General features: G+C 70.3%; 53 protein-coding genes, 2 rRNA genes and 1 pseudogene (1 of these 56 cut by a window edge). 25 read left to right on the top strand and 31 right to left on the bottom strand.

The window, feature by feature from the left end:
* From BT364_RS28525 to hemL, 5 genes are all read right to left on the bottom strand, one after another.
* A protein-coding gene (locus tag BT364_RS28525) for a cytochrome c biogenesis CcdA family protein (RefSeq protein ID WP_072488115.1) crosses the window boundary here: on the bottom strand, positions 1–342 show its 5' end (the start). Its footprint begins 423 nt before the window's first position; only the first 342 of its 765 coding nucleotides appear in the window; the start codon lies at positions 340–342; its stop codon lies off the left edge, out of view.
* A gap of 4 nt (positions 343–346) precedes the next feature.
* A complete protein-coding gene (locus BT364_RS28520) occupies positions 347–958 on the bottom strand; it encodes a TlpA family protein disulfide reductase (protein WP_072488114.1) in 612 nt (203 codons plus the stop codon).
* A gap of 67 nt (positions 959–1,025) precedes the next feature.
* Entirely contained in the window at positions 1,026–2,276 is a 1,251-nt protein-coding gene (locus BT364_RS28515) for a polysaccharide deacetylase family protein (RefSeq protein ID WP_072488113.1), read from the bottom strand.
* A gap of 324 nt (positions 2,277–2,600) precedes the next feature.
* Entirely contained in the window at positions 2,601–3,317 is a 717-nt protein-coding gene (locus BT364_RS28510; RefSeq protein WP_072488112.1) for a histidine phosphatase family protein, read from the bottom strand.
* Entirely contained in the window at positions 3,314–4,630 is a 1,317-nt protein-coding gene (hemL, locus tag BT364_RS28505; RefSeq protein WP_371268660.1) for a glutamate-1-semialdehyde 2,1-aminomutase, read from the bottom strand. The genes BT364_RS28510 and hemL overlap by 4 nt, the downstream gene beginning before the upstream one ends.
* A gap of 118 nt (positions 4,631–4,748) precedes the next feature.
* On the opposite strand from hemL, the gene BT364_RS43375 reads away from it, so the two are divergent.
* Together BT364_RS43375 and BT364_RS28500 are read left to right on the top strand one after the other, a co-directional pair.
* Positions 4,749–4,922: a hypothetical protein gene (locus tag BT364_RS43375; protein ID WP_256260257.1), complete on the top strand. Its 174-nt coding sequence runs from the start codon at positions 4,749–4,751 to the stop codon at positions 4,920–4,922.
* Entirely contained in the window at positions 4,913–5,350 is a 438-nt protein-coding gene (locus BT364_RS28500) for a hypothetical protein (protein ID WP_256260256.1), read from the top strand. The genes BT364_RS43375 and BT364_RS28500 overlap by 10 nt, the downstream gene beginning before the upstream one ends.
* Positions 5,351–5,486: 136 nt before the next feature.
* On the opposite strand, the gene BT364_RS28495 is transcribed toward BT364_RS28500, so the two are convergent.
* Complete coding sequence (locus BT364_RS28495) at positions 5,487–6,044, bottom strand: NAD(P)H-dependent oxidoreductase (RefSeq protein ID WP_072488109.1); 558 nt, start codon at positions 6,042–6,044, stop codon at positions 5,487–5,489.
* Positions 6,045–6,165: 121 nt separating this feature from the next.
* Here BT364_RS28495 and BT364_RS28490 point away from each other — a divergent pair, with 121 nt between their 5' ends.
* The 5 genes from BT364_RS28490 to BT364_RS28470 all read left to right on the top strand — a co-directional run bounded on the left by BT364_RS28490 (position 6,166) and on the right by BT364_RS28470 (position 11,136).
* The gene (locus BT364_RS28490) at positions 6,166–6,819 is read left to right on the top strand and encodes a TetR/AcrR family transcriptional regulator (protein WP_072488108.1); all 654 of its coding nucleotides are present in this window, start codon (positions 6,166–6,168) and stop codon (positions 6,817–6,819) included.
* A 156-nt stretch (positions 6,820–6,975) separates the two neighbouring features.
* Complete coding sequence (locus BT364_RS28485; RefSeq protein WP_072488107.1) at positions 6,976–7,977, top strand: Acg family FMN-binding oxidoreductase; 1,002 nt, start codon at positions 6,976–6,978, stop codon at positions 7,975–7,977.
* 40 nt (positions 7,978–8,017) lie between these two features.
* On the top strand, positions 8,018–8,902 hold the full coding sequence (locus BT364_RS28480) for a universal stress protein (RefSeq protein ID WP_072488106.1): 885 nt from the start codon (positions 8,018–8,020) through the stop codon (positions 8,900–8,902).
* Positions 8,903–8,995: 93 nt separating this feature from the next.
* Positions 8,996–10,132 (top strand): hypothetical protein, encoded by a 1,137-nt coding sequence (locus tag BT364_RS28475; RefSeq protein WP_072488105.1) that lies wholly within the window; start codon positions 8,996–8,998, stop codon positions 10,130–10,132.
* A 203-nt stretch (positions 10,133–10,335) separates the two neighbouring features.
* A complete protein-coding gene (locus BT364_RS28470; protein WP_072488104.1) occupies positions 10,336–11,136 on the top strand; it encodes a helix-turn-helix domain-containing protein in 801 nt (266 codons plus the stop codon).
* A gap of 38 nt (positions 11,137–11,174) precedes the next feature.
* Here the strand turns inward: BT364_RS28470 and BT364_RS28465 are convergent, their stop codons facing one another.
* Positions 11,175–11,612, bottom strand: a complete 438-nt coding sequence (locus tag BT364_RS28465) for a GNAT family N-acetyltransferase (RefSeq protein WP_072488103.1) — start codon at positions 11,610–11,612, stop codon at positions 11,175–11,177.
* Between the two features lie 169 nt (positions 11,613–11,781).
* Here BT364_RS28465 and BT364_RS28460 point away from each other — a divergent pair, with 169 nt between their 5' ends.
* Positions 11,782–12,636, top strand: coding sequence for an NAD(P)H-binding protein (locus BT364_RS28460; protein WP_072488102.1), 855 nt, complete (start codon positions 11,782–11,784; stop codon positions 12,634–12,636).
* A gap of 63 nt (positions 12,637–12,699) precedes the next feature.
* A complete protein-coding gene (locus BT364_RS28455; protein WP_072488101.1) occupies positions 12,700–13,443 on the top strand; it encodes a Mut7-C RNAse domain-containing protein in 744 nt (247 codons plus the stop codon).
* Positions 13,444–13,464: 21 nt separating this feature from the next.
* Here the strand turns inward: BT364_RS28455 and BT364_RS28450 are convergent, their stop codons facing one another.
* Positions 13,465–14,007: a MarR family winged helix-turn-helix transcriptional regulator gene (locus tag BT364_RS28450; protein ID WP_072488100.1), complete on the bottom strand. Its 543-nt coding sequence runs from the start codon at positions 14,005–14,007 to the stop codon at positions 13,465–13,467.
* A gap of 75 nt (positions 14,008–14,082) precedes the next feature.
* Positions 14,083–14,655 carry a TetR/AcrR family transcriptional regulator gene (locus tag BT364_RS28445; RefSeq protein WP_072488099.1) on the bottom strand — a complete coding sequence of 191 codons (573 nt, stop codon included), beginning with the start codon at positions 14,653–14,655 and terminating at the stop codon, positions 14,083–14,085.
* A 125-nt stretch (positions 14,656–14,780) separates the two neighbouring features.
* Here BT364_RS28445 and BT364_RS28440 point away from each other — a divergent pair, with 125 nt between their 5' ends.
* Positions 14,781–16,247, top strand: coding sequence for an FAD-dependent oxidoreductase (locus BT364_RS28440; RefSeq protein WP_072488098.1), 1,467 nt, complete (start codon positions 14,781–14,783; stop codon positions 16,245–16,247).
* Positions 16,248–16,316: 69 nt separating this feature from the next.
* Here the strand turns inward: BT364_RS28440 and BT364_RS44365 are convergent, their stop codons facing one another.
* Positions 16,317–16,601 (bottom strand): hypothetical protein, encoded by a 285-nt coding sequence (locus BT364_RS44365; RefSeq protein ID WP_371268659.1) that lies wholly within the window; start codon positions 16,599–16,601, stop codon positions 16,317–16,319.
* A gap of 456 nt (positions 16,602–17,057) precedes the next feature.
* Between BT364_RS44365 and BT364_RS28430 the strand changes: the two genes are divergently transcribed.
* Positions 17,058–17,393 carry a YnfA family protein gene (locus BT364_RS28430; RefSeq protein ID WP_072488097.1) on the top strand — a complete coding sequence of 112 codons (336 nt, stop codon included), beginning with the start codon at positions 17,058–17,060 and terminating at the stop codon, positions 17,391–17,393.
* A 58-nt stretch (positions 17,394–17,451) separates the two neighbouring features.
* Positions 17,452–18,210 carry an SDR family NAD(P)-dependent oxidoreductase gene (locus BT364_RS28425; RefSeq protein WP_072488096.1) on the top strand — a complete coding sequence of 253 codons (759 nt, stop codon included), beginning with the start codon at positions 17,452–17,454 and terminating at the stop codon, positions 18,208–18,210.
* 121 nt (positions 18,211–18,331) lie between these two features.
* On the opposite strand, the pseudogene BT364_RS28420 reads toward BT364_RS28425, so the two are convergent.
* Positions 18,332–18,463, bottom strand: a pseudogene (locus BT364_RS28420) (RtcB family protein); the annotation flags it as partial.
* A 435-nt stretch (positions 18,464–18,898) separates the two neighbouring features.
* On the opposite strand from BT364_RS28420, the gene BT364_RS28415 reads away from it, so the two are divergent.
* Entirely contained in the window at positions 18,899–20,359 is a 1,461-nt protein-coding gene (locus tag BT364_RS28415; protein ID WP_072488094.1) for an Ig-like domain-containing protein, read from the top strand.
* Positions 20,360–20,657: 298 nt separating this feature from the next.
* Here BT364_RS28415 and BT364_RS28410 read toward each other — a convergent pair whose 3' ends face one another.
* The gene (locus tag BT364_RS28410) at positions 20,658–21,851 is read right to left on the bottom strand and encodes an RtcB family protein (protein WP_072488093.1); all 1,194 of its coding nucleotides are present in this window, start codon (positions 21,849–21,851) and stop codon (positions 20,658–20,660) included.
* A 170-nt stretch (positions 21,852–22,021) separates the two neighbouring features.
* On the opposite strand from BT364_RS28410, the gene BT364_RS28405 reads away from it, so the two are divergent.
* The 3 genes from BT364_RS28405 to BT364_RS28395 all read left to right on the top strand — a co-directional run bounded on the left by BT364_RS28405 (position 22,022) and on the right by BT364_RS28395 (position 25,602).
* A complete protein-coding gene (locus tag BT364_RS28405) occupies positions 22,022–22,879 on the top strand; it encodes a hypothetical protein (RefSeq protein WP_072488092.1) in 858 nt (285 codons plus the stop codon).
* A gap of 220 nt (positions 22,880–23,099) precedes the next feature.
* Positions 23,100–23,969: a DUF3558 family protein gene (locus BT364_RS28400; RefSeq protein ID WP_072488091.1), complete on the top strand. Its 870-nt coding sequence runs from the start codon at positions 23,100–23,102 to the stop codon at positions 23,967–23,969.
* Positions 23,970–24,177: 208 nt separating this feature from the next.
* Complete coding sequence (locus BT364_RS28395; protein WP_371268658.1) at positions 24,178–25,602, top strand: DUF2637 domain-containing protein; 1,425 nt, start codon at positions 24,178–24,180, stop codon at positions 25,600–25,602.
* A gap of 105 nt (positions 25,603–25,707) precedes the next feature.
* Here BT364_RS28395 and lysS read toward each other — a convergent pair whose 3' ends face one another.
* On the bottom strand, positions 25,708–27,474 hold the full coding sequence (gene lysS / locus BT364_RS28390; RefSeq protein ID WP_072488089.1) for a lysine--tRNA ligase: 1,767 nt from the start codon (positions 27,472–27,474) through the stop codon (positions 25,708–25,710).
* A gap of 190 nt (positions 27,475–27,664) precedes the next feature.
* Here lysS and argS point away from each other — a divergent pair, with 190 nt between their 5' ends.
* Positions 27,665–29,437 (top strand): arginine--tRNA ligase, encoded by a 1,773-nt coding sequence (gene argS, locus BT364_RS28385; RefSeq protein WP_072488088.1) that lies wholly within the window; start codon positions 27,665–27,667, stop codon positions 29,435–29,437.
* Between the two features lie 57 nt (positions 29,438–29,494).
* Here the strand turns inward: argS and BT364_RS28380 are convergent, their stop codons facing one another.
* Positions 29,495–30,949 carry a helix-turn-helix domain-containing protein gene (locus BT364_RS28380; protein ID WP_072488087.1) on the bottom strand — a complete coding sequence of 485 codons (1,455 nt, stop codon included), beginning with the start codon at positions 30,947–30,949 and terminating at the stop codon, positions 29,495–29,497.
* 315 nt (positions 30,950–31,264) lie between these two features.
* Between BT364_RS28380 and BT364_RS28375 the strand changes: the two genes are divergently transcribed.
* The gene (locus tag BT364_RS28375) at positions 31,265–31,984 is read left to right on the top strand and encodes a DUF4232 domain-containing protein (RefSeq protein WP_072488086.1); all 720 of its coding nucleotides are present in this window, start codon (positions 31,265–31,267) and stop codon (positions 31,982–31,984) included.
* A 59-nt stretch (positions 31,985–32,043) separates the two neighbouring features.
* Here the strand turns inward: BT364_RS28375 and BT364_RS43370 are convergent, their stop codons facing one another.
* Positions 32,044–34,104, bottom strand: a complete 2,061-nt coding sequence (locus BT364_RS43370; RefSeq protein ID WP_371268657.1) for an eCIS core domain-containing protein — start codon at positions 34,102–34,104, stop codon at positions 32,044–32,046.
* A gap of 114 nt (positions 34,105–34,218) precedes the next feature.
* Between BT364_RS43370 and BT364_RS28365 the strand changes: the two genes are divergently transcribed.
* The 4 genes from BT364_RS28365 (at position 34,219) to BT364_RS28350 (ending at position 38,749) form a co-directional block, all read left to right on the top strand.
* The gene (locus BT364_RS28365; protein ID WP_177328261.1) at positions 34,219–35,022 is read left to right on the top strand and encodes a HEAT repeat domain-containing protein; all 804 of its coding nucleotides are present in this window, start codon (positions 34,219–34,221) and stop codon (positions 35,020–35,022) included.
* Between the two features lie 308 nt (positions 35,023–35,330).
* Positions 35,331–36,122, top strand: a complete 792-nt coding sequence (locus BT364_RS28360) for a DUF4253 domain-containing protein (RefSeq protein WP_072488085.1) — start codon at positions 35,331–35,333, stop codon at positions 36,120–36,122.
* A gap of 284 nt (positions 36,123–36,406) precedes the next feature.
* Positions 36,407–38,365 carry a transglycosylase domain-containing protein gene (locus BT364_RS28355; protein ID WP_072488084.1) on the top strand — a complete coding sequence of 653 codons (1,959 nt, stop codon included), beginning with the start codon at positions 36,407–36,409 and terminating at the stop codon, positions 38,363–38,365.
* Between the two features lie 21 nt (positions 38,366–38,386).
* Complete coding sequence (locus tag BT364_RS28350; protein ID WP_072488083.1) at positions 38,387–38,749, top strand: hypothetical protein; 363 nt, start codon at positions 38,387–38,389, stop codon at positions 38,747–38,749.
* Between the two features lie 344 nt (positions 38,750–39,093).
* Here the strand turns inward: BT364_RS28350 and hemB are convergent, their stop codons facing one another.
* The 6 genes from hemB to BT364_RS28320 form a co-directional block, all read right to left on the bottom strand.
* A complete protein-coding gene (gene hemB / locus BT364_RS28345; protein ID WP_177328260.1) occupies positions 39,094–40,089 on the bottom strand; it encodes a porphobilinogen synthase in 996 nt (331 codons plus the stop codon).
* Between the two features lie 141 nt (positions 40,090–40,230).
* A complete protein-coding gene (locus BT364_RS28340) occupies positions 40,231–41,901 on the bottom strand; it encodes a bifunctional uroporphyrinogen-III C-methyltransferase/uroporphyrinogen-III synthase (RefSeq protein WP_072488081.1) in 1,671 nt (556 codons plus the stop codon).
* The gene (gene hemC, locus BT364_RS28335; RefSeq protein WP_072488080.1) at positions 41,898–42,884 is read right to left on the bottom strand and encodes a hydroxymethylbilane synthase; all 987 of its coding nucleotides are present in this window, start codon (positions 42,882–42,884) and stop codon (positions 41,898–41,900) included. The genes BT364_RS28340 and hemC overlap by 4 nt, the downstream gene beginning before the upstream one ends.
* Entirely contained in the window at positions 42,881–44,377 is a 1,497-nt protein-coding gene (locus BT364_RS28330; protein WP_072488079.1) for a glutamyl-tRNA reductase, read from the bottom strand. Before BT364_RS28330 ends, hemC begins: the two co-directional genes overlap by 4 nt.
* Positions 44,374–45,141, bottom strand: a complete 768-nt coding sequence (locus tag BT364_RS28325) for a redox-sensing transcriptional repressor Rex (RefSeq protein ID WP_072488078.1) — start codon at positions 45,139–45,141, stop codon at positions 44,374–44,376. The genes BT364_RS28330 and BT364_RS28325 overlap by 4 nt, the downstream gene beginning before the upstream one ends.
* A gap of 272 nt (positions 45,142–45,413) precedes the next feature.
* The gene (locus tag BT364_RS28320) at positions 45,414–45,689 is read right to left on the bottom strand and encodes a glutaredoxin family protein (protein ID WP_072488077.1); all 276 of its coding nucleotides are present in this window, start codon (positions 45,687–45,689) and stop codon (positions 45,414–45,416) included.
* Positions 45,690–45,836: 147 nt separating this feature from the next.
* Between BT364_RS28320 and BT364_RS28315 the strand changes: the two genes are divergently transcribed.
* From BT364_RS28315 to BT364_RS28305, 3 genes are all read left to right on the top strand, one after another.
* Positions 45,837–46,790 carry an HAD family hydrolase gene (locus BT364_RS28315; RefSeq protein ID WP_072488076.1) on the top strand — a complete coding sequence of 318 codons (954 nt, stop codon included), beginning with the start codon at positions 45,837–45,839 and terminating at the stop codon, positions 46,788–46,790.
* 360 nt (positions 46,791–47,150) lie between these two features.
* The gene (locus tag BT364_RS28310; protein WP_030974218.1) at positions 47,151–47,927 is read left to right on the top strand and encodes an ECF subfamily RNA polymerase sigma factor, BldN family; all 777 of its coding nucleotides are present in this window, start codon (positions 47,151–47,153) and stop codon (positions 47,925–47,927) included.
* Between the two features lie 225 nt (positions 47,928–48,152).
* Positions 48,153–49,343, top strand: coding sequence for a DUF5667 domain-containing protein (locus BT364_RS28305; RefSeq protein WP_072488075.1), 1,191 nt, complete (start codon positions 48,153–48,155; stop codon positions 49,341–49,343).
* 127 nt (positions 49,344–49,470) lie between these two features.
* Here the strand turns inward: BT364_RS28305 and BT364_RS28300 are convergent, their stop codons facing one another.
* From BT364_RS28300 to BT364_RS28255, 10 genes are all read right to left on the bottom strand, one after another.
* Entirely contained in the window at positions 49,471–50,520 is a 1,050-nt protein-coding gene (locus tag BT364_RS28300; RefSeq protein ID WP_072488074.1) for a lysophospholipid acyltransferase family protein, read from the bottom strand.
* A 15-nt stretch (positions 50,521–50,535) separates the two neighbouring features.
* Complete coding sequence (locus BT364_RS28295; RefSeq protein ID WP_072488073.1) at positions 50,536–51,630, bottom strand: NAD-dependent epimerase/dehydratase family protein; 1,095 nt, start codon at positions 51,628–51,630, stop codon at positions 50,536–50,538.
* Between the two features lie 187 nt (positions 51,631–51,817).
* Positions 51,818–51,916, bottom strand: coding sequence for a 30S ribosomal protein bS22 (locus tag BT364_RS28290; protein ID WP_003948845.1), 99 nt, complete (start codon positions 51,914–51,916; stop codon positions 51,818–51,820).
* A gap of 110 nt (positions 51,917–52,026) precedes the next feature.
* Complete coding sequence (locus tag BT364_RS28285) at positions 52,027–52,239, bottom strand: helix-turn-helix domain-containing protein (RefSeq protein ID WP_014046653.1); 213 nt, start codon at positions 52,237–52,239, stop codon at positions 52,027–52,029.
* Positions 52,240–52,367: 128 nt separating this feature from the next.
* Positions 52,368–53,183, bottom strand: coding sequence for a phosphatase (locus BT364_RS28280; protein ID WP_072488072.1), 816 nt, complete (start codon positions 53,181–53,183; stop codon positions 52,368–52,370).
* Between the two features lie 122 nt (positions 53,184–53,305).
* The gene (locus BT364_RS28275; RefSeq protein ID WP_072488071.1) at positions 53,306–54,478 is read right to left on the bottom strand and encodes an acetoin utilization protein AcuC; all 1,173 of its coding nucleotides are present in this window, start codon (positions 54,476–54,478) and stop codon (positions 53,306–53,308) included.
* Positions 54,447–55,655: an MFS transporter gene (locus BT364_RS28270; protein ID WP_072488070.1), complete on the bottom strand. Its 1,209-nt coding sequence runs from the start codon at positions 55,653–55,655 to the stop codon at positions 54,447–54,449. The genes BT364_RS28275 and BT364_RS28270 overlap by 32 nt, the downstream gene beginning before the upstream one ends.
* Before the next feature lie 42 nt (positions 55,656–55,697).
* The gene (locus BT364_RS28265; RefSeq protein ID WP_072488069.1) at positions 55,698–56,342 is read right to left on the bottom strand and encodes an HAD family hydrolase; all 645 of its coding nucleotides are present in this window, start codon (positions 56,340–56,342) and stop codon (positions 55,698–55,700) included.
* A gap of 72 nt (positions 56,343–56,414) precedes the next feature.
* Positions 56,415–56,531 (bottom strand): 5S ribosomal RNA (rrf, locus tag BT364_RS28260).
* Positions 56,532–56,607: 76 nt separating this feature from the next.
* A 23S ribosomal RNA gene (locus BT364_RS28255) occupies positions 56,608–56,701 on the bottom strand; the annotation flags it as partial.

The following is a 56,701-nucleotide window of genomic DNA, read 5'->3' as shown; positions in this document are numbered from 1 at the left end:
CCCCATCAGGATCATCAGCACGCCGAGGATCTTGGTGAGCGTCTCGCTGTGGTCCTGGAGGGTCTGGCCGAAGAAGCCGAAGAGAGCGCCGCCGGAGACGAACACGGCGGTGAAGCCGAGCACGAAGAGCGAGGCGCCCGCGACCATCCGCCCGCGCCGGGCCTGCGCCAGGTCCGTGCCGCTGACCCCGGTGACGTAACTGAGGTAACCGGGGACGAGCGGCAGGACGCACGGCGAGAAGAACGAGACGAGCCCGGCGAGTACGGCGACGGGCAGGGCGACGATCAGCGCCCCGTCCACGATGGTCGGGTTCTCGCCCTGGAGCGCGGCAAGGGTGTGCACGGAATCACTTCTCCGCGATCAGCGGGTCGATCATCTTGTGCAGCTTGTCGGAGTCGAGCGCGGTCAGCGAACGGGCGGCGATCTTGCCGTCCCGGTCCAGCACCACGGTCGACGGAATGGCCTGCGGACGCAGCGTGCCCTTGGGGAAGCGGAGCATGAGCTTGCCGGTCGGGTCGTAGAGGCTCGGGTAGGGGACCCCGTAGTCCTTCTCGAAGCTGATCGCGGGGCCCTTCTTGGCGTCCCGGGTGTTGATCCCGACGAACTGGACGTCCTTGTCCTTCGTCTCCTTCGCCACCCGCGAGAAGTACTGGGCCTCCAGGCGGCAGGGCCCGCACCACGAGCCCCACATGTTCAGTACGACGACCTTGCCCTTGTAGTCGGCGACGTCGAGCTGCTTGCCGTCGAGGGTCTCGCCGTCCAGCTTCGGGGCGGCCTTGCGGTCGCCCTTGTCCACGGTGGAGATACCGCCACTGCCCGTGACGAAGTTCGTATTGCCACCGCCTCCGGCCTTGTTGCCGTCCCCGCCGCACGCGGTCAGCGTGAGGGCGAGTGCGGCGGCCGCTGCGGGGGCGGCGAGCAGGGTGAAGCGGCGTCGGGGTGCGCGGCCATAGCTCATGTGAAAAGTTTCGCATGGCTGTTCCGACGATCTCGGGCACCCCCCTCGGTGCCCGTAAAGCCCGTTGTCAGGCTTGTTTAAAGAAGGCGTTCCAGCCGCCTTCGGGGGACTGCCCGACCCCCAGCGTGCGGAGCTTGTCGAGTACGGCCGGGGTCTGGACGTCGAGCCAGTCGACGAACTGCCGGAAGGAGACGAGCCGCACATCCGGCTTGCCCGCGATTTTCTTGAGCACTTCCTCGACGGCGTCCATGTAGATGCCGCCGTTCCACTCCTCGAAGTGGTTTCCGATGTAGAAGGGCGCGCGATTCGTCGAGTACGCGCGGTTGAAACCGGAGAGGTACGACTGAGTGGCCTGCTCGCGCCATTCGGGATAGCGCGAGGGCATGCCCTTGGTCGAATTCAGCGACTGGTTGGCGAGGATGTTGTAGTCCATCGAGAGGACCTCGAAGGTGTGCCCGGGGAACGGCATGGCCTGGAGCGGCAGATCCCAGACACCCTCCCGCTTCTTGGGCCAGACCTGGGTGCCACCGGGTGAGCTGGCGTCGTAGCGCCAGCCGAGCTTGCTCGCCGTGGGCAGCAGATTCTCCTGGCCGAGCAGACAGGGGGCGCGGCCGCCGACCAGTTCCTTGCGGTAGTCGAAGGGCAGCGGATCGAGGTCGGTCCAGCCGGTGTTCGTACGCCATTCGGTGACGAAGGAGACCGCCTGATCGATTTCGTTCCGCCACTGGGCGGAGGACCAGTTCGCGACCGATCCGGAACCGCTGCAGAAATGCCCGTTGAAGTGGGTTCCGATCTCGTGCCCGTCAAGCCAGGCCTGACGGACGTTCTTCAGCGTCTCCTTGATGTGACCGTCGGTGAGATATCCGATGTCGGAAGCGCCGACGGGGTTGTTGGGCGGCCGGTACATGGACTTCTTCGACTCGGGCAGCAGATAGAGCCCGGACAGGAAGAAGGTCATCGCCGCGTCATGATCCTTGGCGAGTTCCAGAAAGCGCGGGAAGAGTCCGTTGCCGACCTCGCCCGCCCCGTCCCAGGAGAAGATCACGAACTGCGGCGGCGTCTGACCGGGTTCGAGCGGGACCGGCTTGGCGGGCTGATGCGGCTGCTTCCCGGTGTCCGCGGTGGAACCGTCCCCGATCTTCCGCACGTCCTTCTTCGCGGACCCGGTTCCGCGAGTGCTTCCGTCGGAACCCTTCTCCCCCGTGGTCCCCGACCGGCTCCCGCCCGAGGAACCGAAGGCGCCGCAGCCCGCCACTCCGACGGCGGCGGCAGTTCCAAGCCCGGCTCCGAGCAGACCCCTTCGGCTGATGTCACGCATGATTACCCCATCTGCGGTCGTTTTGCCTTATTTTCATACAAACCGGCGAAGGCTTAGATGAGGGATTCGACACGGGGGTTCCGCGAATTAGTACGTGATTCTTTGCGTGACCAGGCCACCAGCCATGGTCGAACACATGACCTAGCAGGTGGCGCGGGGCGGGAGCAGCGCTTCAACCACCACCGAAGACAGCAATCGCCGGACGGGTGAAAGATCAAGCCCGTCCGGCGATTGAGGACAAAACGTCGACCGAGGTCGAATCGGCACCCGCCGACCGGGACCGGGGCCCCCGCACCCCGCTCGCCCCGCCGGCCCGTCGGCCGGCTACGCGCCGAACGCCTTCGACTTCCCCTTCACCGGCTTCGCCCCGGCCCGCAGATGCGCCGGCACCAGGTCCCGCGCCGGCTCCGAGTACCCGACCGACACGATCTTGTCGCCCTGGTACGTGAAGGTGGTCAGCGAGGCGAGGGTGCACTGCCGCTTGCGCGGGTCGTGCCAGAGCCGCCGCCGCTCGACGAAGCTCCGCACGATCCAGATCGGCAGCTGGTGGCTGACGCAGACCGCCTCGTGGCCGCGGGCCGCGTCGCGCGCGGCGTCCAGCGCGCCCATCATCCGTACGACCTGCTCGATGTACGGCTCGCCCCACGACGGCCGGAACGGGTTCGTCAGGTGCTTCCAGTTGTCCGGCTTGCGCAGCGCGCCGTCGCCGACGCCGAAGGTCTTGCCCTCGAAGACGTTGGCCGCCTCGATGAGCCGCGCGTCGGTGGCCGGCCCCAGGCCGTGCGTCTTGGCGATCGGCGTGGCCGTCTCCTGGGCGCGCTCCAGCGGGGAGGCGACGACATGGGTGATGTCGCGGCCCGCGAGGTGCTCGGCGACCCGGTCGGCCATCTGCCGGCCGAGTTCGGAGAGGTGGTAGCCGGGGCGGCGGCCGTAGAGCACGCCCTCCGGGTTGTGCACCTCGCCGTGCCGCATCAGGTGGACGACGGTGATGTCCTTGTCCTTGCGGCCTCCGTCTTCCTTGCGGTTTCCGTTCTCGCTCATGCGGTGGCCTCCGAGGCGGCGCGGGCGGCAGCGGGCAGGGCGGCGGCGATGCGCTCGACGGCCCGCGTGTCGTGGGCGGTGGAGACGAACCAGGACTCGAAGGCCGACGGCGGCAGGTAGACGCCCTGCGACAGCAGCGAGTGGAAGAAGGCGGTGAAGCGGAAAGCTTCCTGCTGCTTGGCGTCCTCGTAGTTCCGCACCGGGCGGTCGGTGAAGAAGACGGAGAACATGTTGCTCGCCGCCTGCACCGTGTGCGCCACGCCTTCCTTGGCCAGCGCCTCGCTGACCAGGCCTCGGATCTCCGCGGAGACCGCGTCCACCTTGGCGTACGCCGCGTCGTCGAGCAGTCGCAGCTGGGCGAGACCGGCGGCGGTGGCGATCGGGTTCCCGGAGAGGGTGCCCGCCTGGTAGACGGGGCCGACCGGGGCGAGGTGGGCCATCACGTCCGCGCGCCCGCCGAAGGCCGCGGCCGGGAAGCCGCCGCCCATGACCTTGCCGAAGGTCATCAGGTCGGGCCGCACCCCGTCGACGCCGAACCAGCCGGCCTTCGACGTACGGAACCCGGTCATGACCTCGTCGGAGATGTAGAGCGCACCGCCCGCGGCGCAGAGCTCCTTGAGCCCGGCGTTGAAACCGTCCAGCGGCGGTACGACGCCCATGTTGCCCGGCGACGCCTCGGTGATCACGCAGGCGATCTCGCCGGGGTGCGCGGCGAACGCCTCGCGGACGGCGTCCAGGTCGTTGTACGGCAGCACGATCGTGTCGCCGGCCTGCGCGCCGGTGACCCCGGGGGTGTCCGGGAGGCCGAAGGTCGCGACCCCGGATCCGGCGGCGGCGAGCAGCGCGTCGACGTGGCCGTGGTAGCAGCCGGCGAACTTCACCACCTTGGCCCGGCCCGTGAACCCGCGGGCCAGCCGGATCGCGGACATGGTCGCCTCGGTGCCGGACGACACCAGTCGCACCTGCTCCACGGGCTCGATCCGGGCCACGATCTCCTCGGCGAGCGCGACCTCGCCCTCACCGGGCGTACCGAACGAGGTGCCGCGGGCGACGGCCTCCTGCACTGCGGCGATGACCTCCGGGTGGGAGTGGCCGAGGATCATCGGCCCCCACGAGCACACGAGGTCGACATACTCACGGCCGTCGGCGTCGGTGAGGTAAGGACCGCTGCCGGACACCATGAAGCGGGGCGTACCGCCCACGGCTCGGAAGGCACGGACGGGAGAGTTCACGCCGCCGGGCGTCACGAGGGACGCGCGGTCGAAAAGCGTCTGCGAAACTGGGGCGTCATAGGGAAAGCTCACACAAGCCATGGTGTCAGAGCCACGGACGGTCTTGCGGACAGGTGTTTCACCGCACGCCCGCGGGGGAGGTCACTGGCACGATGATCGGGTTGCGCGGCGGGGGCTGTGTCTCCTAAGTAGTAGTCGGGTGGATGAGATATGCATCGCGGTGGCGGAGTGGGCGAAGGGACCGACGACCTGGGGCCCGAGCCTGCCCGGCGGGGTCGGCACCGGCGTGAAGCGGAGCGCGAGCAAGGCATACGGGCCGGTGGTACGCAGGGTGGCGAAGCCGGAAGCAGGAGTGGTGGCCGGGTGGGGGTGACCTACAAGTACTTCGGTGCCCCCGACGGGGCCACCGCGGCACGCGTGCCCATTTCGATGCGCCCCGAGGAGCTCGGCGGTGACGAGCTGGGCATGGGCGGCATGTTCACCAAGATCAAGCCGGAGACGGTGGCGGCGATGGTCCTCACCGGAATACAGGGCATACCCCTGCACAGGGTCCCCCCGCTGGAACTGGTCGTGCTGCACCCCGACTACGCGGTGGTCAAGCTCCCGATGACGGTCGTCGACCCGCTGCGCGGCGTCGGCGAGGAGTCGGTGGGTGCCGCGGCGTTCATCTGGTCCACGGTCCCGGACCGCGGCGGCCCGCGCGACGCGTTCAACGTCTACCAACTCCTGCACGAGTGGCAGGACTTCTCGCACCGGCTGCACGACGCGGGGCACCAGGCGTACTGCCTGGTCTGGCCCTGACCCGGGCCCGTTCGGCGCGATGCCGTGGCGGGGCGCGCTCACCCGCCCCGGGACTGCCGGAACATGAAGACGGCGGCGGCCAAGCGTTCTCGCCCGCGCCGCCGCCGTATGCGCAGGGCCTGACAGGCCCCGGAGGTCAGGCGGCCACCGGGACGGCCGAGCGCACCTGGGCGATGACCTCGGTGATCGCGGTGACGACCTCGGCGTCGTCCGCGGGGTGGGTGTCGGCGAAGCGCGTCACGGAGCCGGGGATGGACAGCTTGACGTCCTCCAGGACCACGGCACCCGCGATGCCGACGGACTTGCGGGCGTCGTCCTGCGCCCAGACGCCGCCGTACTGACCGAAGGCGGTGCCGACCACGGCGACCGGCTTGCCGGAGACGGCGCCGGCGCCGAACGGGCGCGACAGCCAGTCGATGGCGTTCTTCAGGACGGCCGGCATGGTGCCGTTGTACTCGGGCGAGAACAGCAGGAGGGCGTCGACCCCTGCCGCCGTCTCACGCAGCCGGGCGGCGGCCGCCGGGACGCTTCCCTCGACGTCGATGTCCTCGTTGTAGAAGGGCACATCGGCCAGACCCTCGAACAGCTCGATCTCGGCGCCCTCGGGGGCGTGTTTGGCAGCGGCCTCGGCGAGCTGACGGTTGTGCGAGCCGGCGCGGAGGCTGCCGACGAGGGCGAGGATGCGTACAGACATGGGAACTCCCGGAAGGCGGCGAGGCGGTTGAGTCCAATCAAGCGGACCATGGTCCGCTTAAAGTTCTACCAGCTAAACGGACCACGGTCCACTTATTCTTCCCGGGCGTTACGCTGAGGTCATGACCGGCTCCGTCACCCCTCCCCCGAGGCTGCCCGAACCAGGAAAAGAGCGGATGAATCTCCCGCTCGCCCCGACCGATGAACCCCCGCAACTACGAGCGGACGCGGCGCGCAACCGCACGCTCCTGCTGGACGCCGCCTCCCGGCTCCTGTCCGGGTGCGGAGCGGCGGACCTGACCATGGAGTCGGTGGCCGCTGCCGCGGGAGTGGGCAAGGGAACCGTCTTCCGGCGCTTCGGCGACCGGGCCGGGCTCCTGATCGCGCTCCTGGACCACCGGGAGAAGCAACTCCAGGCCGCCTTCCTCTCCGGTCCACCGCCACTGGGCCCCGGCGCCTCGGCGGCAGATCGGCTGCACGCCTTCGGGCCCGCCGTCCTGCGCCACGAACGCGATCACCACCCGCTGATCCTGGCCAGCCGGACCGACCCGCTGCGCAACTACGCCGTCCCGGCGCTCCATCTGCGCATCAACCACATCGCGATGCTGCTGCGGCAGGCCGACGTGCCCGGCGATCCGGAACTGCTGGCGCACACCCTGCTCGGCTCCATCGACACCGCCCTCGTCCACCACCTCACCACCGAGCGCGGCATGCCCCTGGAGCGCCTGGAGGAAGCCTGGCACCACCTGGTCACCCGGCTCGGGGCGCCCGCGTAGCCAAGCCGGCACCCCGCCCTCCTCCGCGATCCCCCGTCCGGCGAGATCCCGAAACCTGCAGGAAATACGAGCTTCGGGAGGAAAGACCCATATCGCCTCGGCTGCTCTTGATACATGCTGGAGAGACATCGACAGTTCCCGACCTCCGGGGGTCCGATGTCCACCGAGACACTCACCGACGCCGTGGTGACCGACCTCGTCGCCGACGCCACCGCCGCTCCGTCCATGCACAACGCCCAGCCCTGGCTCTTCCACTACGGGCGGCGCAGCCGCACCCTCGTCCTCCGCGCCGACTTCGAGCGCCGGATGCCGGAGGCCGACCCCTCCACCCGCGCCCTTCACATCGGCTGCGGCGCGGCCCTGCTCAACCTGCGGGTCTCCGCCGCCCACCACGGCCTGGACGCGGTCACCGCGCTGCTGCCCTCGCCGTCGGAGCCGGCCCTCCTGGCCTCCGTACGCCTGGACGACCGCCCCGACACCCCCCTCGGGCCGGCCGACGAGGCGCTCCGCGCGCTCCATCCCGCGATCGCGGACCGGCACACCAGCCGCTATCCGTTCGACGAGCAGGCGATCCCCGACGACGTACGGGCGCGCCTCGCAGCGGCAGCCGGTGCCGAGGGCGCGGACTTCGCGTTCCTGACCGGGCCCCATCTGGAGACCGTGCTCGGCCTGATCCGGGACGCCGAGGGGTACGACCGCAGGGACCCGGCACGGGAGGCCGAGCAGGAGCACTGGACCCGGTACACGAAGTCCGACGCGCCGGTCGACGGCATCCCCGACTACGCCTTCGGCCCCCGCGACGCCGCCGAGCGGGCGACCAACCGCGACTTCGCCGGCACCGCACCCCTCGTCGGCCGGTCCCGTGTCCTGTTCGAGCGCCGGCCCCAGCTGGCCCTGCTGAGCACCGGGGGCGACCGCCCGGCGGACTGGCTGCGCGCCGGTCAGGCGCTGGAGCGCGTCCTGCTCACCGCCACGCTGGAGCAGGTGTCCACCTCGTTCGCGACCCAGCCCCTGGAATGGCCGGACCTGCGCTGGGTCCTGCGCGAACCGGTCCACGGCGCCGGGCACCCCCAGATGATCATCCGTCTGGGATACGGGCCCACCGGGCCGCGCACGCCGCGCCGCCCCCTGGACCGGGTGCTGACGATCGAACCGTAGGAACGCCCGGAAGAGGCCCCGAGAGAAGGCGGTGTGCGCGATGCGGCTTCCCGTGGTCGTCGGAGTGGACGGATCGGAGGGCAGCCTGCGGGCCCTGGACTGGGCCGCGGCGGAAGCCGCACGCTCCCGGCTCCCCCTGCGCATCGTGCACGCCTCGCTGTGGGAGCACTACGAGGGGCTGCGGCCCGGCGCCGACAACGAGCACCCCGGCGAACAGGCCCTCGCCGAGCATCTCGTCGCCTCGGCCCGGGACCGCGTGCGGGACCTCAGGCCCGAGGTGGGCGTGGTGTCCGATGTGCAGCCCGAGGACCCGGTGGCCGCACTCGTACGGGAGAGCCACAAGGCGGCACTCGTCGTCCTGGGGTCCCGGGGCCGGGGCCGGATCGGCGGAATGCTCCTCGGCTCCGTCGGACTCTCGCTGGCCGGCCGGTCCCACTGCCCGGTCGTGGTGATTCCCGCGGTCCCGCCGGTCGCACCGGCAGAACCCGGCCGCGTCGTCGTCGGGATCAGCGACGCCGACGCACCCTCGGCGGCGGCCGTCTTCGCACGGGCCCAGGCCGCGGCGCGCCACGCCGAGCTGGTCGCCGTACGGGCCTGGCGCCGCCCGGCACACGAGCTCCTGACCCACCCTCCCTTCCCCGGCTCCCCCGCTTCCCCGCAGCGCCGACGGGCCGAGGAGCACCTCGAAGCGGTCCTGGGGGCTATGGCCGAAGGGGACGATTCCGGAACGGTCGTCCGCCGATCGGTCGCGCAGGGACCGGCGCACCACGTACTGATCGACGCCGCCGAGGGGGCGGAACTGCTGGTCGTCGGCGCCCGGCGGAGCAGCGGATGGCACGGGCTCCAGCTGGGCCCGGTCAATCACGCGGTGCTCCATTACGCGCCCTGCCCGGTCGCCGTCGTCCCGGACACGTACCGGGGCTGATGCGCGTCGGGCCGCGGCCGTACGGTTCTCCTCGTACCGATGCACTCACGTTCGAGTCGCTGCACTCACGCACGAGGGGGAGGGCCCGCCCACATGGCCGATGCCGCCGTCGCACGCCTTGTCACCACACTCACCGCACCACTGGACCGTGTACGGGACGCGGCTGACGCCCCGGATCTCCTGCGGTGGCCCACGCCCGGTGACGGGCGGTCAGCAGGCAACCGGCGCCTGCTCGTCCAGCACGGTGACACCGAGCTGGCCGCCGTCGACCCCGATTCCCCGGACGCGGCGGCGGTCCGCTTCCCCGCGCCCTGGCCCCGCCGCTTCGGCACCTGCACGGTGGCCCCGGACGGCGGCCTCGCGGTCTTCGCCGGGGTGCACGCGGTGCGCGCCGTGGACCGGACGGGGACGGTGCGCTGGGAGGTCCGGCACGGCTGCTGGGAGGGCAGCTGCCGCACCCTCCACACCACGTACGAGGAGTACGCGACCGACCGCCGCCATCTCTACGCGGACAGCGGCTCGGCCGTGTTCTCCGCGGACGGAAACCTCGTGTGGGCCCATGTCCGCGGCCCGGTCGCCGCGTTCGGACCCGATCCGGAGGCGCTGGACGAGTGGCTGGTCCTCGACGCCGCCGACGGACGGGTGCTGGGCCGGGCGGAGGCGGAGACCGCGGCGGTCGGATCGGACCACTTCCCGCACCCCGACCCCGCCCGGATGGGGCTGTGCGTCGGCGAGGGGCAGGACGGGGTGCCGATGCTGTGGGGCAGATGGGACGGCGAGAAGCTCTCCGTCGAGCGGTTCTGCGACGACGAGCGGATCCTGACGGATGTGAGCCCCTCCGGCGACCGCTTCCTGACGGTGACTCATTACGAGGAGACCCTCGGCGTGCACCGGGCCGACGACGGTTCCGTACTGTCCGAACTCGACACCGAGCACACCGTCCCCCGCCACCCCGGGGCCGATCCCGACGACCAGGACGCCGACGAGACGCTCTGGGACTACGCGTGCGGCTTCCTCGACGAGGAGACCGTCGTCGCCGGTACGTCGGAGCGGGACGAGGAGTACGGCGAGGCGCGCCACTGGCTGGTGAGCACGGCCGGGGCGCGGATGCGGCTGACCGCGCAGCTCACGTACCCGTTCCCGGTCTCCGGCGCGCCCACGGCCCTCGGTGACGGCACCTGGTACACGGTGTCGGAGGCGGGCGACGCACTGCATGTGTGGAGCCGGTAGCCCGGCGCCGCCCTCCTCGCACCCGTACCGGGCGGCCCGGCCGGCCGAGCGCGCGATGCCGGCGGACGCCGAGGACGTCGTCGACGGCGCGTACACGAGGCTGGACCGCCTCTACGACCCCCCGGGGACAACCGGCCCCCCGCCCTCCGGCCGTCCGTCCCAGGCGCCCGCGCCGGTGGACCCCGCGCCATAGGATCGCCGTCATGGCCGGTCCTCGACGCGACACCCGGGGCATCGTCGACGCCCCCGAGCTCTTCGCCCAGGTACGTTTCCGCCGCCGTGAACCCGCCGCCGGGCTGCGGCCGTACCTGGAGCACTACTGGCTGATCGACTGGGACCTGCCCCAGCCGTACGCCTCCCACCTGGTGCCGCACCCGTCGGTGAACCTGGTCTTCCAGCGGTACGGGGACGAGGCCGATTTCGCGGAGGTCTCGGGCATCGGGCTCGATCTCTTCACGCAGAAGCTGGCGGGCCGGGGCCGGGTCTGCGGGGTGCAGTTCCGGCCCGGCGGCTTCCGGCCGTTCGCACCGGACCGGCCGGTCTCGCAGTGGACCGGGCGGCGGCTTCCGGCCGACGACGTGTTCGCCTCGCCCGCCCCGCCGTCGGACGTGCTCGGCCCGGCGGACGAGGACGCGCGGGTGGCGGCGCTCGACGCGTACCTGCTGGCGCTGGCCTCGGGGCCGGACCCGCAGGCCGAGCGCGCGATGGCACTGGTCGACCTGGTGCGCACGGACCGCACGGTGCGCCGCGTCGGCGAACTCGCCCGCATGGAAGGGGTGTCGTCGCGCTCGCTCCAGCGGCTCTTCGCCACGTACGTAGGCGTCGGCCCCAAGTGGGTCATCCTCCGCTACCGCATCCACGAGGCGCTGGAGCGGGCCGAGTCGGACCGGCAGGTGGACTGGGCGGCGCTCGCGGCGGAGCTCGGCTACAGCGACCAGGCCCACCTGACCAGGGACTTCACGGCCACGGTCGGCGTACCCCCGACGGCGTTCGCGCCGCGCTGAGCGCCCGGCCGGGGCCGACCGGGTCCGGTCGTCGGCGCTCAGTCCGAGCCGAGGGCCTTGTCGAAGTTGAACGCGACGATGTCCAGCCGCTCCCGCAGATAGAAGCGGTGGGCATCGGTGCGGTGCGTGCCCGAGTCCAGGCTGAGGTGGAGACAGCCCGCCTCCCTGGCCCGGTCCTCCAGATGCCCGAGGAGCCTCCGGCCGACCCCGGTGGAGCGGGCGCCCTCGGCGGTGACCAGGTCGTCGACGTACAGCATCCGGATCTGGCTGGTGTTGTCGATGACGCGCCACCCGGCCGCGCCCACGCAGACGCCCCGGTCGTCGTAGGCGGCGCTGAACCGCAGGCCCTGCCCGTACCCCCGCTCGTACACCTCCCGGAAGAGGTCCTCGGTGAGGTGGGGTCGGAGTTCACGCAGGACGGGAAGCAGGTCGTCGGCCAGTCTGGCGTCGCCGGGTCCGAGGTCGGTGATCTTCATGTGGGAACTGTAGAGGCGCCCCGCCCCCGCCCCGTCGGCGCCTGCGTTGCCGCCTTCGTTGCCGCCTGCCGAAAACGTTTGACGGTCGGGCACTCCTCCGGGATATTTATCTGCGCGGCGCAACTTATGCGCAGCGCAGCCATATCTTCAGAGGAGAGGTTCCTCCGTCATGCACACGCTCGTCACCGGATGCCGCGGCCGTATCGGCGCCACGCTCGTCCCGCTGCTGCACCGCGACGGCCACACCGTCCGCGCGGCCTCGCGCAAGCCCGAAGACCTCGCCGCCACGGACACCGCACTGCCCGCCGGCGTACCGGTCGTGGCCTGCGATCTCGGCGATCCGGCCACCTTCGCGGCCGCTCTCGACGGCATCGACTCCGTCTTCCTCTACGCCGAACCGTCCGGCATCGACGCCTTCCTCGCTGCCGCCGAGACCGCCGGGGTCGGCCACATCGTGCTGCTCTCGTCCAGCTCGGTCCTCGACCCGGACGCCGGGGACAACCCGATCGCCGCCTCCCACCGCGCGGTGGAGCAGGCCCTGGCCGCCTCGCCCCTCACCACGACGCTGCTCCGCCCGGGGGCCTTCGCCAGCAACGCGTACCAGTGGGCACAGTCGGTACGGGCCCACGGCTCCGTCGACCTCCCCTACCCCAACAGCTACAGCAGCCCCATCGACGGAGCGGACATCGCCGAGGCCGCCCTCGCCGTTCTCACCGACCCCCGCCTGCGGGGCGCGGCATACCACCTGACCGGCCCCGAATCGCTGACCGCCGCCGAACAGGTCGGCCTGCTGGCGGCGGCGAGCGGGCGCCCCATCACCGTCAACACCGTGTCCGGGGCGGCCTGGAAGGAGTCCATGGCCGCCCATCTGCCCGAGCCGATCGCCGATGCGCTGCTCGCGTACGCGGCCGCCACGGACGGCTCCCCGGACGAGGTGACCGGCGACATCGAGAAGCTGACCGGCCACCCGGCCCGCACCTTCGCCGCCTGGGCCGAGGAGCACGCCGCCGCCTTCCGCCCCTGACCGCGCACGCGGTCGATCGAAACCCCCTGGCCGACACACCCCGGCCGATGACATCCTGACGGGGTGAACGGACCGGAGATCCACCTCGAAGTCGCCCCCGAGCTGCGGCTCTTCGTCACGCATGAACGCCGCCGGGGACGCACGGCCGTGATCACCGACGGCGCCTCCACCCTCGGCCATGTCGTGGAGTCGCTCGGCATCCCGCTCACCGAGGCCGGACAGATCCTGGTCGACGGCCGCCCCGCACCCGTCTCGCACATCCCGGGTGACGGCGAACTGGTCGAGGTACGGGCCGTGGAGCGCCCTCAGCACGTCCCGGGTGCGCCGCTGCGGTTCCTGCTCGACGTCCACCTCGGCACGCTGGCCCGGCGGCTGCGGCTGCTGGGCGTGGACGCGGCGTACGAGAGCGAGGACATCGGCGATCCCGCGCTGGCCACCCGGTCGGCGGACGAGCGGCGCGTACTGCTCTCGCGGGACCGCGGGCTGCTGCACCGCCGGGAGATCTGGGCCGGGGCGTACGTCTACAGCGACCGCCCGGAGGACCAACTCCGCGACGTGCTGGGCCGGTTCGCCCCGCACCTCGCCCCCTGGACCAGGTGCACCGCCTGCAACGGCCCGCTGAGAACGGCCGACAAGGACTCGGTCAGCGACCACCTGGAGCACGGCACCCGGCGCTCGTACGACGTCTTCGCGCAGTGCACGGAGTGCGACCGCGTCTACTGGCGGGGCGCCCACCACTCCCATCTGGAAGCGATCGTCACCAAGGCGCTCCACGAATTCGCGCCCGCACCGGCGGACGGGGCGTAGGCCCGGGGAGGCGGTACGGCGTCAGCTCCGCCCGGGGCCGGTGCCCGAAGGCCCGGCGGCCGTCGCATCGCCCGCGGCGGTCGCGTCACCGGCCTCCCGCAACGCCTCGACCTGCAACGCGCTCAGTTCGACCGTCCGCCGCATGTGGGTGATGAGCAGGGCCACTTCGTTGTCGTCGTACGCCTCGAACATCGCCGCCCACGCCCCGTTCAGCCACTCCCACACCGCGCCGATCTCCGCCATCCGCTCCGGCACGGTCGCGACGAGCACCCGCCGCCGGTCGACGGTGTCACGCTCGCGCGTCACGTACCCGCCCCGCTCCAGCCGGTCGACCAGCCGGGTCGCCGACCCCGTGGTCAGCCCGGTCAGCTCCGCGATGCGGCCCGTGGTGACCGGGGCCGTCTCCAGGCCGAGCAGGTTGAGGCACTGCAGGTCGGTCGGGTGGAGCCGCAGGTGGTCCGCGACGGCCTGGTTGAAGAGCGCGTACGCGGCCATGTAGCGGCGTGACTCGACGGTCAGCTCGGCCATCAGCGCACTACGGCGGGGCTGGGACTTCTGCGACATGCAGAGAGTGTACGAAGCAGACAACTCGTCCGCCCCGGCCATCCGCCGGGCAGGCCTTGATGCGCCGGGCAGGCCCTACGGCGTCTCGGCGGTCAGATAGCGCTGGACGGTGGGCGCGAGCCAGGCGATCACCTCGTCGCGCGGCATCTCGACGGCGGGCCCGAACCGCAGCACGTAGCGCGTGAGCGCCATCCCGAGTATCTGCGCGGCGACGAGCGCCGCGCGGTGTGGCGCTTCGGCCGGAACGGGGCAGACGCCGGCCGTGACCGCGCCGATCTGCTCGGCGAAGACCGCCCTCATCCGCTCCGCGCCCGCCTCGTTGGTGACACCGACCCTGAGCATGGCCGTGAGCACGTCGTCGTTCTCCCAGCGGTCCAGGAAATGCGCGACGAGGACCGAACCGACGTGCTTGCCCGGCAACGCCCCCAGCTGGGGCAGCCGCAGATCGATCGCGGAAGCGGCGACGAACAGCCCCTCCTTGTTGCCGTAGTAGCGCATGACCATCGACGGGTCGATGTTCGCGTCTCGGGCGATGGCCCGGATGGTGGCGCGCTCGTACCCGTCGGCGGCGAACCGCTCGCGCGCGGCTACGAGAATCGCGGCCTTGGTGGCATCCGAACGGCGGGGCGCGGTGGCGGGCTTCGTCATGCCAACAAATGTAGGCCAACGACCGTTGACATGCCAGCTCCGCCGGAGTTACCGTTGCCAACAAGCGTTGACCAACGCTCGTTGGCACGAAGGTGAAAGCTGATGAACGGGTCCAGGAGGCAGTCATGACCACCACCCCGAGCACCGCACCCGAGACCGTCGACGTAATCGTCGTGGGCGCGGGCCCCACCGGCCTGTTGCTCGCGGGAGATCTCGCCGCCCAGGGCATCTCCGTGACGCTCGTGGAGCGCCGCCCGCACCGGACGAGCAATATGACGCGCGCCTTCGGCGTGCACGCCCGCACGCTCGAACTGCTCGACAGCCGCGGCCTGGCCGACGAGCTGATCAAGACGGGCACCTCCCTCAGCTCCCTGCGCTTCTTCGGCAAGCTCTCGCTCGACCTCGACCGGCTGCACACCCGCTTCCCCTTCGTGCTGATCACCCCGCAGTACGAGGTGGAGCAACTGCTGGAGCGCCGGGCCCGCACCGCCGGCGTCCACTTCCGGTACGACACGGAGCTGACCGGGCTCCGCCAGAGCACCGCGTCGGAATCGGTCACCGCCGAGCTGCGCGAGCCGGACGGCAGCCGGGCCGCTCTCACCGCCCGCTATCTCGTGGGCGCCGACGGGATGCGCAGCCCCGTGCGCCAGGCGCTCGGGCTGCCCTTCCCCGGCAAGTCCGTGATCCGGTCGATCACCCTCGCCGACGTCCGGCTCACCGAGGAGCCGGACGACACCCTCACGGTCAGCGGCGGCGTTGACGCCTTCGCCCTCGTCGCCCCCTTCGGCGACGGCTGGTACCGCGTGATGGGGTGGAGCCACGCTCACCAGGCCACCGACAGCAGCCCCTCCGACCCCGTCGATCTCGAAGAGCTGCGCGAGATCACCCGACGCGCCCTCGGCACCGACTACGGCATGCACGACCCCCGCTGGATCTCCCGCTTCCACAGCGACGAACGCCAGGTGCCGCGCTACCGCACCGGCCGGGTCTTCCTCGCCGGGGATGCCGCCCATGTCCACTCGCCCGCGGGTGGCCAGGGCATGAACACCGGCCTTCAGGACGCCGCCAATCTCTCCTGGAAGCTCGCAGCCGTACTGCGGGGGCAGTCGGCCGACCCGGAGGCGCTCCTCGACAGCTACCACGCCGAACGGCACCCGGTCGGCACGAGAGCGCTCCGTTCCAGCGGCGCGCTCGTCCGCCTCGCCATGGCCCGAACCCCGCTCCGGCGGGCGGTCAGAACCCTCGCCGCCGCAGTGCTGTCCACGGTCCGGCCCGCCTCCGACAAGACCATCGGCATGGTCTCCGGTATCTCGATCGCCTACCCGGCCCCGCGCGGCGCGCATCCCCTGACCTCGAAGCGCGCCCCCGACCTGAGCCTGCGGGAGGGCCGTCTGCACCAGCTGCTGCGCGACGGGACGTTCGTCCTCGTCACCCCCGCAGGCACCGCAGCCCCGGCGTCACCGACCCCGCTGGTGCACGCCCACTGGCGGAGCGACCGCGCCACCACCCTGCTCGTCCGCCCCGACGGCTACATCGCCTGGGCGAGCGAGCACCCCGACCCGGCGGACCTGCGGGCCGCCCTCACCCGATGAGCACGCGACCCGCAGCTCCGGCCACGAAACCCGCATCACCCTCCACGAGGCCCGCATTACACACCGGGCTCAGAACACGTACTCGTCCCCGGTGGCCGGAGCCAGCACCTCGTGGTCGTCGTTCCCGGGGTTCCGGTCGGTCGCGCCGCCGTTCCACAGCGTGTCGACCCGTACGACCACCTCGTCCGGCCGCCCCGCGAGCCGCAGTTCGAGGGCGAGCCGCCGCTCCTCCGCCCCATCGGCGTGCAGGGTGCCCGTCCGGCACAGCACGGTCCAGCGGTCGGTCTGCAGACAGCTCTGCGGGAGCTCCTGTCGCTCGGCGAGCGCCACCGATGTCCGCACGCGCACGGTCACACCCGCGAGGCTCGACGGGCCGTGGTTCTCGGTCCGCACCCGGACCCCGAGCCCCGAGCCCCACAGCAGGACATGCCCGTGGTGCGACACATCGGCCTCGGGCGCAAGGGCCGCGGAGGAAGCAAGGGCCGCAGAGGAAGCAAGGGCCGGGGAGGGCGCAGGGGGCGAAGGAGGCAGAGGTGCCGAGGGAGCGGCAGCCGCGGCGCCCGCCCCCAGTACCACCGTCGAAGCCAGCGCCACTGCCACAGCCGGCACCACTGTCGCGGCTTTCGCGGTGAGGGCTCGTGCGACTCCATGCGTCACTACCATGCACCGAAGATACAGATCGCCCCGAATTATCCGTATTGACCGACCAGTTCGGCGCGCCTTCACCGCTCGCTCAGCCCTCACACACCCGCCGCTCGGCCCCGCACTCGGCTCTCACCCGGCCCCTCACCTCGTGAAACGCTCGGCCCCATGTCCATCACCCGTTCCGTCGCCCTGTTCGTCGTCGCCGCACTCTTCGAGATCGGGGGTGCCTGGCTGGTCTGGCAGGGCGTGCGTGAGCACCGGGGCTGGATCTGGATCGGGGCGGGCGTCATCGCCCTCGGTGCCTACGGCTTCGTCGCCACGCTCCAGCCGGACGGCGAGTTCGGCCGCATCCTCGCCGCGTACGGCGGCGTCTTCGTCGCCGGCTCGATCGCCTGGGGCATGGTCGCCGACGGCTACCGCCCCGACCGGTGGGATGTGATCGGCGCGCTGATCTGCCTGGCCGGCATGGCCGTGATCATGTACGCCCCCCGCAACCACTAGAAGGCTCCGCGCCTGCCTATCCTGACCCCGTACCGATCAGCTGTCCGAGGAGTCCGCCATGGCCGCCACCCCGATCGCCGTCGTCACCGGAGCGAGCAGCGGCATCGGTGCCGCGACCGCCCGGCAGCTGGCCGCAGCCGGCTACCGCGTCGTACTGACCGCCCGCCGCAAGGACCGCATCGAGGCGCTCGCCGCCGAGATCAACGAGGCGGGCCACCAGGCAACGGCCTACGCGCTGGACGTCACCGACCGCACCGCGGTGGACGAGTTCGCCACGGCGTTCCGTTCCCTCGCCGTCCTCGTCAACAACGCGGGCGGCGCGCTCGGGGCCGACCCCGTCGCCACCGGCGACCCCGCCGACTGGCGCCAGATGTACGAGACGAACGTCATCGGCACGCTCAATGTCACCCAGGCCCTGCTCCCCGCCCTCACCGAGAGCGGGGACGGCACGATCGTGATCCTCTCCTCCACCGCGGGTCTCTCCACCTACGAGGGCGGCGGCGGTTATGTGGCCGCCAAGCACGGCGAGCACGTCCTGGCCGAGACCCTCCGCCTGGAGATCGTCGGCACCCCGGTCCGCGTCATCGAGGTCGCCCCCGGCATGGTCAGGACGGAGGAGTTCGCCACCACCCGCTTCCGCGGCGACACCGAGAAGGCCGCCAAGGTCTACGCGGGCGTCGACGCCCCCCTCACCGCCGACGACGTGGCCGACACCATCACCTGGGCCGTCACCCGGCCCAGCCACGTCAACATCGACCTCCTGGTGGTCCGCCCCCGCGCCCAGGCCTCCAACACGAAGGTCCACCGCACCGCCTGAGTCCGACGGGGCCCGGAGAGAGCAGCCGGACGGCCCGGACACAAGCAGGCCCCGGACGCAAGCGCAGGCCGCGGACATGCAATCCGCACCCGGGGCCCTCGTTTCGCCTGCGCAAGGGGCCTCAGCCCTTCACGCACACCACCTGCTTGAGCTCGGCGACGACCTCCACCAGGTCCCACTGCTGCTCGATGACCTTCTCGATCGGCTTGTACGCGGCCGGAATCCCATCCACGACGCCGGAGTCCTTACGGCACCCCGCTCGAGACAAGAACTCTGCTGCAACCAGCTCTCTCCCTCGCAGCGCAGTCACCCGCTACCCATGCCCAGGGGTAATTTCAGCTGATCAGCCAACGTTCGTGGCAATTTATGCACCGATGCGACTTCTGCCAGATTTCGCCACGCATGCGCAGATCCTCATGCTACGTTCCAGCCTGCGCGCTACCCACTGGTCATCAGTAGCGGCTGGTGAAGTGCAGCGTCGTGTAAGCGCGCACCGACCCCGCAGCGATGAGGAGAACGTGCAGTGATTCAGATTCGTACGGCCAACCTGGTTCCGGGTGGGCATGGACACAGGACGGCCTCAGCAGAGGGCAGCCGCATGAGGAGAAGGCGCCCACTCAGGGCGGCGCTCGTCACTGCCTCGCTCGCCGCCGCGTTCACCGCCCCGGCGTCACTGAATTCTCAGGCGATGGCACTGGCCCCGTGTTCAACGGCGAGCGTGCTGCCGGGAAGCAACTTCGAGATCGACACCGACGCAAACCTGAAGGTCGATGGCGCGTCTCCCTGTATCGACTGGCTCTCGGGCGGTTTGGGCAACAGCATGCGCACCGGGGTCCTGGTGAAGCCCGACATGCCAAGCGGACCCAACGACGACGCCTTCGGGCAGGGCGCGGATGAGAACGACCCGGACCCGACCATCGTGTTCGGCTCGATCCCTCCCAACAAGAGCGACTTGACGAACTTCGGCGTCTTCACGGAGACGAACACGTCGCCGAAGTTCCTCGAACTGTTCTGGACGAGGCAAAATGTTCCGTCCGGCACGACGAACATGGACTTCGAGCTGAACCAGAAGTTCTGCGACCCGAACGCGACGCCGACGAATTGTGCGGACAACGGGCCCAATGCGACCGAAACGCCGCTGCGCACCCCGGGTGACAAGCTGATCACCTATGACCTCGCCAAGGGCGGCACCGTTCCGACCATCTCCATTCGCACATGGTCCGGCTCGGTCTGGGGTTTGCCTTCGATCATCAGCGGTGGCGTGAACCCGAATGCGCTGGGTTCGGTCAACACCAGCACGATCCCGGCCAATCAATCCGGCGGCCTCGGGGCGAAGGACCCGTTCACGTTCGGCGAGGCAGCGATCTCGTTCAACGCGCTCTTCCCGCCGGGCAGCAGCTGCGAGACATTCGGCTCGGCCTATGTGAAGAGCCGCGCCTCGAACTCGTTCCCTGCCGAGCTGAAGGACTTCATCGCTCCCGCAAAGGTGACGATCAGCAACTGCACGGGGCTGACCACCAACGCGACAGCGAGCGCGACGCTCGGCGACCCGATCAGTGACACAGCCACTCTGAGCGGGGCCACCAGCAACGCGGGTGGCACGATCACCTTCAATCTCTTCGACAACGCCACCTGCTCCGGCACCCCCGTCTACACCAACTCGGTTTTGGTGAACGGCAACGGCAACTACGGCTCGGGGAACTTCACCCCGGCTGTCGCCGGCACCTACTACTGGACCGCCGGCTACAGCGGTGACGCCAACAACTCCCCGTCTCAAACCAGCTGCGGTGATCCCAACGAAACGAGTGTGATCAGCAAGGCAGCCGCGAACATCGCGACCGAACAGAAGTTCTTCCCGCAGGACGAGGCGACAGTCACCTCCGTATCCGGCGGGCAGCCCACGGGAACTGTCACGTTCAAGCTGTTCGGTCCCAGCGACCCCACCTGCTCCGGCAGCCCCGTCTACCCCGCCGAGACGGTGAATCTCGTCGGTGGCTCGGCCAGCACGTCGAACAACACCTTCAGTGTGGACGCTGCCAACGACGGCGTCTACAAGTGGCTGGTGACGTACTCCGGAGACGCCACGCACGATACCGCTACCAGCGCATGCGGCACGGAAAACGCCACCATCACGGTCAACAACTCGTAGTACGGCTACACGTGTGATCCTGCGCGGGTCCCGATCGCTCGACAGGAGCGATCGGGGCCCCTGCGGGGAGAACGAGCCTGGCCCCCGGACCGACAAGTCCGGGGGCCAGAGCTTTGCATCCGGGAGCAGCCGTGGCCACAGCGACCTCTGAATGGCGGCGCACCAGGCCGGAGCGTGTCCGCCGCTTCCTGAAGCACTGCGACCGTCCCACAGCTCGGCTGACACGCACGGCCCAGGCAGGAAGAACACGAACTGACGCCAGTCCGGGGACACTGCCGAGGGCGTGTACTGCTGAGTCTCAGCCCTTCACGCACACGATCTGCTTGAGCTTGGCGACGACCTCCACCAGGTCCCGCTGCTGCTCGATGACCTTCTCGATCGGCTTGTACGCGGCCGGAATCTCATCCACGACACCGGAGTCCTTACGGCACTCCACGCCCCGCGTCTGGTCCTCCAGGTCGCGCGTCGAGAAGCGCCGCTTCGCGGCGTTCCGGCTCATCTTCCGGCCGGCGCCGTGCGAGGCCGAGTTGAACGACTTCTCGTTCCCGAGGCCCTTCACGATGTACGAACCGGTGCCCATCGAACCCGGGATGATCCCGAAGTCCCCGGAACCCGCACGGATCGCGCCCTTCCGCGTGACCAGCAGGTCCATGCCCTCGTACCGCTCCTCCGCCACATAGTTGTGGTGGCAGGAGATGACCGGCTCGAAGGTCACCTTGGCCTTCTTGAACTCCTTGCGGACCACGTTCTGGAAGAGCGCCATCATGATGGCGCGGTTGTGCTTCGCGTACTCCTGCGCCCAGAACAGGTCGTTCCGGTACGCCGCCATCTGCGGGGTGTCGGCGATGAACACCGCCAGGTCCCGGTCGATCAGATCCTGGTTGTGCGGCAGCTTCTGCGCCTGCCCGATGTGGAAATCGGCCAGTTCCTTGCCGATGTTCCGCGATCCGGAGTGCAGCATCAGCCAGACCGAACCCGACTCGTCGAGGCAGAACTCGATGAAGTGGTTGCCCGACCCGAGCGTTCCCATCTGCTTCGTGGCCCGTTCCTGACGGAACTTGACCGCGTCGGCCACCCCGTCGAACCGTCCCCAGAAGTCGTCCCAGCCCGGCGCCCGGAAGCCGTACAGCTGGTCCGGCGCCACGGCCTCGTCGTGCATGCCGCGGCCCACCGGGATGGCCTGCTCGATCTTCGACCGGAGCCGGGACAGGTCGCCCGGCAGGTCATTGGCCGTCAGGGAGGTCTTCACCGCGGACATTCCGCAGCCGATGTCCACACCGACCGCCGCAGGACAGACCGCACCGTGCATCGCGATCACCGAACCGACCGTCGCCCCCTTGCCGAAATGGACGTCCGGCATGACGGCGAGGCCCTTGATCCAGGGCAGTGTGGCCACGTTGCGCAGCTGCTGCATCGCGACGTCCTCGACCGAAGCCGGGTCGGCCCACATACGGATGGGGACCTTCGCCCCCGGCACCTCTACATAAGACATAGTTCCTCGATTCCCCCGAAAAGTCTGAAAGCGCAAAACCGGTGCCAAGGTCGGCAAATGAGTCGGTCGACCGGCATTCACGGCGGCGCGTGCGATACACATTGTGTCCACCGGTCGCCATCGAGCGGCAACCGTTTTTCGCACGAAGGGAGCCCAGGGCCGTGCGACGAATGGCCTATGTAACCGGCACCGCGCTGCTGGCAACGCTCGTCGTCGGCTGCAGCGCCGACACCGGAACCAGTGGTTCCGCAAGCGACAGCAAGCCCGGCGAGACAGCCGTCGCCGCGGCGGCCCCCGGCAAGTACCAGACACTTCCCGACCCTTGCCGCGCCGTCGCGACGTCCATGCTGAAGGACCTGCTCCCGGGCGCCGCCGAACTCTCCGAGGAGCAGCAGAAGAAGGTGTACGAGGGCACCGCCGCCGTCACCTACGACACCGACCGCCGGGTCGGCTGCCGCTGGAAGTCCGAGGCTCCCTCCTCCTCGCACAGCCTGTCCATCGACTTCGAGCGCGTCGTCTCCTACGACCCCGCGGTGAGCGACGACGACCGCGCCCGCGAGGTGTACGGGAAGAAGGAGACCGCCGCCGGCCTGTCCTCGCCCTCCGCGGACGCCGACACGAAGAAGTCGACGCACCCCGCCGCTTCCGCCACTGCCTCGGCCTCCGGCTCCGCCTCGCACGCCCTGACCGGCCCCTCCTCCGAAGCCGGGAGCAGCAAGCCCGAGAACACCGACGACACCGGAAGCACCGACGGGGCCGAGAACACCGACGAAGGCCCGGACGACAACCTCCAGCCGCGCGTCCTCGACGACCTCGGCGACAGCGCATTTCTGGACGATCTGCTCACCCGGGCAGGTTCCACCGCACAGCACCGCACGGTGAGCGTGGTATTCCGCACATCGAACGTCATCGTGACCGTCGACTTCACCGAGCAGCCGACCGTCTCCACCGTGGTCCCCGACAGCAAGGAACTGCAGGAGAAGGCCCAGGCACTGGCCCGCCAACTGGTCGACAAGTTCAGCGAATGACCCCGTCCGGGGCGCCCCCGGCGCGCGCCGCCCCCGGCCGCCGGGTCCCCGGCCGAGGCGGCATCCGGTCGCGGTCCGTCGTACCGTGGCCCTCCGGACAACCCTCCGGAGCAGTTTCCGGGCCACCCTCCGGAGCACCGGCCGACCACATCGGCCGACCACCCGCCCGACCGCCGACCGCCTGGCAGCCCGCCCGCCGCGCCACCCGAGTGAAGGAACCATGCACCGTTCAGCCCCGCGACTCTCCCGCATACTCGCCTGCGCCGCCGTCCCGGTGATGCTCGTCGTCGCCGGCTGCTCGTCGGACTCCGGCGACAAGAAGGAATCGGGCTCGTCCGATTCGTCCGCATCGGCGAGCGCGACCAAGAAGGCGGAACCGACCGTCGAGCCCGCGAAGTTCGCCGCGCTGCCCGACCCGTGCAAGTCGATCACCAAGAAGACGGTGACTTCCCTGGTTCCCAAGGCGAAGTCCAAGAACGGCACGGCCGCCACCTCCAGCGACACCTCGTCCCGCGCCGGCTGCTCCTGGAACGGCCTCGACGACAACGGCGTGAAGGGTTCCCAGTACCGCTGGCTCGACGTCGGCTTCACCCGCTTCGACTCGGACCCGTCCCTGGGCAGCGGCGCCAAGCGCGCCCAGCAGGACTTCGACAAGCAGATCGCCAAGGCCAAGGCCGCCGAGGGTGCCAAGAAGGTCGCCGAGGCGCCCGTCAGCGGCATCGGCGAGCAGGCCACCAAGATCACCTACGACCTCACCAAGACCAGTGAGGACTTCAAGTACGCGACGATCGTGGCCCGGACCGAGAACGTCGTCGTCACCCTCACCTACAACGGCGCGGGTTACGCGGGCTCGAAGACCCCCTCCGCCGGCGACATCCTGAAGGGCGCCGAGAAGGCGGCCAAGGAAGCAGTGGCCGCGGTCGCCGCCGCGGACACGGATTCGGCCAAGCCCTCCGGTTCGGCCACGCCGGACAAGAAGACCACGGACAAGGCGGACGACCCCAAGTCTTCCGACAGCGACTCCTCGGACCGCAAGACGACGGACAAGAAGTCCTCGGCCCACAAGTCGTCCGTCAAGAAGACGAGCTAGTAACCCCCCTGTCCGGAGGCGGCTCGACGAAGCCCGGTGCTCCCCCGAGCGCCGGGCTTCGCCCCTCCCCGCGCAATACGCCGCGTTCCCATGTGCCAGGCTGTGCCCGCCAGAAGTGGCAGCAGGACGCCGAACAGGACGTCGAAGCACGGCGTCGGAACATGGCGTCGGATACGGGAGAACGGGGAGGGGAACGCGGGTGGCCGCGATGCAGCTGACACGCACCCACCGGATACTCATCGGTCTCGTGGTCGCCGGTGCGGTGCTCATCGCCGCGATCGGATTCGCGGGATCGTACGCGGCGGTGCGCGAGCTCGCCCTCCAGAAGGGCTTCGGCGACTTCTCGCTGGTCTTCCCGATCGGCATCGACGCGGGCATCTGTGTCCTGCTCGCCCTGGACCTGCTGCTGACCTGGCTGCGCATCCCGTTCCCGCTGCTGCGCCAGACCGCCTGGCTGCTGACCGCCGCGACCATCGCCTTCAACGGCGCCGCGGCCTGGCCCGACCCGCTCGGCGTCGGCATGCACGCCGTCATCCCGGTGCTGTTCGTGGTCTCCGTCGAGGCCGCCCGCCACGCCGTGGGCCGGATCGCCGACATCACGGCCGACAAGCACATGGAGGGCGTCCGCCTCACCCGCTGGCTGCTCTCCCCCGTACCGACGTTCAAGCTGTGGCGCCGGATGAAGCTCTGGGAGCTCCGCAGTTACGAGCAGGTCATCAAGCTCGAACAGGACCGGCTGATCTACCAGGCCCGCCTCCAGGCCCGCTTCGGCCGCAACTGGCGCCGCAAGGCCCCCGTCGAGTCCCTGATGCCGCTGCGCCTGGCGAAGTACGGCGTCCCGCTGGCCGAGACCGCTCCGGCCGGCCTCGCCGCCGCGGGCATCGAACCGGCCCTGCTGCCCCCGGCCCCCGCCCTGGCCCAGGCCGAACCGGGCGATTCCCAGCCCGAGTTGCCGTACGCCCCCGAGCAGCAGTACGCCGAGCAGCACGCGCGCCACCCGCAGGACGAGCACCTCCAGCAACAGCACGCGCAGCAGCCGCAGTACCAGCAGCACGCCCACCCCTCCGACGTCGGCCCCGGCCCCGTCTCCGCCGAGGAATGGCCCCAGGAGGGCCCCGGCTCGCACGAGAGCCCGTGGTTCGCGGCGCCCCAAGTGCCGGACGACGCGTACGAGAGCGCCTACAACCCGATGTACGTCGAGGGCCTGGAGCCGACCCCGGTGATGGTCCCGTCGGGCCCCGGCGGCCGCACCCGCCCCCTGGGCAACGTGGGCACCATCGGCGCCGTCCCGGGCCCCCGCGCCGCGTCCCAGGAACAGCCACAGCTCCACGAGCAGCCGCAGCTCCCGGAGCAGACCCCGGAGCAGGCCCCGGAGCCCGAGCCGGCCCCGGAACCGGAACCGGAACCGGACGAGTGGGCGCAGGAGGACGCGGAGTTCGCCGCGATCGCGTACGAGGTGTTCGCCGCGTTCGTGAACCAGCACAACGACTACCCCAGCGTCGACGCCCTGGACATACACGTCACGGACGGCCACAACGTCAGGCACCCGCGCAGCGCGGCGCTGATCCGCCGCTTGATGCCGGAGTTCAAGAACCGCTACCACGCCGAACTCGAAGCGGACCACATCGCCTGAGCCCCGCCCCACCCCCGGCCGGCAAAAGCAACGACGGAGGGCCGTCACCCGGATCACGGGTGACGGCCCTCCGTCCGTACAGAACAACCGGAACAGCCGGAACGGCTACGCGTCCAGGAGCCTGCGCACCCGCTCCGCGCCCACGGCCAGCAGCAGCGTGGGCAGCCGCGGCCCGGTGTCCCGGCCGACCAGCAGCCGGTACAGCAGCGCGAAGAACGACCGCTGGGCGACCTTCAGCTCGGGCGTCGGCTTGGCGTCCGGCTCCAGGCCCGCCAGGATCTTCGGCACGCCGTAGACGAGCGTGGTGAGCCCGTCCAGCGACCAGTGCGAGTCCAGCCCGTCCAGGAGCAGCCGCAGCGACCGGCGGCCCTGGTCGTCCAGCGAGCCGAGGAGCTCCTTGTCCGGCTCGTCGCGGACGATGGTGCGGGCCTCGGCCGGGACCTGGCTGGTGATCCAGTTCTCGGCGCGGTCGAGCCGGGGCCGGGCCTCGTCCAGCGAGGTCAGCGGGTTCTCCGGGTCCAGCTCGCTCAGGATGCGCAGCGTCTGCTCGTCGTGCCCGGCCGTGATGTCGACGACCGACGCGAGCGTGCGGTACGGCAGCGGGCGCGACGTGTGCGGCAGCTCACCGGCGGCCGTGCCGATGGCCCGCGCGTACGCGGCGGCGTCGGCCGGCAGCACCGAGCCGTCGGCGACCTTGCGCGCCAGCGAGTCCCACTCGTCGTAGAGCCGCTGGATCTCCTGGTCGAAGGCGATCTTGAAGGACTGGTTGGGCTTGCGGCGCGCGTACAGCCAGCGCAGCAGCGGCGCCTCCATGATCTTCAGCGCGTCGGCCGGGGTCGGCACGCCGCCCTTGCTGGAGGACATCTTCGCCATGCCGGAGATGCCGACGAAGGCGTACATCGGGCCGATCGGCTGCACGCCGTCGAAGATCTCGCGGACGATCTGGCCGCCGACTACGAACGAGGAGCCCGGCGAGGAGTGGTCCACCCCGCTCGGCTCGAAGATCACGCCCTCGTACGCCCAGCGCATCGGCCAGTCGACCTTCCAGACCAGCTTGCCGCGGTTGAACTCGCTCAGCCGCACGGTCTCGGCGAAGCCGCAGGCCGTGCAGGTGTAGTTCAGCTCGGTGCTGTCGTCGTCGTACGAGGTGACGGTCGTGAGGTCCTTCTCGCAGTTGCCGCAGTAGGGCTTGTACGGGAAGTAGCCGGCCGAACCGCCGCTGCCGTCGTCCTCGCTCGCCGCACCGGAGCCGGCCTCGGCCTCCAGCTCGGCCTCGTCGACCTTCTTCTGCTGCTGCGGCTTCTTGCCGCCCTTGGAGCCTGCCGCGGCCGGGTCCTTCTTCGTCCGGTACCGGTCGAGGACGGCGTCGATGTCGGCGCGGTGCCTCATCGCGTGCAGGATCTGCTCGCGGTAGGCGCCCGCCGTGTACTGCTCGGTCTGACTGATGCCGTCGTACTCGACGCCCAGCTCGTCCAGCGCGGCCGTCATGGCGGCCTTGAAGTGCTCGGCCCAGTTCGGATACGCGGAACCGGCCGGGGCGGGCACCGAGGTCAGCGGCTTGCCGATGTGCTCGGCCCAGGACTCGTCGATGCCCGGGACGCCGTTCGGAACCTTGCGGTACCGGTCGTAGTCGTCCCACGAGATCAGGTGCCGGACGGTGTACCCGCGGCGGCGGATCTCGTCGGCGACCAGGTGCGGGGTCATGACCTCGCGGAGGTTGCCCAGGTGGATCGGGCCCGACGGGGAGAGGCCGGACGCGACGACGACCGGTTTGCCAGGCGCACGACGCTCCGATTCGGCGATGACATCGTCCGCGAAGCGGGAGACCCAGTCGGCCTCGGTGCTGCTCTGACTCTGAGCCACGGTCTGCACGTCCTTCTCTCTTGTAGGACTCGTAGGAACACCCTGTGGGACTCATCAGGCCTCATAGGGGCTCCGCCCATTCTCCCAGGTCCACCGGCGGCGCGAAAACGGCTTACGGCCCGCACGAAGAAAACGGCTTTACCGCCCGTGGAATACTGGGTGTGATCCCTTGTACTCCTACGGAAACGGCAGCCAGCCCATGGCCTCGGTCAATTCCCTCGCTTCCACGCTCCAGCAGCAGCTGGCGGACGCCCTGACGGCAGCTCTGCCGGATGCCGGCACCGCGGACCCGCTGCTGCGACGAAGCGACCGGGCCGACTTCCAGGCCAACGGCATCCTGGCCCTCGCCAAGAAGCTCAAGGGCAACCCCCGCGAGCTCGCCTCCCAGGTCACCGCCGCGATCCCGGCGGGCGGCCTGATCAAGGAGATCGAGGTCTCCGGCCCCGGCTTCCTCAACGTCACGCTCGCCGACAGGGCGATCATCGAGACCCTCGCCGCGCGCGCCGCGGACGACGAGGGCCGGCTCGGTGTGCCGTACAACAGCGCCGCGGGCACGACGGTCATCGACTACGCCCAGCCGAACGTGGCGAAGGAGATGCACGTCGGCCACCTGCGTTCCGCCGTGATCGGTGACGCGATGGTGCAGATCCTGGAGTTCACGGGCGAGTCCGTGGTCCGCAGGCACCACATCGGCGACTGGGGCACCCAGTTCGGCATGCTCATCCAGTACCTGATCGAGCACCCGGGCGAGCTGACCCACGAGGGCGACGGCGGCGAGGCGGACGGCGAGGCCGCCATGTCCTCGCTGAACCGGCTCTACAAGGCCTCGCGCGCACTCTTCGACTCCGACGAGGAGTTCAAGGCCCGCTCCCGGGACCGCGTCGTGGCGCTCCAGGCCGGCGACGAGGAGACGCTCGCCATGTGGCAGCGCTTCGTCGACGAGTCGAAGATCTACTTCTACTCGGTCTTCGACAAGCTCGACATGGAGATCCGCGACCCCGACATCGTCGGCGAGTCCGGCTACAACGACATGCTCGAAGAGACCTGCCGCATCCTGGAGGAGTCGGGCGTCGCCGTCCGCTCCGAGGGCGCGCTCTGCGTCTTCTTCGACGACGTGAAGGGTCCGGACGGCAACCCGGCGCCGCTGATCGTCAAGAAGTCGAACGGCGGTTACGGCTACGCGGCGACCGACCTCTCCGCGATCCGCGACCGGGTCCAGAACCTCAAGGCGAACACCCTGCTGTACGTCGTGGACGCCCGGCAGGCCCTGCACTTCAAGATGGTCTTCGAGACGGCCCGCCGGGCCGACTGGCTGAACGAGGACGTCAAGGCCGTGCACCTCCCCTTCGGCACGGTGCTCGGCAAGGACGGCAAGCCGTTCAAGACCCGTGAGGGCGAGACGGTCCGGCTGGCCGACCTCCTGGACGAGGCGATCGACCGGGCGTCCACCGTCGTGCGCGAGAAGGCCAAGGACCTCACCGAGGACGAGATCACCGAGCGTGCCACGCAGGTCGGCATCGGCGCGGTGAAGTACGCGGACCTGTCGACGTCGGCGGCCCGCGACTACAAGTTCGACCTGGACCAGATGGTCTCGCTGACCGGCGACACCAGCGTGTACATCCAGTACGCGCACGCCCGGTCCCGCTCCATCAAGCGCAAGGCGGGCGAGCTGAAGTCCCAGCCCCACCCGGAGCTGGAGCTGGCCCCGGCCGAGCGCGCGCTGGCCCTGCACCTGGACCAGTTCGCCGAGGTCGTGGCCGAGGTCGCCGCCGCGTACGAACCGCACAAGCTGGCCTCGTACCTCTACCAGCTGTCGTCGCTCTTCACGACGTTCTACGACCAGTGCCCGGTGCTCAAGCCCGAGGTCCCGGGCGATGTGGCCGAGAACCGCCTCTTCCTCTCGGACCTCACCGCCCGCACCCTGCACCAGGGCATGGAGCTGCTCGGCATCCGGACCCCCGAGCGCCTCTGACCCCCGGGCGCCCCTGCCCGGGGCGCCCGCCCGTACGCACCGGCCCGGTGGCGAGACCTAGTTCGGCTCCATGGTCTCCCACTGGGCCGTGTCGTACCGGTACGTGTACGTCGGCCGCGCCTTGATGCTGCTGGTACGGAACGGCTTCCCGCCGTCGTCGATGCGCAGCGTCCCCTCCCGACCGCCACTGCTCCACTCCAGCTCCAGGTACCAGCTGACGTCGTGCCCTTCGACATGGGCGTTGAGGTCGAACACCTCCACATCGGTGGAGGACACCCGGAACGGGAAGTCCTTCGGCGGCACCCGTACATCCCCCTGCTGACCCGCCACCGGGGTGAGGGTCGGCCGGCCGTCGTCGAGGTCGATGTCGAAGGACTGCGGGGTGATGCCGCTCCCGCAGCCCTCCCCCATCGAATACGCCGACCAAGCCAACGGCGCCTTCCGGGACAGCGTCCGCACATGCAGTCCTTTCAGCACGACGGCCTGCCCCGATTTCCCCTGCACGGTGACTTCGAGCAGCAAGTTGCCGCCGTCCACCCCGCCGAGCGCCCTGGCCCAGCCGCGGGTGTCCTGCGGCGGGGGCGGCGGAGGCACGTCGTTCGGCTTCTGGTCCAGCACGTAGTACTTGCCGCAGGGCTCTTCCCAGTTGTACGAGCTGATCGTGGCGCTCAGCGGCACGCCCCCGCTCTGCTGCCCACCCGACCCGGCTCCCGTGCCGCGCCTCCCGGACGTGGCGGAGGCACCGCCGGACGGCGGGGACGAGACGCTCGCCGAGCCGGACGGTACGGGCTTGCCCGACTTCTTCGCCCCGCCGGGCGAAGCGGTGGCGCTCGCATCGAGGCCGGACCGGTCGCGCGCGTCCTTGTCCGGGTCCTTCGCGTCCACGGCGGGGGCGTTGCTGAGATCGTCCTTGTCCGTGCCCGACAGATTACTGACGACGATCGAGGTCGGTACGGTCAGCGCGACGACGGCGACGGCCGCGAGCAGCACACGCGCCCGTGCGGAGGCCAGGAACCGCCGGGGCCGGCTCGGCCCACCGGCCAGAATCGTGGGTTCGGGTTCGGGTTCGGGCTCGGATTCGGGCGTGATGTCGGACGCGTCGCCGCCGGCCCCGGCCTCGGAGCCACGACCCGCCTCCGGACCCGATTCGGAAACCATGTCCGAAACCGCATCCCGCACCGGCTCCGCAGGAGCAGGAGCAGGAACAGGAACAGGAACAGGAACAGGAACAGGAACAGCCTCAGGAGCAGCCGCGGCCGGGCGTCTCCGGGCCGCATCCGCCACGATCCACCGCCGGTGCAGCTCCACCAGCTCCTCCGGAGTCGCCGCGCACAACCGCGCCAGCCGTTCCACCGGGGCGTACTCGTTCGGCACCGCGTCACCGTTGCAGTACCGGTGGAGCGTCGACGTGCTGACGTGCAGTCTCCCGGCGAGAACCCCGTAGCTGCGTCCCGAACGGTCCTTCAGTTCCTTCAGCAGAGCCGCGAAATCCTCGGCCTCCGGCGTCGCCACTTCGGCGTTCCCCCTCCTGGTCCGTCCCGGAACGCCGTTCCAGGGACGTGGAATCTGCCCAGGTCACAGTACGCGCAGCCATTCCAGCTTCCCCAATGGGCTGTTCGGCGTTGCGGCCGGAATCCGCCGCCCCGCAATCTGTGAACACACCGCAGCGACCACCGGGACAACGCAGTGCGAATCCACTTCCGCATCGAGCCCATCGATGCCGTGGCCATCGGAGTGGTGATCGTGTCCACCGCGATCGTCATGGCCCTGATCTGCTACAGCTGACCGACCGACATCACCGGCCCACACACGGGGAGTACCACCACCATGCGCAACCACATCCGCACCACCGCCCTCGCCGCGACCGCCCTCCTGGCCGCCCTCTCGCTCACCGCCTGCGGCGGCAACGACAACGCGAACGGCGGCAAGGCAGGCGCGGCGGCTCCGGCGGCGAACACCGCCGCCACCCCCGCCACGGACAAGGACGCCAAGGACACCAAGGAGACCGACAGCGGCACGGCCCAGGCCCCCGCCGAGAACGCCTCCACCACCTCCAAGGGCTCCATCGGCGGCGGCAGCAGCAGCGGGAAGAGCAGCGCCGGCAGCACCGGAAGCGGCAGCAAGACCCCCGTGACGTGCACCGGCTCGAACACCAAGGTCACCGTCACCAAGGTGAGCCGCCCCATCAACCACCTGCTGCTCACGGCGACCAACACCGGCTCCGTACCCTGCTACGCGTACCACGCACCGGCGCTCCGCTTCGACGACGCCCAGGCCGCCTTCCCGGTCCTCCGCGACAGCATCCCGCAGGCCGTGGTCACCCTTGCGCCGGGCCAGTCCGCGTACGCCTCCATCGGGCTGTTCGGTGAGCCCGACGGGCAGGAGCTGCACAAGGGCACCCACCTCACGGTGTACTTCACCGGCAAGGCCAACCAGGGTTCCACGGGCGCCCCGGCCGAGCTGACGCTCCCCGCCGGCACCTCCTGGGGCGACAACGGCTTCGTCACCTACTGGCAGAGCGAAATGGACGACGCCCTCATGTACTGAACCGCCGCACTGACTCGCCGCACTGACCCGCTGCACTGTCAGCCGTACGGACCCGGCGGCTATCCCTCGTAGTCCTCGTCGCTCTCGTTGGAGAGCCGCCCCCGCAGGAGCACCCCGGGGACCAGCCGCCACTGGCCGGTCCCCGGGTCCTGGCGGTACTCCTGGACCAGGTAGTCCAGCGTGGTCGGTACGTCCTCGAACCCGAACTGGTCGTCGTTGCCGGACATCCGGACCTCGAACCGCAGGACCCTGCCCTCTTCGAGCACCCAGCGCTTGACGTGGCTCTCGACATCCCGCTCGAACTGCTGGTTGAGGCTGTTGCTCATGGGGGCGAGGTTGTGCGGTTCGGCGGGGCCGTGGAGATGGTGGTTGAGGAGATGGCCGCGAATGGCGCCGAGCCCCCAGGCGCCGCCCTCCGGTTCAAAGCCCGCCTGCCCGGCCGGAGGCCGGAGCGTGAGCGGGTCGGCGACCATCGACGTGCCCATCACGACGGCGACCGCGTCGCCGTCCTCGTCGACCTCGTGGAAATTGCCCGTCGTGAACGTGACGGCCGTGGCTGGCAGATGGGCCAGCGACGAGGCACCGGAGTGCTGGATCTCGTACGCGCTGACGGCCTGGTGCGCCGTCTCCAGCACCTCCTTGACCACCTCTCCGTACGCCCTGGTCCAGGGGAACCTCAACTGGTTCCACAGCGCGGCCAGTTCGGAACCGCCCCCGTTCTCCTCGACCCGGTCGAAGTCGAGCTGATCGCCCCGCCCGGGGCCGCTCTCCGTCTTGTCGATCACACGGTTCACGTTCCCGGCCTGATCGATCTCGACCTTCTGCTCATAGCCGTCGGCCATGGGCGTGCCGTCGTCGTTGAGCTCGGTGACGTGGCAGGTGATCCCCTGGGGGAGGGGATTCGCGGGGTCGCCATGCACCACGACCTCGTACCGGAAGGTGCCGCGGTCGTTGTAGACCATCTTCTTGAGGGGTTCCTCGACCACCCGGCTGTGCTTGGCGTTGAGCTGCTTCCGGAACGGCGCGAGGTTCTCCAGGGTGGCCTGGCCGTGCAGATGCGCGTTGAGGAGGTGCCCCTCCACCGCTCCGCCGAGTCCGGCGTAGGTACCGGTGGTCGCGTCGGAACCGGCGGCGCCCCGCAACGTCAGTGGATACGCCACCATGTGCGTGCCGCGGGGCACTCCCCCCGCGTTGACGACTGGGCCGAACTGGACGACGGTCTCCGGTACGGCGTTGTCCGCCCCGAACTTGTTGCTCAGCGCCTGCTGCACCTCGCCCATGCCGCTGTCCCAGCCGTTCGACAGCTTCTGGTACGTCAGCAGGATCTGGTGGACGTCCACCGCGGTGGGCTGGAGCGCGGAGCTGCGCAGGGTGGCCCAGTCCCGCAGCGGCGTGGTGTCCCCGGGGGCCGGGTCGTGGCCTCGCAGCAGCTCGATCCCCGGGCCGGGGGCCCGCTGCACGACGCCCGCCTGCTCCGCGCCCCGGGTCTCCTCGGCGACGGGACCGGCCGCGTCGGGCACCGGGCCGGACATGACCCGCCGGGCATTGGCCTCGGCCTCGCGCTCGAATCGGTCGGAGGGGTCGGAGACACGCAGCCCGGAGCCGTTGTCGGTGCCCGCGACCGGGCCCTGACGCTGCTGGATGACATGGGTGAGCTCATGGGCGAGGGTGTGCCGGTCGCCCCCGCCGTCACCGATGACGACATGGTTGCCGGAGGTGTACGCACGGGCACCGACCTCGGCGGCGGACGCCCTGGCGGCACCGCCGTCGTGGATACGGACGTCCGAGAAGTCCGCGCCCAGTCGGGCTTCCATCTCACTGCGGGTGGCACCGTCGAGAGGACGCCCACCGCCACGCAGAACGTCATGGACGGCGGAACGCTGAACGGCCGCCTGCTCCGGATGCTCCTCCCCGCCTCCGGCGCCGAGCAGGCCGGACCGGCGCATCCTCTGCACGACGACGTCGTTCCCCACGCTGCCCTGCAGGTCGAGGAAACTCGGCCCGGATGCCGCGCCCGGATGCGGGTCGTGGGCGGCGACAGCGGGTACCGCCGCTCGACCGGTGGTCTTGTCGTCGCTGTCGCGTGTCCGCGCGGGCACTTTTCCGGATCGCTCGACCATGCCTCCTGGATATCGCCCGGCGCCCCGCGAGGGCAGAGGCGCCCGGGACATCGACGTTGCCCCGGAGGGCAGTTCGCAAGGGCCCCGCGTACGACGGGAAGTAGCATCGGACGCATGGCGATGTTCGTGCACCTGACACCCTCGGCGAACGCGGCGCGCGTACGCCGTTCCGGAATACGGGCCATCAGCCACGGCCGCGACGACTCACTGCCACGAGGCCTCTACTGTTTCCCCGTCCTCCCCTCGTACACCCTCACCCACCAGTGGCTGCGCGAACTGTCCCGGCGCAGCGGCCCCCGCGGACTCGTCGCCGTGCACATCCGCCTGCCGGACGACGAACCCGTCACCCTGGGCCGCTACCATCGCGACCCCGCGACCGTCACGGCCGCCGAAGCCGTACGCCGTGTCGCCGCCCTGCCCGACCCACGCGGCTGGGAAGTGTTCGTCCCCCGGCCCGTCACCCGGCGCGAGGTGCACCGCATCCGCGCGGTCAGCCAGGTCACCGGCTGGCGGTACTTCCCCGACTCGAACGGCAAGACGCCCTGCACCTGCTTCGGCTGCCGGGTGCGCGGCGAATACGGTTCACAACGCCTGCGGCAACGCCGACCGCACCCCCTCGACGGCCCCGCCCCCGCGAGCTCGGCCCTCCTCCGCCAAATCGCCGCGGCGGGCAGCCCCGGCGACTCCGAACAACTCATCCAGACCCTCCACTGGTTCGGGATGCGCCGACGCGGACCGGTCGATCAGCTGGCCCACCTCGCGGACCACCCGGACCCGAGGGTCCGCAGGGCCCTCGTATGGGCCGTCGAGAACTGGTCGTCCCGTGGCACCACGGAACTCCTCCACCGCCTCTCCCAGGACCCGGACGCGACGGTCCGGGAGGCCGTCGAATGGACCCCGTCCGAGCCTCGGTCCTGACCCATGCGCACCCGTACAGATTTCCTGTACGGGTCGTACGCGCGTGACGCGAGCGCGCACGTGGAAGTTCGCTCCGTATGCACCCCGGAAAGCGGAAGCGCAAGAACGCGTCGGCAATGAAACTCGTGGGCAAACTGGTCGCCGTCTTCCGCAGGGCGGCCGGCCTGACCCAGACCCCCGCAGAGGTCAGAACAGCATTCAGAATCGCTTCACCACCGGGCTGAAGAGCCCGATGCACTGCGATTAGTCCCGGTATCCGAACCGCAGCGCCCGGCCGGTTTGTCAGTGGCCGGGCCTACAGTTTGGTCATGGCGACGCTCCCGAACCCGCTCCCGTCCCTGGCCACGTCAGGGCTCCAACTCCCGCCCGGCTCACTGGTGGACGCCACGATCGACGGCGCCTGGCACGAGCCGCTGCTCTGGTGCGCCGACGAGCCCGCGTCCCACGGCACATGGCGCTCGCTGCGCGCGGCCGGGCGGGCGGTCGGCCTGCTTCCCGTACTGATCGACGGCGGGCGACGCGACGAGTGGCCCGACACCTGGGACCTGATCCCGGACAGCACGTCGTACCCCGGTGACCACGACGCCGAGGAGGTGCTCAGCGAGTACTGGGAGGACTGCGCGCCCGAGGAACTCGACGCCGCCGAGGGCGAGTGGCCGGGCCTGGCCCCCGTCCCGGCCGCCGAGGGGCAGGACACCCCCGACGACCTGGCGGCCGCGATCGCCGAGGAGTGCGTCGGGCCGGACGGCTGGTACCCCGGCTCACGGTTGGCGCTCGTTCCTGCCCGGCGCAGCGCGGACATACCGGCGGCGATCGGCTGGTCCGGCCCGGTCAACTACGAGGACGACACGGCCCGGCTCTGCGCTGTGCTCCGCTCCTGGGAGGACCGCTTCGGCATACGGGTCGTGGTGCTGGGCTTCGACACCCTGACCCTCTCGGTCGGGCGCCCGCCCACCACCCTCCCGGAGGCCCGTGCGGTCGCCGCCGAGCACTTCGCGTTCTGCCCGGACAACATCAACCAGAACCCGCCGTACGACCTGGACATCTACGCCGAGAAGATGGTGCTGGACCAGGAGACCTGGTCCTTCTGGTGGGACTGAACCACCGGCGTAGGCAGCTGCTCGGCCGCCTCCCGCCCGACAGAATGAACCCCCGGCCATGACTCACCCGGACAACGCGGACCCGGCACAACGCCTCACTGCGGAGTACCGCGCGTTGTCGGCCGACAAAGTCGGGTATCACGGACTGTTCCTCCGGAAAGGCCGTCCGGTACGAGTTCACCATGCGTGCCGGACGGGCCCCGAGACAACCCGATCGCGATCCGGAACATCCTCTCTCACAAGCCCGCGCCACCGGTACGGGCCGGTGAACGAGGAGCTGGAGCATGACCCGAAGCCCCATCCGCCCGATCCGCCGTCGCAGGCCCGGTATCGACTACCCCCGCCGGGGGAAACGCACTTGGCGCCGCTGGGTCCCTTCGTGGCGGCAGGTGCTGAGCGGGGTCATGCTCGGACTCGTCGCACTGGCCGGCCTGTTCGCCGTGGTGTACGCGTCCGTCGACATCCCGGACGAGAACATCGAAGCGCGCAGGCAGGGCACCGTCTACTACTGGGCGGACGGCAGCCAATTGGTGAGCGTGGGCGCGGTCAACCGGCAGAACGTCACGCTCGCCGACATACCCCGTTCGGTGGAGAACGCGGTCATCGCCGCCGAGAACGAGACCTTCTACTCCGACCCGGGGGTATCGGCGACGGGAATCGCCCGCGCGGCCGTAAGCATCGTCACAGGCGGTGAGACCCAGGGCGGCTCCACCATCACCCAGCAGTACGTGAAGAACACCTATCTCAGCCAGGAGCAGTCGGCCACCCGGAAGTTCAAGGAATTCTTCATCTCGCTGAAGCTGAACAACAAGCAGGGCAAGAAGGAGATCCTCCAGGGGTATCTGAACACCAGTTGGTTCGGCCGCGGCGCCTACGGCATCCAGGCAGCGGCGCACGCGTACTACGGAATCCCCGCGAAGGACCTCGACCCCAGCCAGGCGGCGCTGCTCGCGTCCCTGCTCAAGGGGGCGGAGCAGTACGACCCCGCGGGCGGCAAGGGCAACCACGAACGCGCCGTCGACCGCTGGGAGTGGATCCTCGACCGGCAGGTGGAGATCGGCACGATGACGAAGGCCGAGCGGGCCGCGTACCAGAAGTTCCCCGAGCCGAAGCCGGCCGCCAAGCCGACCAGCCTCGGCGGCCAGACGGGCTATCTCGTCGACATCGCCAACAAGTACATCAAGAAGCGTTCGGGCCTCACCGACAAGGACCTCTTCCGGGGCGGCTACCGGGTGCACACCACCTTCGACAAGGCCAGGGTGGGGCAGCTGGAACGGGCCGTGCGGAGCGTGCGCACGCGCGACCTCGACCCCGAGAAGCGCCCCGAGGACAAGCACGTCGAGGTCGGCGCCGCATCCGTGCGGTCCGACGGGGCCGTGGTCGCGGTGTACGGCGGAGCCGACGCGGTCACCCACTTCGCCAACAACGCCGACACCGCGGGCGTCCCCGTCGGCTCGGCCTTCAAGCCCTTCGTGCTGGCAGCGGCCCTTCAACACGGCGACGGGATCACCCTGAACAGCGGCTACGACAGTGAGGGGCGTCTGATCAAGGACGGCCCGTACGCGGTGCCCCCCGCCCCGCCGGGTGCCGGTTCCGGCCAGGTGATGGTCACGGCGCCGACGCCCCTGCGCGATGCGCTGGTCAAGTCGGCCAACGCAACCTTCGTGCTGCTCGGCAAGGACATCGGGCTGAAGAAGGTGAAGGAACTGGCGGTATCGGCCGGGCTGCACGAGCAGAGCCTGGCCCGCCTGGACAAGTCCTTTCCCCTCGGCACGTCCACACCGAGCGCGGTCAGGATGGCGGACGCGTACACCGCCTTCAGTAACGACGGTATGAGGGCCGATCCCTATTCGGTGACCAGGATGACCCGGGACGGCGAGGCGGTCGAGGGCTTCGGGAAGCCCGAGCTGCGGCGCGCGATGGACGCCTCGGTGGCCAACGATGTGAACAACACCCTGGGGATGGTGGCCTGGACGCGGCTGGGTCAGGACGGGAAGTTCGGCACGTTCACCAGGTCCAAGGCTGCCGACGACCTCTCGGCGGGCGCGACCGGCAAGGACGACCGGATGAAGTCGGCCTGGTTCATCGGCCACACCGAAGGGCTGACCACGGCCGTCACGATGTTCCGCAACAAGCCGGGCACCCCTCAACTGCTGGGAATGCAGGGTGTGGGCGGACTCGATTCGGAGCGCGGCAATGTCTTCCCGCTCCGGATCTGGAACGCTTACGTCACGGGGAAGTAGGCCACGGGCCAGGGTTTTCGTTTGGATCACGCCGCAGACGCGTGCCTGGGCACGCGCGTCTGCGGCGTGATCCGCGATGCCGTCGGGCCGTACCTCGACCCGCCGGAGAAGGCCCTGGTCCTGCGCGTGTACGGCGAGCCTGACCCCGGACCGCTCCGAGCGGCCCCCGCCACAACCGTCTCGGTCGGGCGTCGGCCCACCACCCTCCCGGAGGCCCGCGCGGACGACGACCCCCTCGTACGCGACAGCGCCCTCGGCGCCCTCAAGGACGCGGGCCCGAACGACGCCCGTACCGACGTCCTGCGCAAGCTCACCCAGGACCCCTGCCTCGGCCGGGCGGCGTGCCGCGTCCTCGCGCCGTGGGGCCGGAGCCCCGACGCGTAGGACGCGGCGACGGCCAGCCGCGCCCGGGGCCCTACTGGACTTCTCCGAGTTCTGTGGCGGTTGTCGCGCCGAAAGCAAAATAAGACCGACCGGCAATAGGGGGGCGGCGTCGCGGGGCTGGGCACGCACATCTGCCGCGTTGTCGTCAATCAACAACGCTCCGCGTTGCCTCAATCCTCCGCCTTGCAGCTGCACGCACCCAGCCCCGCTCCTTCACCCACCCCCCAATTGCCGGTCGGTCTAAATACATCGGATGACCGTCAAAAGGTTGAATGAAAAAGAGCCCCCGCCCGTCCCGATGTCGGGACGGGCGGGGGCCCACCAGGCCTCAGGCCTCGTATGGATCACCGCCGCAGCCGCTGCGCGACCTCCGTCGCCCAGTACGTCAGGATCATCTGCGCACCCGCGCGCCGGATCCCGGTCAGGCTCTCCATGATCGCCGCGTCCCGGTCGATCCAGCCCTTCTCGGCGGCGGCCTCGATCATCGCGTACTCACCACTGATCTGGTACGCGGCGACCGGCACGTCCACCGAGTCGGCGAACTTCGCGAGGATGTCCAGGTACGGACCGGCCGGCTTCACCATGACCATGTCGGCGCCCTCCGCCAGGTCGAGCGCCAGCTCGCGCAGGGACTCACGGGTGTTCGCCGGGTCCTGCTGGTACGTCATGCGGTCGCCCTTGAGCGAGGAGCCGATGGCCTCGCGGAACGGCCCGTAGAACGCCGAGGAGTACTTCGCGGTGTACGCGAGGATCGAGACGTCCTCGTGGCCCGTCTGGTCCAGCGCGTCCCGGATGACACCGACCTGGCCGTCCATCATGCCGCTCGGACCCACCACATGGGCGCCCGCGTCGGCCTGGACCTGGGCCATCTCGGCGTACCGCTCCAGCGTCGCGTCGTTGTCGACCCGGCCGTCCTCGGTCAGCACACCGCAGTGGCCGTGGTCGGTGTACTCGTCCAGGCACAGGTCCGACATGACGACGAGATCGTCACCGACCTCCGCGCGCACCGCGCGCAGCCCGGCCTGGAGGATGCCGTCCGGGTCGGTGCCCGCCGTGCCCCGGGCGTCCTTCTTCTCGTCCGCGGGGACACCGAAGAGCATGATTCCGCAGACCCCGGCCGACACCGCCTCGACGGCGGCCTTCCGCAGGGTGTCCAGGGTGTGCTGCTGCACGCCGGGCATGGCCGAGATCGCGACCGGGGCATCGATGCCCTCGCGCACGAACGCGGGCAGGATCAGATTCGCCGGGTCGAGCCGCGTCTCGGCGACCATCCGCCGCATCGCCGGGGTCGTCCGCAGCCGCCGGGGGCGGGAGCCGGGGAAGTTTCCGTACACAGTCATCCTTCGAGATTAGACCCGTACACATCACCGTCTTACCGACACCAGTGCCGGGAAACGGACGGGAAACGGACGGGAAAAGGCCGCGAAACGGGCAGAGGCCCGGCTGCCGAAGCAACCGGGCCCCTCACACTCCTCGACCGGTCAGGTCGTCGTACGACGCCGCCGCGCACCGGGACGCCGCTCGCTCGGCCGCGTCACCGGATCGCCGGCCTCCTTCGCCGCCTCCCGGCGCCGGGCTCCGAACTCGGCGAGCGCCTCGGCCAGCTTGTGCACCGACGGCTCCGGGGAGAGGACGTCGACGCGCAGCCCGTGCTCCTCGGCGGTCTTCGCCGTCGCCGGGCCGATACACGCGATGACCGTCACGTTGTGCGGCTTGCCCGCGATGCCGACCAGGTTCCGCACGGTCGACGACGAGGTGAAGAGCACCGCGTCGAAGCCGCCGCCCTTGATCGCCTCACGCGTGTCGGAGGGCGGCGGCGAGGCGCGGACCGTGCGGTACGCGGTGACGTCGTCGACCTCCCAGCCCAGCTCGATGAGCCCGGCCACCAGCGTCTCGGTGGCGATGTCGGCGCGCGGCAGGAAGACCCGGTCGATCGGGTCGAAGACCGGGTCGTACGGCGGCCAGTCCTCCAGCAGACCGGCGGCGGACTGCTCACCGGACGGCACCAGGTCCGGCTTCACACCGAAGTCGACGAGCGCGGCGGCGGTCTGCTCGCCGACGGCCGCGACCTTGATCCCGGCGAAGGCACGGGCGTCGAGCCCGTACTCCTCGAACTTCTCCCGGACGGCCTTCACGGCATTGACGCTGGTGAAGGCGATCCACTCGTAGCGGCCTGTGACCAGGCCCTTGACCGCGCGCTCCATCTGCTGGGGCGTACGGGGCGGCTCGACGGCGATCGTCGGGACCTCGTGCGGCACTGCGCCGTAGGAACGAAGCTGGTCGGAGAGCGACGCGGCCTGCTCCTTCGTACGCGGCACGAGCACCTTCCAGCCGAACAACGGCTTGGACTCGAACCACGCGAGCTGGTCGCGCTGGGCAGCGGAGCTGCGCTCACCGACCACGGCTATGACGGGCCGGTGCCCCTCCGGCGACGGCAGGACCTTCGCCTGCTTCAGGACCTGGGCGATCGTCCCGAGGGTCGCCGTCCAGGTGCGCTGGCGGGTCGTCGTACCGGCGACCGTCACGGTCAGCGGGGTGTCGGGCTTGCGGCCCGCCGAGACCAGCTCACCGGCGGCCGCGGCCACCGCGTCGAGCGTCGTCGAGACGACGGCCGTGGCATCGCTCGCGCCGACCTCGCTCCAGCAGCGGTCGGAGGCGGTACGGGCGTCCACGAACCTGACGTCCGCGCCCTGCGCGTCACGGAGCGGCACACCGGCGTACGCGGGCACACCCACGACATTGGCGACGCCCGGCACGACCTCGAAGGGGATGCCGGCGGCGGCGCAGGCGAGCATCTCGGCACCGGCGTTGCCGTCCAGTCCCGGGTCGCCGGCGACGGCACGGACGACCCGCCTGCCACCCCTCACCGCCTCCATGACAAGATTGGCCGCATCCCTGAGAACGGGAACACCGGCGGCTGCTGACTGCGCGTCAACAACCGTCAGCTCAGGTGTGCTTACGCTTGCGCGCGCATGGCAGCGAACGACGCCGAGAACGTCCGGCTCGGCGACAAGGACGTCCGCGCTCGCAAGCGCCTCGACGGCGCGCAGAGTCAGCAGTCCCGGGTCGCCGGGACCGGCGCCGAGGAAGGTGACGTGCCCTTGTGCGGACAGGGCCGGAAAGTCGGATGCGGCGGGGCCGGTGGGGCTCAAAGTGCTCGCTCCCCCATAAGACCGGCCGCACCCTTGGCAAGCATCTCGGTCGCGAGCTCGCGACCGAGGGCCGCCGCGTCGTCCTGCGACGTGGGAACGGGACCGGTGGTGGACAGCTGCACCAGCGAGGAACCGTCGGTGGAACCGACGACACCGCGCAGGCGCAGTTCGTTGACAGCCTGTCCGTCGACCAGGAGGTCGGCCAGCGCACCCACAGGTGCGGAGCAACCGGCCTCCAGGGCGGCGAGCAGGGCACGCTCGGCGGTCACGGCGACCCGGGTGTACGGGTCGTCGAGCTCGGCGAGCGCGGCGGCGAGGTCGGCGCTGCTCGCAGCGCACTCGATCGCCAGTGCTCCCTGGCCGGGAGCGGGCAGGACGGTGTCGACCGACAGGAAGTCGGTCACCTCACCGGTCCGGCCGAGGCGGCTGAGCCCGGCCGCGGCGAGTACCACCGCGTCCAGCTCACCGCTCCGGACAAATCCGATACGCGTATCGACGTTACCCCGGATCGCCACGGTCTCTATGTCGAGGCCGTGGTTACGGGCGTACGCGTTGAGCTGCGCCATGCGGCGCGGCGAGCCGGTACCGATGCGGGCGCCGGACGGCAGCTGCTCGAAGGTCAGCCCGTCCCGCGCCACCAGCACGTCGCGCGGGTCCTCGCGCACCGGCACCGCGGCCAGCACGAGGCCCTCGGGCTGCGCGGTCGGCAGGTCCTTGAGCGAGTGGACGGCGAAGTCCACCTCGCCCCGCAGCAGCGCGTCGCGCAGCGCCGCGACGAACACACCGGTGCCGCCGATCTGCGCGAGGTGCTCCCGCGAGGTGTCGCCGTACGTGGTGATCTCGACGAGCTCGACGGCGCGCCCGGTCACCTCGCTGACCGCGTCGGCGACGTGGCCGGACTGCGCCATGGCGAGCTTGCTGCGCCGGGTGCCCAGCCTCAGCGGCTTGTCGGCCCCCGCGCCCAGGGGTGAGTTGTCGGTCATGACCGCCCTCGATTCGGGTCGTTCAGGTCTGCCCGGGAGACGGCTGCGACCGTCTGCGGGTCGAGGTCGAAGAGTTCTCGCAGCGCATCGGCGTACCCGGCGCCGCCGGGCTCGCTGGCGAGCTGCTTGACCCGCACGGTGGGCGCGTGCAGGAGCTTGTCGACGACGCGGCGCACGGTCTGCGAGATCTCGGCGCGCTGCTTCTCGTCCAGGTCGGGGAGGCGTCCGTCGAGCCGCGCGATCTCGCCCGCGACCACTCCGGCGGCCATCGTGCGCAGCGCGACGACGGTCGGGGTGATGTGGGCGGCGCGCTGGGCGGCGCCGAAGGCGGCGACCTCGTCGGAGACGATGGTGCGCACCTGGTCCACGTCGGCGGCCATCGGGGCGTCCGCCGACGCCTCCGCGAGCGACTCGATGTCGACGAGGCGCACCCCGTCGAGCCGGGCCGCCCCACCGTCGATGTCGCGCGGCATGGCGAGGTCGAGCAGGGCGAGGCGCACGGGGCCGGTGCCCTGCGCGGGCACGGTGGCCCGGCGGACGGCCTGGCGCACCGCTCCGGCGCTGCCGTTCTCCACCCAGGCGGCGTGCCGGTCGACATCGGAGGGGGCGGGCACCGCGGGCGCGGCGGCGGGTGTCTCGGCGGCGTCGTCGACGTCCAGGCCGAGTGCCGCGGCGACGGCCTCGGCGGTCAGCACGAGACCGGTCGCACCGGTGCACGAGACGACGACGTCGGCACGTGTCAGTTCGTCGCAGACGGCGGCCATCTCCACGGCTCGGGCGGCCACGCCGGTGCCTCCGGGCTGGGCCAGGATCTCGACGAGCCGGTCGGCACGGGCCCGGGTCCGGTTGGCGACGACGATCTCGGCGACACCGGTGCGGGCCAGAGTGGCGGCGGCGAGCGAGGACATCGAGCCCGCGCCGATCACCAGGGCGCGCTTGCCCGCGGCCCAGTCGGCGACGTCCGCGCCGGCCGCGAGCTGCTCCAGGCCGAAGGTGACGAGCGACTGCCCGGCCCGGTCGATTCCGGTCTCGCTGTGGGCCCGCTTGCCGACCCGCAGGGCCTGCTGGAACAGGTCGTTCAGCAGCCGGCCCGCGGTGTGGAGCTCCTGCCCCAGCGCCAGCGCGTCCTTGATCTGGCCGAGGATCTGACCCTCGCCGACGACCATCGAGTCCAGCCCGCACGCCACCGAGAAGAGGTGGTGGACGGCCCGGTCCTCGTAGTGCACATAGAGATACGGAGTGAGCTCGTCCAGACCGACGCCGCTGTGCTGGGCGAGGAGCGTGGACAGCTCGGCGACGCCCGCGTGGAACTTGTCCACGTCGGCGTACAGCTCGATGCGGTTGCAGGTGGCCAGGACGGCGGCCTCGACCGCGGGCTCCGCGGCGAGGGTGTCCTGGAGCAGCTTGGCCTGTGTCTCGGCAGCCAGCGAGGCCCGCTCCAGTACGGAGACGGGGGCGCTGCGGTGGCTCAGCCCTACGACGAGAAGACTCATGCCGGCATCACGGCGGGCATGTCCCCGTCAGGTCCCTTCCGGCTTCCCGTGACCGAGCGCACCGGGGGTGCGGCCGGGTCCGGGCTGCTCTCGGCGGTCTCCTCGCCGGACTTGCGCTGCTCGTGGAAGGCGAGGATCTGGAGCTCGATGGAGAGGTCGACCTTGCGGACGTCCACGCCGTCGGGCACGGACAGCACGGTCGGCGCGAAGTTCAGGATGGAGGTGACGCCCGCGGCGACGAGCCGGTCGCAGACCTGCTGCGCGGCCCCGGCCGGGGTCGAGATGACACCGATCGACACGCCGTTGTCACCGACGATCCGCTCCAGTTCGTCGGTGTGCTGGACGGGGATCCCGGCGACCGGCGTTCCGGCCATCGCGGGGTCGGCGTCGATCAGCGCGGCGACCCGGAAACCGCGGGAGGCGAATCCGCCGTAGTTGGCGAGCGCGGCGCCGAGGTTACCGATACCGACGATCACGACCGGCCAGTCCTGGGTGAGCCCTAGCTCGCGGGAGATCTGGTACACGAGATACTCGACGTCGTACCCGACACCACGCGTACCGTACGAACCGAGGTAGCTGAAGTCCTTGCGCAGCTTGGCGCTGTTGACCCCCGCCGCCGCGGCGAGCTCCTCGGACGAGACCGTGGGGACCGAGCGCTCGGAGAGCGCGGTCAGTGCGCGCAGGTACAGCGGAAGTCGGGCGACGGTGGCCTCGGGAATTCCTCGGCTACGGGTCGCCGGTCGGTGAGTTCGGCCAGTTGCCACGGTGCTCCTGCGGGATGAGCGGGGCTGCAGGCGGCCGTATTTCCCAGGACCGCCCCGTCGAATGCAGGCTATGTCTTTGTGAACACGTGCACAAAGATAGTGTCCGTTTTGTCCGGTCAAAGTGACCGGGGTCACGCACATTCGTCGTGCGATCCCGGAACCAAGGATCGCATCAGCCCGTTGCAGGCCCGAAGGGGGCAAAGCGGCACACACTCCTCACAACCACTCCCCCGAGAGCACTCAAAACGCCCATGATGGTAACCGGCTTTCGCTCAGGAACGCAGTGCCCTGCGCAGCCTGGCCGGGTCCACCCGCCAGAACGTGTGCTGCTCGTCGTCGATCAGCACCACCGGGATCTGCTCCCAGTACGCCCGGTACAGCTCCTCGTCCCGGGTGATGTCCTTCTCCTCCCAGGACGCACCGGTCTCCTCGCACACCTCCCGCACCACCTGCCTGGCGTCGTCACAGAGGTGACACCCGGGTTTCCCCACCAGGGTCACCACGCGTTCCGCGGGCTTCTTCTTCGTACGTCGCAACAGGGCACTCATGCCTTCATTCTGCGCCGGAGGCGAAGCCGTTCCACTCTTTATCCGGAACGCCCGGAATCACCCGTTCAACAAATCGGCTGCCGAGAGTTCACGCCGCGGCATCCCGGCAGGTCGGGAAGGGACTGACCGACTGGCTATGCTCACGGCATGGCCGCTCTTGGATGGCTCACACCCCGTAGGCGCCCCGCGACAGCACGGAGCGTGCTGGCCGGCGAGGCAGCAGCTGAGGCAGCGCGGAAGTCCACCCTCCCCGACGATCAGCCCCCCGGCACCGAGCAGGACGCCGCCACGAAGGCGGAGGCCGAGGAAGCACCCTTCCCCGTCGTCGGCGACGACCGGGCCGCCGCCTTCTTCGACCTGGACAACACCGTCATGCAGGGCGCGGCGATCTTCCACTTCGGCCGCGGCCTGTACAAGCGGAAGTTCTTCCAGCGCCGCGAGCTGACCCGGTTCGCCTGGCAGCAGGCCTGGTTCAGGCTGGCCGGCGTCGAGGACCCGGAGCACATGCAGGACGCCCGCGACAGCGCCCTGTCCATCGTCAAGGGCCACCGGGTCTCCGAGCTGATGTCCATCGGTGAGGAAATCTACGACGAGTACATGGCCGACCGCATCTGGCCCGGCACCCGGGCCCTCGCCCAGGCCCACCTCGACGCCGGACAGCGCGTCTGGCTGGTCACCGCCGCCCCGGTGGAGACCGCCACGATCATCGCCCGCCGGCTCGGCCTGACCGGCGCGCTCGGCACGGTCGCAGAATCCGTGGGCGGCGTCTACACCGGCCGCCTGGTCGGCGAGCCGCTGCACGGTCCCGCGAAGGCCGAGGCGGTCCGCGCCCTGGCCGCCGCCGAGGGCCTGGACCTCGACCGCTGCGCGGCGTACAGCGATTCGCACAACGACATCCCGATGCTGTCCCTGGTCGGACACCCGTACGCGATCAACCCCGACGCCAAGCTCCGCAAGCACGCCCGCGCGCTCGACTGGCGGCTGCGGGACTACCGGACGGGCCGCAAGGCGGCCAAGGTCGGCATCCCGGCCGCAGCCGGCGTGGGCGCGATCGCGGGCGGCACCGCGGCCGCCGTCGCCCTGCACCGCCGCCGCCGCTGACGCGCCCCGTCCCGCCCGGCCCCTCCGCGGGCCGGGCGAGCCACGCCCGGACCCGCGCAGCCGATCGGAACCCCCTACCCAGCGACCGCTCCCGCCAGTCGCGTTGCTCGCACACGACCACAACCCGTCGCCCCGGCAGACAGATCGCGAAGTAATTCGATCAACAAACGGTCACGATGTGCTACTAGATGCGTCGTTTAGTCGATACGGAAACGACGTAATCGGTGATTTGAGCAACTGGGTGTAGCACTGCCTGTACGAAGCGTTATTCTCCTCAGACGCATTCCGGAACCCCTCACTCACTACGACGAGTGACGGTTTCGCACTGCACGTGATGGAAGCTCTGCCTCTGGGAGTCCCGTGTACCCACACGTCGGGGTTGACGCCTCGGGCCTGGCTACGCTGCGCGCAACGGTCGCCGACCGTTTGCGCGGCTTCGTCCCCACCGCGTACGCCGTACCCGCATTTGCCGCCCCTGCACCTGTCGGCCCTTGCTATGCCCTGGCCGAACGCGGTGCGGCGGTCGGAAGACGCAGCAACCGCGGCGCAACGACCACGTCCACCGTCCGCCGGCCGACCGCCGACAGCGACAGCGCGCGCATGATGGATCTCGTCGAGCGCGCCCAGGCCGGCGAGGCCGACGCCTTCGGCCGCCTCTACGACCAGTACAGCGACACCGTCTACCGCTACATCTACTACCGCGTGGGCGGAAAGGCGACGGCGGAGGATCTCACGAGCGAGACCTTCCTGCGCGCCCTGCGCCGCATCTCCACCTTCACCTGGCAGGGCCGCGACTTCGGCGCCTGGCTGGTCACCATCGCCCGCAACCTGGTCGCCGACCACTTCAAGTCCAGCCGCTTCCGGCTCGAAGTGACCACCGGCGAAATGCTCGACGCCAACGAGGTCGAACGCAGCCCCGAGGACTCCGTCCTGGAGTCCCTGTCCAACGCCGCGCTCCTGCAGGCCGTGCGCCGGCTCAACCCCCAGCAGCAGGAGTGCGTGACCCTGCGCTTCCTCCAGGGCCTCTCGGTCGCCGAGACCGCCCGGGTCATGGGCAAGAACGAGGGTGCGATCAAGACCCTTCAGTACCGCGCCGTCCGCACGCTGGCCCGGCTCCTCCCGGACGATGCCCGCTGACCCCACCCCCGGCCGAATCGCTCTCGGCGACACACCCATCACGCACTGGTCCGATCATCCTTCGTGCGTAACCCAAGTGCCGCGCCCCTCGTTGTGCCGGTTGCAGGCCCCCTGTCGTCACCTCATGTCCGCCGACACTCACTCATTCGTGTGGAAGCGCTCAAGGTGTGCAACCTTCCGGACCCTCAGGGGAGTCGACCGTCATGACGAGAGGAGGTGCCGCCAGTGATCGCAAACGTTTCGGCACACCGGCGGGCGAACGCCTTCGCCCAGGCCCTGGAGGAGCAGTCGCTCCGCGGTGCGGCGGCCGCACAGCCCGAGGAACCGGCCGAAGAGGCCGGCCACGGACCGCTGCTGGCCCTGGCGAACGGCCTCGGTGAAGTACCGCGGCCGGAGTTGGATCCCGAGGTCAAAGTGGTGCAGCGAGCCCAGCTCGTCGCCGCCATGGAGGCCATGCTCACCGAGGGCGGTGCGTCCGCGGGCCCTACGGTGCCCGAGCAGCGTGCCAAGGGAGCCCACCGGGCCTCCCCGCTCCGGAAATTGCGACCGCGTTCACGCTGGACGAAGGGCCTCGCGGCCGGCGGACTCACCGTCGGTGTGGCGGCGGGGGCCTTCGGCGGAGTGGCCGCTGCCAGTTCCGACGCCCTGCCGGGTGATTCGCTGTACGGGCTCAAGCGCGGCATGGAGGACATCCACCTCGGCATGGCCAGCGGCGACGCCGACCGCGGCGAGGTCTACCTCGACCAGGCGTCGACCAGGCTCAGCGAGGCCCGCCGGCTGATGGAGCGCGCCCGCTCCGGCGCTCTGGACCACGAACAGCTCGGCGAGGTCAGGCGCACGCTCAACGGCATGACGCACGACGCCAGCGAGGGCCACCGCCTGCTCCACTCCGCCTACCAGCAGAACGGCGCCATCGGCCCCATCCAGACCCTGGACTCCTTCTCCCGCGCGCACCGCGAGACCTGGAGCAGCCTCCGCGACCGGCTGCCCGTACAGCTGACGGACGTCGGCGACCAGGTCAGCTCGGTCTTCGACGCCATAGACCAAGAGGTCCAGCCGCTCCAGTCACTGCTCCCCCGCACCCCGGACGGCAGCGGCGGCGCACAGCAGTCGGACACCGCGAATCGGGACACGGCACCCTCCCGCACGGCCCCCTCGGCGCCCACGTCACCGGAAGCCCCACACGGCCGTACGGGCGACAGCGCCGCGCCCCACCCGTCAGGTTCGGGCAGCGCCGCGTCCGAGGGCCTGATCGGCGGCAGCACGGACGGCCTCCTCGGTACCCCGCCCCCGGGCACCGTCCCGTCCACCGACGGCCGGGGCAGCACCCCGCCCACCCCGGACGTCACCCTCCCGCCGCTCCTCCCCGGCCTGCTCCCGGGCCTGGGGATCAACGGCGAGGACGCGAACGGCTAGGGCGTGTTTCGAAAGTAGCGTCGGACGCCCCCGACCAGGCGGGACTTTCGAAACACGCCCTAGCACCGCCCTGGGACAGGCGGACGAGCACTCCGAGCCCGTCCGCCTGTCTTGTGCCGCCATCCCCTCAGAAGAACACCGACCTCCGCTGCACCAGCAGCTTGTACAGCGTGTGCTGGATCTGCTCCCGCACCTGATCCGTCAGGTTGAACATCAGCATCGGATCCTCCGCCGCCTCCACCGGATACCCGGCCGTGGAGATCGGCTCGCCGAACTGGATCGTCCACTTCGTCGGCAGCGGCACCGCCCCGAGCGGCCCGAGCCAGGGGAACGTCGGCGTGATCGGGAAGTACGGAAAGCCCAGCAGCCGCGCCAGCGTCTTCGAGTTGCCGATCATCGGGTAGATCTCCTCCGCCCCCACGATCGAGCACGGAATGATCGGCACCCCGGCCCGCAGCGCCGTGGACACGAAGCCGCCCCGCCCGAAGCGCTGCAGCTTGTACCGCTCCCCGAACGGCTTCCCGATGCCCTTGAACCCCTCCGGCATCACCCCGACGACCTCGCCCCGCCGCAGCAGCCGCTCGGCGTCCTCCGCACAGGCCAGGGTGTGCCCGGCCTTGCGGGCCAGTTCGTTCACCACCGGCAGCACGAAGACGAGATCGGCGGCGAGCAGCCGCAGATGACGGCCCGCCGGATGGTTGTCGTGCACGGCGACCTGAAGCATCAGCCCGTCGAGCGGCAGCGTCCCCGAGTGGTTGGACACGATCAGCGCCCCGCCCTCGGAGGGGATGTTCTCGATGCCCTTCACCTCGACCCGGAAGTACTTCTCGTACACCGGCCGCAGCATCGACATCAGGACCTGGTCGGTCAGCTCCTCGTCGTACCCGAACTCGTCGACGTCGTACTCGCCCGTGACCCGCCGCCGCAGGAACGCGAGCCCGCCGGCGATCCGCCGGTCCCAGCCGGCGCGCTCGTCCCGTCCCAGGGGCCGCCCGGCCCGTTCGGGCTCCTCCTGCGGCTTCGAGGCGTCCTGTTGCCCCGGAAGGGCGCTCACGGCCGCCGGTCCGGTCCCCTGGCCCCGGACGCCGCCCGCTGCGGACCGGCGCCGTGCGGGGCGCGCTGAACCACCCGTCCGCGAACGGTCGTCGTCGAACGGAATGACCTTGGCATCCGCCATCGTCGGTGCGCTCCTCTACCTGGCGCTGGGGGTCGGCTCGGTGTCGCCGGCCCCGGTGGTCCCCGGAACATCGCCGCCCGCCCCGGCGAACGGCATGGCGGCCAGTCTGTCGACCGCCCGGCCCACCACCTCGGGCGGCAGCAGTCCGGGCCCCTGACTGCGTGCGAACTCCGCGAACGTCTCCGCGGTACTGAACCGGGGGTGGAAGCCGAGCGTCTCGCGCATCTGCACGGTGGAGACCACCCGGCCGTGGGTGAGCAGCCGGATCTGCTCCGGCGAGAAGTCCGTCATAGCGAAGGTACGCAGCGCCTGGCCGACCCACGTGACCGCGGGCAGCAGCAACGGCACCGTCGGCCGCCCCAGCCGCCGCGAGCACTGCGAGAGCAGCAGCACCCCGTCCCCCGCGATGTTGAACGTGCCGCTGTTCAGCGTCCCGCGCCCCGGCTCGCCCGACGCGACACCCAGTACGTCGACGACATCGTCCTCGTGCACGAACTGGAGCCTCGGGTCGTACCCGAACACCGTCGGCAGAACGGGCAGCGACAGATAGTCGGCGAGCGGCGAATCGGCCCTGGGGCCCAGGATGTTCGCGAACCTGAGTACGCACACGGCCACATCCGGGCGGCGGCGCGCGAAGCCCCGTACGTACCCCTCGACTTCCACCACGTCCTTGGCGAAGCCGCCGCTGGGCAGGGACTTGGGCGGGGTGGTCTCGGTGAAGACCGCCGGGTCGCGGGGCGCCGAGCCGTACACGTTCGTACTGGACTTGACCACCAGCCGCCGCACGCTCGGCGCCTTCTGGCAGGCTCCGAGCAGCTGCATGGTGCCGATGACGTTGGTCTCCTTGACCATCGTCCGGCTGCCCGTGCCGACCGCCTTGGCCGAGACGTCCAGATGCACCACCGTGTCGACGGAGTGCTCGGCGAGGACTCTGGCGATCGCCGGCTGGCGGATGTCCGCCGTCACGAACTCGGCGTCGCCCAACTCGGGTCCGGGTGCGACCGCGTCGACGGCGATCACCCGGTCCACGCCCGGATCACGCTGGATGCGCCGCACGAAGCGGCCCCCCAGCTGCCGGGCCGCTCCCGTGACCAGCACGACCTTCCCCAAGATCCGCGCCTTCCGTCGAAAGGTTTCCCCTGGCCGTCACCGTAGCGGGTGGATGTTGCCCCGTGATGACCGCACGGCGGCCTTCCCCCGAGTCTTTGGCCCGAATGCGGGTTCACCGCCCCCACAACGCGCCGCAGCCCTCCCGCCGGATCGGCGGGAGGGCTGCGGATTCACGAACTGCGTTCGCCTACTTCTTGTTGCGACGCTGAACGCGCGTGCGCTTGAGCAGCTTGCGGTGCTTCTTCTTGGCCATCCGCTTGCGCCGCTTCTTGATAACAGAGCCCACGACTACCCTCGCTCACTTCTTCTTCACTGGTGCGGGGCGTCTGGGCCCACACGACCTACGTCGGCCTAGCCTACCCGCCAGCGCGTGAGGGGCGTAATCCGAGGTGAACCTCAGGCGGACTCCACCCCCACAAAGGACTCGCGGAGATACTCGTGAACCGCTTGCTCCGGGACCCGGAAGGACCTGCCCACCCGGATCGCCGGCAGATGACCGCTGTGCACCAAGCGGTACACGGTCATCTTCGACACTCTCATGACCGAGGCGACTTCCGCCACGGTCAGAAACTTGACCTCGTTGAGAGGCCTCTCGCTGCCAGCAGCCATGACCCACCTGTACCTTCCGCACGAGACGCGCACCGGCTTCCCCTCCGGTGACTCTTCGTCGTTGTGCGCTCACTCCCCAGGTTAGGGGCGGGTGATGCAAGTGGGGAAGAGGTGAGGCGATCGGCCGCCTACCGTGACAGAAACGCCCGATTGAGTACATAGCGCGTGAGCGGCCGGTAGTACGCGGACGGCACGGCGTCATCCAGCGGCACGGCGACCGCCACCCGGCCCTCGGCCTCCCCGACGAACAGCGCGGGATCGTCCGTATCGGCCAGGCCGATCGCCTCAATGCCCAGCTGACCTGCCCCGCAGACCCAGCCGTGGTCCCCGACGACCAGCTCCGGCAGCCACCCGCGCCCCTCCGCGGCCGCCTCCAGGACGACCCTGACCGGCAGCGGGGAATGGGTATGTGCGCCGGTGTCACCACCGGGAACCCGCACGCCGGGTTCGCGCACCATCGCAACTCCTCGTACGTAATCGAGGCTGCACGTGCGTACGCCGAACCGGGTCGTTATGTCGATACATCGCCCCTGCGCGGGGGTGAGTACGCGGCACCCGGCCGCCGACATGGCGTCTGCCAGCGCTGCGTAGAAACCGAGCAGCCGGTGCGGATGACCGGTCCCGAACAGCACCGGCGCCCGCCGGACCGCGGCATGCGACAGCCGCTCGGCGAAGGCGTCCAGACCTGCCAGCGTCCGCTCCGGATCGATCACATCGGGCCCCGAGACATGACCGGGATCGTCCGAGACCCCGCACTTGTCGGCCATCAGACGGAGCAGATCGAGCTCCTTCCAGCCCCGTCCGGGGACGAGGCCGAGCGTCACCCGCGGATCCCTGGCGGCGAAGAGCCGATAGCTCCGCAGACTCGCTTCCCGCGAGGTGGCCACGGGCCCGGCCAGCCGGGCCGCCAGCAGATGCGCACGCAGCGCTCCGGTACTCAACACACCACCGATGCTCCCCCAATCACCCGGACGGGGGGCCGGAAGCCGGGTCACGCCGCACAGTTGGAGTAACCATTACGCGTCACCGCACGCAAACGTCCGCGCCACGACCGCCCCCGCCCGGATCAGGTCAGCAGCCCCCGCAGGGGGAACGCCGCCCGCCGCGTCGCCAGCACCGCCTGATCCAGCCGGTCCGCGGGGTCGTACCCCTCCTCCCACGACTTCCAGGAAGGAGTACGGCCGTCCGTCATCCGGGCCGGGCCCAACTGCCGGGTCCGGGCATAGACCTCGTCCCGCCACGACGACGGAATCACCGACTCCGGGTCCACCGGAGCATGCGCGGCGATCCCCACCAAATGCGTCCAGGACCGCGGCACCACATCGACCACCGCGTAACCGCCCCCGCCGAGCGCCACCCAGCGCCCGCCCTCCACGTACTCATGGGCGAGATCGTGACAGGCCGACATCACCGCGCGCTGCGCGTCCAGCGACACCGCGAGATGGGCGAGCGGATCCTCGAAATGCGTATCGGCCCCGTGCTGGCTCACCAGCACCTGCGGCCGGAAGTCCGCCAGCAGCTCCGGCACCACCGCGTGGAACGCCCGCAGCCACCCCGCGTCCCCCGTACCGGCCGGCAGCGCCACGTTCACCGCACTGCCCTCACCCGCCCCGGAGCCGGTCTCCTCCGGCCAGCCGGTCTGCGGGAAGAGCGTCCGCGGGTGCTCGTGCAGCGAGACGGTCAGAACCCTCGGGTCCTCCCAGAACGCCGCCTGCACCCCGTCCCCGTGGTGCACATCCACATCGACGTACGCGACCCGCTCGGCGCCCATCTCCAGCATCCGCGCGATGGCGAGCGCCGGATCGTTGTAGACGCAGAACCCCGCCGCACCGCCGGGCATGGCGTGGTGCAGCCCGCCCGTGAAGTTCACTGCGTGAGAGGTGTCGCCGCGCCACACCGCCTCGGCCGCCGCCACCGACTGCCCGGCGATCAACGCCGACACCTCGTGCATCCCCGCGAACGCCGGATCGTCCACCGTCCCGAGCCCGTAGCGCTGATCGGCCCGCTTCGGATCCGCCGATGCGGCACGCACCGCGGCCACGTAGTCCTCGCGGTGCACCAGCCGTAGTGTGGACTCCCCGGCGGGCTTGGCCGCCACCACGTCCACCGCGCCGTCGAGCCCGAACGCCCGGACCAGCCCCATGGTCAGGGCGAGTCTGACGGGGTCCATCGGATGACTGGCCCCGAAGTTGTATCCCGTTACTGCGTCATCCCACATCAGCTGTGCGCGGCCGCTCATGCCCGCCACCGTATCGGGCGGACTCCGCGCCGAACGACTTGGCGTACACCAGCGTCGCAAGCACCAGCACCATCGGTACGAGCATCGCCCCCCGGTAGCTCCAGGCGTCCCCGAGCGCCCCCACCAGCGGCGATCCCACCAGGAACCCCACGTAGTTGAAGACATTCAGCCGTGCGATGGCCGTATCGCTCGCCCCGGGGAACATCCGCCCGGCAGCGGCGAACGTCTGCGGCACGATCACGCAGAGCCCGAGCCCCAGCATGGTGAACCCGAGCATCCCGGTCCACGCCCCGCCGGCCACCGCGATCACGGCAAACCCGGCAGCCGCCAGCACACTCCCGGACCGCACCACGGCCACAGCCCCGAACCGCCGCACCCCGAAGTCCCCGACGGCCCGCCCCAGCAGCGTCGTCACCATGTAGACGTTGTACGGAACGGTCGACATCTGCTCCGAACTCCCCAGCACGTCCTGCAGATACTTGGCGCTCCAGTTGGAGACCGTCGAGTCCCCGATGTACGCGAAGCTCATCACCAGACAGAGCGGCATCAGCAACTTGAAGGAGACCGAGGCCGCCGCCCCCTTGCCCTGCGTCTCCCCCGGCTCCGCCTCCGCCGACGAGCCCTCGGCGTACCACCGGCTCCCGATGAACGCGACGGGCAGCAGCACGACGACCGCCGGCAGATAGCAGACCAGCAGCGAGAGGTCCCAGTGCGCCCCGGCCCACGCCAGGGACGCCCCGGCGATCCCGCCCAGGCTGTACGCGGCATGGAACCCGAGCATGATGGAACGCCCGTACGCCCGCTGGAGACTGACCCCCATCATGTTCATGGAGGCATCGAGCGCCCCGACGGACACCCCGAACACGCCCAGCGCCAGCGCCGCTTCCCACAGCGCGTTGCCGGCCCCGGCACCGAGCAGCGCGAGCATCACTACGGGCTGGGCCCACCTCAGCACGACCCTGGGCCGCACCCGCGCGACTACCTTCTCGGTGACCACGCTGCCCACCCCGGCCAGGATGGGCACCGCGGCCAGGAAGACGGGCAACAGCCCGTCGGATATCCCGTACCGGTCCTGGATGGCGGGAATCCGCGTCACCAGCAGAGCGAAGGTGACTCCCTGCACGAAGAAACTCAGCGTGAGGGAGGCCCTGCCGTGCCGCAAGCGAGCATCTGTCATGGCCGCGAGCGTAGGGCCAGTTCCTACCCATGGGTAGATGGATCAGGCGAGCAATTCCCGGAGTTGGCTCATGTCGGAGAAGTGCCCGGTCACCCCGGCGAGCCGGTCCGCCGGCATCATCGACGTAAACCCGTACACAGCCATCCCCGCGGCCCTGGCGGACTCCACTCCGAGCGGGCTGTCCTCGATGACGACGCACCGCTCGGGAGCGACGCCCATCCGCTCGGCGGCGAGCAGGAACAGATCGGGTGCCGGCTTTCCGTGCCCCACGTCCTCCGCGCTGAAGATCCACTCCTCCTCGAACCACTGGTCGAGCCCGGTCTTGCGATGCCCCACCCGGATCCGCTCGTGGCTGCCGGAGGACGCGACACAGTACGGAACCCCGTCGGCGACAAGCTTCCCGAGTACGTCCTCGACCCCGGGCACCGGTTCCAGCTCCTGCTCGAACGCGGCGAAGATCCGCGAGTGCAGCATGGCGTCGAAGTCCGGGGGCAGCTTCTCCCCGGTCCGTTCCTCGACGAGATCGTGCACCCGGTGCACGGCGGCCCCCATGTAGTCGCGAAGACTCTCCTGGTACGAGGTGGGGTGACCGAGCTCCGTGAGGTACTCGGCCAGGATGGTGTTGGAGATCGGCTCGCTGTCCACGAGCACACCGTCGTTGTCGAAGATGACCAGTTCGTAGCGCATGGTTCGAGCCTAGACGCTCGGAACGCAGAAAAGCCCCGTGCCACAAGGGCACGGGGCTTTCCCGTAAAAGGAGTTCGGCGGCGTCCTACTCTCCCACAGGGTCCCCCCTGCAGTACCATCGGCGCTGAAAGGCTTAGCTTCCGGGTTCGGAATGTAACCGGGCGTTTCCCTAACGCAATGACCACCGAAACACTATGAAATAAACAACACCGGAACAACACGGCCGTTCGTTATTTCAGAACTAACACAGTGGACGCGAGCAACTGAGGACAAGCCCTCGGCCTATTAGTACCAGTCAGCTCCACCCGTTACCGGGCTTCCACATCTGGCCTATCAACCCAGTCGTCTACTGGGAGCCT

It is taken from the genome of Streptomyces atratus (genome assembly GCF_900119365.1).
Classification (GTDB): Bacteria; Actinomycetota; Actinomycetes; order Streptomycetales; family Streptomycetaceae; genus Streptomyces; species Streptomyces atratus_B.
The sequence above is the reverse complement of the archived record's forward strand: the minus strand, read 5'-3'. Positions and strand labels throughout refer to the sequence as shown.

Excerpts from the sequence above, each read along its gene's own strand:
- BT364_RS28320 (WP_072488077.1), bottom strand. The coding sequence starts at position 45,689 with ATGAGTGCCCTGTTGCGACGTACGAAGAAGAAGCCCGCGGAACGCGTG.
- BT364_RS28430 (WP_072488097.1), top strand. The coding sequence starts at position 17,058 with ATGTCCATCACCCGTTCCGTCGCCCTGTTCGTCGTCGCCGCACTCTTC.
- BT364_RS28460 (WP_072488102.1), top strand. The coding sequence starts at position 11,782 with ATGCACACGCTCGTCACCGGATGCCGCGGCCGTATCGGCGCCACGCTC.
- BT364_RS43370 (WP_371268657.1), bottom strand. The coding sequence starts at position 34,104 with ATGGTCGAGCGATCCGGAAAAGTGCCCGCGCGGACACGCGACAGCGAC.
- BT364_RS28275 (WP_072488071.1), bottom strand. The coding sequence starts at position 54,478 with ATGAGCGGCCGCGCACAGCTGATGTGGGATGACGCAGTAACGGGATAC.
- BT364_RS28330 (WP_072488079.1), bottom strand. The coding sequence starts at position 44,377 with ATGAGTCTTCTCGTCGTAGGGCTGAGCCACCGCAGCGCCCCCGTCTCC.
- BT364_RS28440 (WP_072488098.1), top strand. The coding sequence starts at position 14,781 with ATGACCACCACCCCGAGCACCGCACCCGAGACCGTCGACGTAATCGTC.
- hemB (WP_177328260.1), bottom strand. The coding sequence starts at position 40,089 with ATGACTGTGTACGGAAACTTCCCCGGCTCCCGCCCCCGGCGGCTGCGG.
- BT364_RS28375 (WP_072488086.1), top strand. The coding sequence starts at position 31,265 with ATGCGCAACCACATCCGCACCACCGCCCTCGCCGCGACCGCCCTCCTG.
- BT364_RS28470 (WP_072488104.1), top strand. The coding sequence starts at position 10,336 with ATGGCCGGTCCTCGACGCGACACCCGGGGCATCGTCGACGCCCCCGAG.
- BT364_RS28395 (WP_371268658.1), top strand. The coding sequence starts at position 24,178 with ATGCAGCTGACACGCACCCACCGGATACTCATCGGTCTCGTGGTCGCC.
- BT364_RS28450 (WP_072488100.1), bottom strand. The coding sequence starts at position 14,007 with ATGTCGCAGAAGTCCCAGCCCCGCCGTAGTGCGCTGATGGCCGAGCTG.
- BT364_RS28315 (WP_072488076.1), top strand. The coding sequence starts at position 45,837 with ATGGCCGCTCTTGGATGGCTCACACCCCGTAGGCGCCCCGCGACAGCA.
- BT364_RS28405 (WP_072488092.1), top strand. The coding sequence starts at position 22,022 with ATGGCCTATGTAACCGGCACCGCGCTGCTGGCAACGCTCGTCGTCGGC.
- BT364_RS28425 (WP_072488096.1), top strand. The coding sequence starts at position 17,452 with ATGGCCGCCACCCCGATCGCCGTCGTCACCGGAGCGAGCAGCGGCATC.
- BT364_RS28270 (WP_072488070.1), bottom strand. The coding sequence starts at position 55,655 with ATGACAGATGCTCGCTTGCGGCACGGCAGGGCCTCCCTCACGCTGAGT.
- BT364_RS28300 (WP_072488074.1), bottom strand. The coding sequence starts at position 50,520 with ATGGCGGATGCCAAGGTCATTCCGTTCGACGACGACCGTTCGCGGACG.
- BT364_RS28415 (WP_072488094.1), top strand. The coding sequence starts at position 18,899 with ATGGCACTGGCCCCGTGTTCAACGGCGAGCGTGCTGCCGGGAAGCAAC.
- BT364_RS28465 (WP_072488103.1), bottom strand. The coding sequence starts at position 11,612 with ATGAAGATCACCGACCTCGGACCCGGCGACGCCAGACTGGCCGACGAC.
- hemL (WP_371268660.1), bottom strand. The coding sequence starts at position 4,630 with ATGGCTTGTGTGAGCTTTCCCTATGACGCCCCAGTTTCGCAGACGCTT.
- BT364_RS28475 (WP_072488105.1), top strand. The coding sequence starts at position 8,996 with ATGGCCGATGCCGCCGTCGCACGCCTTGTCACCACACTCACCGCACCA.
- BT364_RS28490 (WP_072488108.1), top strand. The coding sequence starts at position 6,166 with ATGACCGGCTCCGTCACCCCTCCCCCGAGGCTGCCCGAACCAGGAAAA.
- BT364_RS28485 (WP_072488107.1), top strand. The coding sequence starts at position 6,976 with ATGTCCACCGAGACACTCACCGACGCCGTGGTGACCGACCTCGTCGCC.
- hemC (WP_072488080.1), bottom strand. The coding sequence starts at position 42,884 with ATGACCGACAACTCACCCCTGGGCGCGGGGGCCGACAAGCCGCTGAGG.
- BT364_RS28510 (WP_072488112.1), bottom strand. The coding sequence starts at position 3,317 with ATGAGCGAGAACGGAAACCGCAAGGAAGACGGAGGCCGCAAGGACAAG.
- BT364_RS28360 (WP_072488085.1), top strand. The coding sequence starts at position 35,331 with ATGGCGACGCTCCCGAACCCGCTCCCGTCCCTGGCCACGTCAGGGCTC.
- BT364_RS28520 (WP_072488114.1), bottom strand. The coding sequence starts at position 958 with ATGAGCTATGGCCGCGCACCCCGACGCCGCTTCACCCTGCTCGCCGCC.
- BT364_RS28365 (WP_177328261.1), top strand. The coding sequence starts at position 34,219 with ATGGCGATGTTCGTGCACCTGACACCCTCGGCGAACGCGGCGCGCGTA.
- BT364_RS28265 (WP_072488069.1), bottom strand. The coding sequence starts at position 56,342 with ATGCGCTACGAACTGGTCATCTTCGACAACGACGGTGTGCTCGTGGAC.
- BT364_RS28480 (WP_072488106.1), top strand. The coding sequence starts at position 8,018 with ATGCGGCTTCCCGTGGTCGTCGGAGTGGACGGATCGGAGGGCAGCCTG.
- BT364_RS28495 (WP_072488109.1), bottom strand. The coding sequence starts at position 6,044 with ATGTCTGTACGCATCCTCGCCCTCGTCGGCAGCCTCCGCGCCGGCTCG.
- BT364_RS28285 (WP_014046653.1), bottom strand. The coding sequence starts at position 52,239 with ATGGCTGCTGGCAGCGAGAGGCCTCTCAACGAGGTCAAGTTTCTGACC.
- BT364_RS28410 (WP_072488093.1), bottom strand. The coding sequence starts at position 21,851 with ATGTCTTATGTAGAGGTGCCGGGGGCGAAGGTCCCCATCCGTATGTGG.
- BT364_RS28400 (WP_072488091.1), top strand. The coding sequence starts at position 23,100 with ATGCACCGTTCAGCCCCGCGACTCTCCCGCATACTCGCCTGCGCCGCC.
- argS (WP_072488088.1), top strand. The coding sequence starts at position 27,665 with ATGGCCTCGGTCAATTCCCTCGCTTCCACGCTCCAGCAGCAGCTGGCG.
- BT364_RS28445 (WP_072488099.1), bottom strand. The coding sequence starts at position 14,655 with ATGACGAAGCCCGCCACCGCGCCCCGCCGTTCGGATGCCACCAAGGCC.
- BT364_RS28515 (WP_072488113.1), bottom strand. The coding sequence starts at position 2,276 with ATGCGTGACATCAGCCGAAGGGGTCTGCTCGGAGCCGGGCTTGGAACT.
- BT364_RS28355 (WP_072488084.1), top strand. The coding sequence starts at position 36,407 with ATGACCCGAAGCCCCATCCGCCCGATCCGCCGTCGCAGGCCCGGTATC.